Below are 57671 nucleotides of genomic sequence, written 5' to 3'. Positions count from 1 at the left end.
GGGCCAAGCGGCGGTAAGCGCTGTTCGCCCTGCATTGCTTGCGCGACTGCTGTTTGCCCCGCATCTGCCCCGGGCCACACGCCCGATGTGCTCTGCGATACTTGTCGGCACGCCACTCGCAAGGATGCTGGGGATGCCGACACCTGAACACACCCGCCTGCTGACTGCAGCCGCAAGATCCATACTGCGCCCCTTGGGCTGCGTGCAAAAGGGCCGTTCGCGCACTTGGCTTGACGACCAGGGCTGGTGGGTCGGGGTGGTCGAGTTCCAGCCTTCGGCATGGGACAGGGGCAGCTACCTCAATGTCGGCGCCTGCTGGCTCTGGGAAGAAAAGGACTACCTGTCCTTCGACGTGGGCGGCCGCGTTGCCGGATTCGAACGCTTCACCGAAACCGCCGAGTTTGCCTCGGCCGCACAGGCACTGGCCGAGCAGGCCGCCGCCGAGGTACTGGCCCTGCGTGACCGTTTCCCCACCCCGGCGCATGTGCGTGCATTGATGAACCGCCACCCCAAACCGGGCATCCGCGAACACATCCATGCGGGCATCACTGCCGGGCTGGCGGGCGCTTACGACGAGGGTCGCAGGCACTTGGCACTGGCCGCTACGGAGACCCACCCAGCGCCATGGGTCGATGTGCTGAAGCAACGCTGTGCCGAACTCATGCCGCTGCTGCAACGTGATGGCGGCTTCGAGGCAGAGATCGCCGCCACCGTGACGCGCACCCGCCGCGCGCTCGGTCTGCCGGAGTGGCGGTCGTCCTCCCTCATTCCGCCGGGTTGATCACACTGGGAGGGTACTTCGTCGAACACGGGTGTTCGCTCCGCCCGATCCCGGTTGTGGAGTCGAGCTTGCTCGACTCTACAACAGAGGGGGCAAGCATCCCGTCGCTCAGACTGCGCAGCGGTCCAGCCCCCCCCCTTACAACGCGTCCGCGTCCAACTCGCCGGTACGAATACGCACCACGCTGCCCAGGTCGTACACGAACACCTTGCCGTCACCAATCTTGCCGGTGCCGGCGGCCTTCACGATGGCCTCAACCACGGCCTCCACCTGGTCATCGGTCACCGCCACTTCCAGCTTCACCTTCGGCAGGAAATCGACCACATACTCCGCGCCGCGGTACAGCTCGGTATGGCCCTTCTGGCGACCAAAGCCCTTCACTTCCGTCACCGTGATGCCGGTAACCCCACGCTCGGCCAGCGCTTCGCGCACGTCGTCGAGCTTGAACGGCTTGATCACCGCCATGACCATCTTCATCGTCTATCTCCTGTCTTCCGGCGTGGAGGATAGCGCCTGAACGCGCCCGGTGCGAAACAGCCCACGCCTGTGCGGGCGACCAGCCCAGCAGTATCCTTGTGGCCTGCACGGCCCGCCCGCACCACGGAGTACCCCCATGATCGACTTGAACCAACTGGATGACCTTGCCCGCCGCTTGAGCGACCTGGTGCCGCCGGGCCTGCGCGAATCGCGCGAGGAACTGCAGGCCACCTTCAAGAGCGCGCTGCAGGCCGGCCTGGCCAAGCTGGACCTGGTCACCCGCGAGGAGTTCGAAGTGCAGCGCGCCGTGCTGCTGAAGACCCGCCAGAAGCTGGACGCACTGGAAACCGCCGTGCGCGAGCTGGAAGGGCGCGGCGCCGCAGAATGAAAAAAGGAGGCGCACTGCGCCTCCCGTTTACAGATTATTTCCCGGATGGGGCCTTGCAGCAAGGCCCACCGGGCGCCCTAGACTCGCCGGCCTGTCGATCCGGCAGGACACGCAGGGGCAGTGCCGATGGCGCAGGACACCGAATGGACACCCGTTTCGCATGACACCTGCGACCAGGTCGCCGGGCCGTTCTATCACGGCACCCGCGCTGATCTGGCGGTGGGCGAGCTGCTGAGCGCGGGCTTCCGCTCCAACTATCGCGACAGTGTGGTGATGAACCACATCTACTTCACCACGATTGCCAAGGGCGCCGGGTTGGCTGCCGAGATGGCCCGGGGCGAGGGGCGACCGCGCGTGTATGTGGTGGAGCCGACCGGGCCGTTTGAGGACGACCCGAACGTGACCAACAAGAAATTTCCCGGGAACCCGACGCGATCGTATCGGAGTGCGCAGCCATTGCGGGTGGTTGGGGAGATCGTGGAGTGGGAGCTCTACGACGCGGAGTTTATTCGGCAGTTGAAGGCGTTTGTTGCTTCGGGGAGTGGGGAGATCATCAACTGAGGGAAGGAGAGACCCGTGCCTTGGCTGACGGAAGATCAATGTCGTCGAACCATGTCCGCTTTCGGCCAGAAGCGAACATCGGAACGCTCTGAGCTAAGCCGCTGCCACGGAATGGCAGTCGGCTTGAATGAATGGTTAGGCCGGAGTGGCTCGTGCTGCTGGAGCCCCGACCAGCCAATAGCGCATGTAAACCACGCTGAGGGATAGCAATGCAATTGCCGATCACCATGCTCGAACGGCCAACGGCCGCCCCGACCGACCGAACAAAATCCCGTCAACGCTGACGGCACGAAAATATGACTTTGGATCAGCACTGCAAAATCCTGGGCTCGTGCTTCAGACGAGGCAAAAACCCGAACCGATAGCAATTGCTGACCAGCGACCAATGTGTCCAAACACCTGAGTTAAGCGCTACAGCGAAATGGTGTCGGCTTGGACGAGCTGCTATTTCTATACGGATGCAAGGTCGTAGCCGGCATTGAAGTAAGGGTAAATGGAAGTATCCATATGATTCAGCCAGCTGGCATAGCTAGAGATATCACTCAATAGAGCGCAGAAGGGAAACCCTCTGTATTCTCCAGACGTATCCGCCCAATGAAATGAGTTGGCAGGAATCGCCTTGCCATTGTGTTCTGTGCGCGCATTGACAGAGAACGTAATCATGTACTTCGCGTTCACAATTACAGCTTTCGGAAGCCGGTGAAAGGGCGTATTTGGATTTGCTTTGACGAAATTATTGAGTGCCTCTTGGCACGCTTTCCCACTAAATCCATCGTAGGCAAAGATGAAATAAGTAGGATGTCTCTTAAGAAAAGATGGGTAGGGATCATTCCTGAGGGCCGGGAAAGAAACTACTGAAGATGACGGATCGGGAACAGAAAGAAGATTGATTAAGGCGTCATTGAGTGATGCAGTATCCAGTGCGCTCTTGACAGAGATGCAAGAGGCGACGCTCTCTGCTGTAACTAGGGTTGCTTCATCTTCTTCGAAGCGAACTCCTAAGTCATTGGTGACAATAACATCAATCTGCCGGGACATTGAATTGCTTGCATGCGAGATAACTTGACCCCCTAGGCTTGCGGCCAGGCGACGCGGCAAATGTTTTGCCAGAAAGTCTCTTAGGATTATCTCACGTTTTGTGCCTATTCCCGGACGATGAGTGGCGGACCCCGCGCGGGTGCCGGCCGCATAGATTGAGTCGGAGATGGAGTTGAAGTAGCGACGAATGTGGGTCATAGGTCTATTTCCTGAATTAAGTCGAGCCGCGAAGCGGCTTCGGCTTGAATGAATTTGCCACACCTCAACCGATTATTTCAAAAGCCCTTGGCAAAGAACCGTCATGGGGATAACCGACCTAGGAATGCACTTGAACTCGTCAGGCTTTTCAGTCAGGAGCTTGGTTAGCTTGCTTGCTTCTTTCGAGTTGCGAACAAAGGCAGCCTGAATGGACTCAGGCAGGGAGAAGTCGCCCTTACACCTCCATTCTCTCTCATGCAACCAGCTTACCCAGCCGTCCTTACTGACCTCGAACCTCACAACACGCCACAGCTCGCCAGCAGGAATCCCAAGGTCCTTTGTCTCTGTATCAGACAAATACAGCACCGGGCGGCATCCATTCTCGTGACCGTACCTCTTTGTAACTGCGATTCCGTATGGCTCGTACCTTGGCTTTTGTGGATCAGAATTTTCTGGAGTCAGTACGTACTTCAGTGAGGACAGCGGAACATCCATAAAGCAGGCTGCCGGGCTCTTGCCCTTAATCATCCCGCTCTGCGACGTGCTCCCCCAGATCAAGCCTGTCTTCAGGATATGAACTAAATTGTCGTATGCAGTGTAGCCATCATCCTTCTTGGTGTTCTTTGTAAGGTGTATCAGATACGGCGAGAGATCTGGCCGCGCATTGAAAGGAAGATCATCGAACTTCGGCAGCGGCATAGTTCACCTTTAGGCTTAACTACTAATAGATGGACCCGTTGGTCCGGTTATACGACTTATGCACAAAGCACCACATGGCTGGCTTTCCCCTTAACGGCTCGATCCTAGGGCGGCAGGGTCCGGCTGGCAAGCATGCCAATCGTGGGCTGTGCCCAAGTGGCCAGGGAACCTAGCATTCGCGGCACCAGACTGAACCGCGCAAGGCGCGAAGCCAGGGATTTATCATCTTCGTCGGCACTGGCACGCCACGGGCCCAGAGGATAACTTGGTGCTGCTTTAAGAAGTCTCTTGTCTAGCCCTTTGATTGTCCCAGGGCTAGCATGTGCTCGTCAGGCTCATTTGCTCTTGGCTTGGTGCTCATAAGAGAGCGGTGCGCCATTGGCGTCCGAGTTATGTCTGCGGGCTCAGGGTGATCATGAAAATTGACTTCGTTCAACTCAAGCAATACCGAAACTTTGCCGACGCCCACATCAATTTAGCGAAGAACAGCTTGGTGATTGGCGGTAACGACGTCGGAAAGACGAACATGATCCATGCGCTGAGGCTGCTTCTCGACAAAAGTCTGTCGGACGCTGATATCGAGCCATCGGCGCACGACTTCCACTGCACGCCAGGCGGCACTCAAGCTGACGCGTTTACTATCCGCGTCGGCTTCTCAGACGTAACTGAGGATGCAGTGCTCTCGCAGCTCAAGGGATTTATCAGCGCGGATGCAAGGTTCTTCCTTGAATTCAGGGCCTTCAGTGATGATTACCGGTATGAAGTTGCGGCAGGGCATGATCCTGATGCCTTGGAGGTAATCCCTAGTCGCTTTTACCTGAAGTATCTACATCTCAAGTACATTCACTCCCAACGCGATCTTGCTCGATACATACGGTCCGAGAAGAGGCATCTGCTAAGGCTCTCTCAAGCAGCGCGAGCGCAGGAAGCTGCGGAAGCCGACAGCCTGAAGATGGAGAGAATCAACGATCTGTTGGGCTCAGTGAACCAAGGTGTGAGGGACTTACATTACGTATCTGAGGCAACGAAAGAGCTGAATCAGGAGCTCAAAGCGCTTTCCCACCATCACGCGGAGTACAAGGTTTCGCTGGATACCGGCGCCATCGGCGTGGAGCAGTTCATCGAGCAATTGGAACTAGGTGCGAGCACAAATGGATCTCGGGTGATGCTCGGCGGCGACGGCCGAAACAACCAGATCCTGCTCGCCCTATGGAAGGCCAGGAGCGTGCTGGAGCACGACCAGGATAACGAGGCAGTCATATACTGCGTAGAGGAACCTGAAGCGCACTTGCATCCTCATCAACAACGAAAGCTAGCGAGCTATTTGATTAGTGCTCTGCCCGGGCAGACCATCGTCACCACTCATTCACCACAGATTGCTGCTAGCTACCGTCCCGATTCCATCGTGCGCATGTTGCGGAAGAATGGGGCTTCTAGAGCAGCGAGCAATGGGTGCTCGTCCTGCATCAATGATGCGTGGACGAAGCTTGGTTACCGCATCAGCATCCTCCCTGCCGAAGCATTCTTCGCATCAGCAATCATGCTTGTTGAAGGTCCTTCGGAAATGCTTTTCTACGGTGCATTGGCGAGGGTGAACGGCTACGACCTTGACTACAGCAACGTCTCAATTCTTTCGGTTGATGGGGTCGCATTTGAAGTTTACCGACATGTGCTGGATGCATTGGAGATTCCGTGGGCAATGCGGACGGACAATGATGTTTCCGACCTAAAGCTAGGTCCCCGCGATGCGCAAGTGACGCACCGCCAGTTGGCTGGCATCAATCGTGCTCTTTCGCTTGCCGGCATGCCTCTCAAGGCCCACCAGTTGCCCCCTTACGATCAGGCTTCGACCTTGACGGATGGTACGTGGCAGGACGTCAGCAATGCCGTTTCTCCTTTCGGAATCTACCTATCGCAGGTAGATCTTGAGAACGACATTGCCATCGAATTACCTCAACTCCTCAATGGCTTTGGTGGGAATACCCTTCAGCAGGCTATCCAATACCTTCAAAAGAAGAAAGCTACACGTATGCAGGAGTTTGTTGTCCATTGTGGTAGCAGCCTTATTGCCTCGCCACAGGGGAACCTGCTTAAGCCACTGATATATTGTATGAGCGCGGCGGAGCAGACCTAGAAATGAACTCATTCACACCGAGCGTGGAGCAAGACAGGGCCGTCCTGTACAAGGGCGACATGGTCGTTATCGCTCGCCCCGGAAGCGGCAAGACTAGCGTCGTATCTCGCAAGATACGGGATACCGTATCTCGGCTAAAAGGTCATCAGGGCATCATCGCCATTTCGTTTACCAATAAAGCGAGCGACGAATTGGAGCGACGGTGTAAAGCCGGTGCCTTCGACGTTAAGGGCTCATTCTTCGGAACAATTGATGAATTTTGCCTCCGAGAGATTGTGTTCCCGTTCTCCAAGCACTTGATGGCGGTCGCTACCGAAATGAGTACGGCACGACTGTCCGAACTCCCCGGAACATTGTGCTCAATGCTTCCCTTGAAACCTCTCCAGGACGCAACGTTAGAGGAAACAAGAGACTACCTTCCCTTCTTGCGTCAGGCACTAATTGACGGCTATGTGCCGCTTGAAGGTGTGGGCATGCTTGCGCGATACGTAGTGGAGAATTCAATTGCGTGCAGGAGGTACCTCGCTGCGCGCTACGAGGCTGTTTACGTTGACGAATACCAGGACAGTGGATACTTCCAGCATCAGCTTTTCCTCAAGCTCCGTGACTTGGGGTTGACCGCTGTCGCGGTTGGCGATAGCGACCAATCAATCTTCGGATTTGCCAAGAAGGATTCCGTCCACCTGCTTTCGCTGGCAGCGGAGAGCAGTGGATTTGCCCAGTTCCCAATCACCACGAACTTTCGCAGCCACCGCTCTATCAATGATTTCGCGCTTCGCCTTCTTGACGCCAACCATCCGATTGCTCCAACAGATGATATGCGTGTCTTTATAAAAAAGGTCATTGGGGATCAGCGAGCTATGGGGAATTGGCTAACTTCAGCTATCCCCATATATATGTCTCACTATGCGGTCTCTTCGGCTGATAGAGTTGCCGTTCTGTGCCGTCATCAGCACTCTGCGCGAATGATCGCAGATGAGCTGAAGATTCCATATCATCTTGTTGAAGATCGGCCGTTCAACGCAACCCCTGGGGGCGAGGCCAATCTTTTTTCAGATCTGCTCAGACTACGCCACGACTCTCTACTTACGGCGGAAGCGCTGATCGATAGGTTTGTGCGCAGAAAGCTACCGCTCAAACATCTCCGCGTGATCCGAAAGATGGTGCTGGGCTGCAGGAGCTGCTCTGAACAGGATCTTGTCAGGACGGTATTGAATGCGTCGGAGACCTTGCTGGACAAAAAGCCTTCAGTGGAGGGGGAGCAGGAGCTTATGGCGATCTGTGATGACTACGCAAAGCTTCGTTGGTTCAGCACCCCGCCCAGCGATGCTGTGCAGATCATGACATTACACAAGGCGAAAGGGCTCGAGTTCGACTTGGTGTTCCATGCAGACCTTTACGATCACGTGATGCCAACCCGCCGGTATCCACCGAATACGTATGGCCAGGTCATTTATGAGAACGAAATTCAGTGCTTGAACCTGCATTACGTTGGGGTTACTCGCGCTATTCAGGCGTGTACTCTCATGACATCTAGCTCGCGCGTCAATAGCCAAGGGGCAGTTAAGTCCGGAGCTCCCTCCCAGTTCATAGGCAGACATGGCACCAACGCGATAGAGATTTCTTGGTAGCTTCTCTGTCGCCCTGATGACACAACTTGGATGAGTTTGGAGTCCGACTGGAATCCGAAAAATGAGTTGCCCGGGAAATTCGGCCGACCGAACTGATGTCCGCTTCCGGCCAGGAGCGGACGTTGGCGATCGCCTAATACGCTGACGGTAACACTGCGCTACCTGTGTTCTAGCCGTTTCAGCCACGATTGATAGAGCTCAGCATCCAAATCCCTACCCTTGGCGTTAAGAAAATCGGCTTCGAACTGCAATGCGACGTCGTACGCAACTTCCCGCGCCCTCACAACCTCGACGTGCCCGCTCCTGACTTCAGTCCAGCTATCTATTGCAGCGAATAGCTCGTAGCACCAATCAGCGATGGCCTGGTCTGTGAACGTCGCCTCCTCTCCGTCTCTGCCCTCGCGCAGGAGCTCTGCGAGGCTGATCACGGATAGCGGAAAGTCAGACAGGGGGACTTTGGTGGCGACCATATCTTCTCTGGTTGTCCGGTTCGGCTAGGAAAAAAAAGCTAGCACCCGCTGCTCTCGCTTGCCCAGTCCGCTGTTGGCCAGATGCCATTCTGTTGCTCAGACCTGCCGATGCCTATCCATCAACGTGCAGGCTGCATCTGCGGTGCCCTTGAACCCCGCCGCACCAGATATAGCGCAACCAGGAATGGCCACAGCGAGTTGATCGACGAGAACAGGCGCTGTGTCAGCCCCCTGAACCCATCCGGATCCGCTCCCACCACGTTCAACCAGAGATAGACGATGCCCGCGATGCTCACCATAGCAGTCACGGCGTACGCCCTTCGGTTGGCAGACCACGCGCTCAGTTCGATGTGCGACATCGCCGGTGCAATGATGTTTGCGATACCGATGGTGTAGAAGCCGTGCATCGGATGGCCCATGGGCCAGAGCCCGTTGGTCAGCATGGAGATGCCAAAGACCATCCAGCAGATCGCGCCTACGGCAATCCGGCGACCGGACTCCCGCCATACCCCAATGGCAAACGCTACGAAGCCCATACCGGAGCCGATAGCCGCGATCCTGCCGCAGATGCTTGCGAGCGTCGGTGCCTGCAGCAGCTCGCTGGCGTGCTGTGCAAGCGGGTTGTAGCCCGGCGCGAACAGGGCGGCAACGCTGGTCCAGAACAGGAACCACGGAAGCGGGACCAGACCCGCGCAGAGAAGCAGTCGGCTGCGGCGTGACACGTACAGTGATCCTTGTATTGGCCTGCGCCAGTGGGTGGAATCCGTTCAAACGCTACAAGACCGTCCTGCTGCGGGCAGGGCAGCCCCGCATGACTACAGCAGTAGTCAGATTGCGCGCGGCACTCGGTAGGTTCAATAGGCAAGAAGTCATTTAAACCATCTCACGGGTGTCGCAGCGGTTCGGTTGCATGAGCGATCACACGTGTCCTATGGGCGAGTGCTGTCGCATTTGCCGCGCCTTACATCTCTGGCGGAAGGTTCTGACGACTCCGTTACAGAAGTGCCGTTCCGCCTAGCACGCCAAGGCTCTCGCCGCTTCCGGTGCTATGCGACAATGCCAAAAGCGTCTCGGGTTTTGGCGGCATTGACCCCTACCCGTTGGCATTCCGCACAACAGCAGGTAATCGTTACTGCGCCACCGTGCATCGGTGGCCGGGACTCGAAAACCCGTTGTTGTGATGAAGTTTGCGCTTGCCAGCCGGCATCACCTTGCGTGGTGCCGGCTGGCAATCCGTCTGCCGGCTATGGCGGGCGGGGCGTGGGGGCCTCGTGCCCACCGGCGATCATCACACACCGGTTTTCGAGCCACGCTCTGCCCGCCACCTTTATCGGTGGCGGCGTCCGCCTGCATGCACGGAGCCCGCCATGACCACGCCGCACTCCCCTCCCCCGCGCCCGATCCAGGAAGTGCCCTCGGCCACTCCCGCCCCGGACCCCAACAGCCTCATCGCCATCCTGCACGCCATCGGCGCCGGTGCTGCTGCCGACGGCCAGCCGTGGCCAGAACGCCATCACCTGCGCAGCCGGCAGATGCAGTTGTCCGACGCCGACTGCGCACTCACCGGCCAGCGCATCGTGCAGGAGATCCTGCTGGCGGCCGAGCGCACGCGCCAGAACGGTGAGCCCGAACAGTACGTGGGCGACCGGGTGATGGAGGGGCTGGTGATGGCCGATCTGGCGCTGACCGCCTTCATCCACGAGCGGGTACGGCCCAAGGACTGAGCGCGCTTGTGGCGCGTACGTTTCTGCCTGTGTGCGGGGTGACGAATGAAGAACCACGGCCTTGCCGCTGCGGCGGCGTGCGCCTCGATCATGGCGGCGGTGTGGATCGGGTGGCCCGAGCCAGCGGGCGATCAGGTGTGGGCCTACCAGAAGCTGCAGCCGGCCGATTACCGCCTGCTGCACAGTGATGCACTCGGCTTCGTGAGCGCGAAGGCACACGAGGGCTTTGAACTGCACACGCGCCATGGCGGGGCAACGTCCTTCGAGATCCGATGCAAGGGCGTTGTGGTGATGGACGTGGAGAACGCGCCCTCGCGCGTACTGATCCGCATGCCTGCCGATGCACGGTGGCGGGCGCCGGACATCGAGCGTCTGCGCACCAGCTTCGAGCGTTGGCTGGATCTGCACCAGAGCCAGGGGCGGTTGCTGGTGGAAAGTGCGGGGCCTTCGTGGGTCGAGGCACGGCTTGGGCGCCTTGACAGGTCGGTGCCTGATGACCAGCGCTGCGTGTTCAGGGACCCAGGCCACCCTCGGCTGGAATCTCCCTCGTCATTCCGCCTATCCAGCAGACCATTGCAGGCAGTGGAAGGAATGGCAGCATCATCCTCAGCATTGTTCCGACTTCCCCAAAGAGTCGCGTGAATCACGTGCCCCTGGCACCGTTTCGGCGCAACTTGTGGCTGCGCAGAAGCCCCGCTAGCATCGGCTCAACGGTTTTTCCCGTTCTGCCCCCGCATCCATGATGGAAGCCCCTGTGACCGAATCGACCGCCACCGAAGTTTCAGCCGAAGCCGCATCTCACAAGGGCGAATTCTTCCTGATCGACGCAGGCTTGCTGAGCAACGGCGGGGTTCCCGGTATAGAGATCGCCAACGAAGACAAGCTGATCGATCCGGGGATGAATGTCGTCTCGCGTCCTGATGGAACGCCAGGCCAGTATCCGGAGCGCCCCCACCTGGTTCATGTGCCCCAGAAGGGCGCAATGCCACGCGATCTGGAAGAGCTCGCTGGCATCTGGATTGTGTCGGAGCCGTTGAAGCAGCTGTTTGAGCAGATGGACCCCCAGGCGTTTGCCTTTGTGGCCTGCGACTTCAGCCTTGCCGACGGCAGCCCCGGGCCCCAGTACTACCTGGGCAATGTGCTGCGCAGGCTCGACGCTCTGGATGAAGCCTCGTCCCGCGTGAGAATCAAGCTCGACCACAATTATCAGACCGGCGAGGACGAGAAGCTTTACAGCCTTGTCGGCGGCGCCAGCCTGGTGTTCAAACAGGACGTTGTGGGCGATGCCCATATCTTCCGCCAGGATCGTATGGGCGCACCGCCCATCTGCGACCGCGCGATGTTTGATGCATTGAATGCCACCAACTTCTCCGGCGTACGGCTGCGCGATGTAGCCGATCTCTAGGACGAGCGCCTTCAAACGGATTCTTGAATGAGGTGGTGCGCATGGCCGACACACCGGTTTTCCAGGGACACCATCTGATCGAACAGAATGCGTTCGAACAAAGCCAGCTGCTGAAGTCGCTTGCCAGGAGTGGTCATTTCACGCTCCACGGTTCCGACAACATCCTCAACCTGCCCGCGAACCCCGCGCTGGCAACCCGGTTGGGTATCTCGCCGCACTCGGGCGGCCCGTTGAGTGCGTACTCGGATCAACTGAAGTTCGTTCTCGACGACCTCGCAGAAACCTACGACGGCCGAGCGCTGCTGGCGAAGGATTCTGCGCCGGATGTGCGCGCTGCCGCCGCCGAGCGTATGGGTGCCCGCATCCAGAACCTGGAGTTCACGCTTCGCGCCGGCATCCTCAACGGCGACCTGGTCACCAACACGCCGGAGAACATGACCCCGGCCGAAGCCAACGCCAGGATCCGCACCTTCTTCGCCGATCTGGACGGCTACCAGCGCACCCACGCCGCGCAGATTGCGGAACTGAAGACCCTCAACCCGTCCGAGTTGCGCTGGCGCGGCGTCATCCACTCCGAAGCCAACGTGACGGCGGCGCTGGATGCCATCGACCAATCCGGCAACTCCACCCTGAGCGAGCGCTGGGGGGGCCGCGCATCGTTGGGCACCGCAATTGAGGAGGCCAACCAGGGCGGCCGCCTGCCGCTGAGCGAGCACACCGCGGCCCGCGTGCGTACGGCGTTCAACCCGGAGATGCCACTGACCATCGTGCGCCCTGGCCCGGCAACCACCGCTCCGGAACTGGCTGGCTCTGCTGGAAGAGCGGGCGCTGCGGAAGGTGCCGCCGAAGCTGCCGCCGCGCGCGGACAGATTACCGGCGCACGCGTACTCGGGGCTGCGGGTGTTGCCGCACTGGCGGTGGACTTCGCTATCACCGGCCACCGCGTGGCCGAGTTGCACAGCGAAGGCAACAACGCCGGCGCAAAATCTGCGGCCACCCACTTCGTGGGGCGCACTGCAGGCGGCTTCGGTGGCGGCTTCCTGCTGGGCGCGGGGTACGGATTGTTCACCGGATCGTGGACTGGGCCAGGTGCGCTGGCTACCGGGCTGCTGGGCGGCGTGGCCGGTGGCTTCGGCGGTGAGTACTGGGCGCAGTACCAGGACAAGAAAGCGGTTTACACCCAGGTGGACCGCAGCGGCAACGAATGGAGCCGCGATCCGGAAGATGCCAAGGGCACCTGGAGCCGCAGCGTGCGCACGCCGCAACCCGACGGAAGCTACCGCGAGACCACCATGGTCGCCGGTGGCCGGCTGCTGGATGAGCTGAACTACAAGGCCGCCAACGACTCATATTCACTGGGCATGGCCAACCTGCCCAAGCCGCAGAACCCCTTCAAGCTTGATGCAGGCGGCGAGAGCGCGCCGCCGCGCGAGCCGTTTGAAACCAACCGCCACTACGTGCGCAATCCGCACAACGGCGAATGGAACCTCTCCATCCACGCGATGATTGATGGACGCGTCCCTTTTGACTACAGCGTGCCTGTCGGCCCGGAAAAATCGGGCCAACTGGAACGGGAATCGCAGCGCATCATTGCCCAGAACGCCTTGAACACGCCGGAGGCGCTTGCCGCCCGTTACCAGGTGGCGTTCAACCAGTACAACTGGCACGAGTTCGCCACCATTGAGCCGGTACCGGAGGTGATCACCAACGCGCTGACCCAGACGCAGCCCCTGCGCGCTTCCAACGGCGAGAAGTACACGCAGGACGCCAACGGGCAGTGGCAAACGCCGGGTTGGGTGTATGGCACCAACCCGGCCGAGGGCAGCATCGTCGAGGAGCTCAATCGTACGCGCCAGAGCCAGCAGGCCGGCGTACAGGAGCTGACGTCCATGGCCGACATCGCCCGGGCCAACCCCACGCCAACCGAATACGGCCTGCGCAGTCAGGTGGTGGACGCCTACCGTAGTGCCGGCATTGTGCGCAGTGCCGAAGAGATTGATGACGCCGTAGCCGCCGTTGCCCAGGATCACGCACGCGCCGTGCCCGACTTCGGTACGTTCATGCTGCAGGTACAGAAGGATGGCTCGCTGGCCACACTGGCCGGGAAAGATGACGAGCGCATGCAGATCGTCTGCGTCACCACGCCACAGGAGATTGCCCAGGCACACGTGCAGCGCTCGACCGCGGAGCAGCAGCCCGCGGATGCCCTGCCGCGCGCGCCAACTTCACCTGAGCCCGCACCGAATGCATCGCCGCCACACACCTCCAGGCCTGCCACGCAGCACGACGCTGACGTAGACCGGCGCCACGGCACGGCCCTGCGCCCAGATGGCAGCGGGCTGTTGGAACAGCTGCGCTCGTCGGTAGCCATGCTGGATGAGAAGAACAACAAGCCGTGGGACCAGAGCAGCGACCGCCTGCTGGCCAGCGCCTACCGGCTTGCAGCAGAAGCCGGGTTCAAGCCCGGCGACCAGGTAGACATGGCACTGAGTGAAGCCACCGAAACCCGTGCTGCGGGCGCCACGCTGTTCGTGACGCGCTCAGGACCGGGCGCGTCATCGGACCCCGCCGCCAACCGGGTGCAGATGCCAACACAGGAGGCCCTGGCGGTCGCACCGGAGCAGCAGTATGCAGCGGCCAACCGGAGCCTCGGCGCTCAGGATCGGGAGCAGTCGCAGCAGCTGGCGCAAGCGCAGGAACGGCAGCAGGAAGAGAGCCGGCAGGGGCCGCGGTTGGGTTGATGGCAACGTGACGCTTGGGTTCTTCATGAGAACGCCAGGGTTCCTGCCTGGACGGAATCAGGCGAATGCTCCCTCCGAACATCTCAAGCCTTCCGGGCGTCAGCCCGCACTCCCGAGCGTGCCCATTGCTGGGAGTGTCACGGCACTACCGCTCTGATCTGCGAGGTCATACACCACCAATGCCTCGTCTCCAGTTCCGGCGCGGCACTTCAGCGCCCCCCTGTTGTCCCAGGCGGCGGACCCTCCCGTCATCTCGAATCCATCGGCATGGCCCACGCCGTTGCATACCAACACGCTCATCCCAAGCTCCCGCGCGACTGTTGCGTAGTGGCGGTGAGCCCGCTCCATACCGATCATGTTCTTTGCAACACTGGCAACGTAGACCGTCGCTCCCGCGTCCTTGGCCCGCAATGCACTTTCCATCTGTAGCGACTCGAAGCAGATGGCGGGGACAAGAATTTCCTCTCCAAGGGTTACTGACAGGGACGTGGTTCCTGCCTTGAAATAAGGCAGTTCGTCGGCATGCAGCATCTGCTTGGTGTAGACAGCCGGTGCCTGACCGCTGCGGAAGACGAACATGCCGATCTCCGGCCCATCGTTGCCGCGGTACGGCCCGCCGACTGCGACCAGAATCTGGTGCCGATCGCTCAGAGACTGGAATACCTCCAGATGCGCGTCATCTGGGGTCATTGCCAGCTGTTCGGCCAACCGTGGCTCATAGCCGGTCAGCGACATCTCCGGAAAGAAGACCGCCGCACCGCCACACGAGACGGCCCGTTCAATGAAGTGCACGTGCCGTTCGATATTGCCATCGATGTCGCCAGGAGCTGATCGCATCTGTGCTGCAACTATCTTCATTCCATCCTCTCTACTCAGACGCAGGCCGAAGCAAGAACCACCTCGTACGCTGATTATGCAACCGCCGGTTGAGTGCCTCCATCGGGGATCGAGGCGCGATCGGGTTGCTTCAGCGAGGCGACTCCTGATGCGCAGCGACATCTGTTCAGGGAAAGGGATCGCCCTTGACCGGAATCCCCTTAGCCGTTTCACCCGCAATGCCCGATGGCGCCGTGCCGAATGCCTGCCGCACCATCGAACATCCATCCGCAGGAATCCACACATGAGCCTGGCGCTGGTCCACAGCCGTGCCCGCGCCGGGGTCGATGCCCCGCTGGTGCGGGTAGAAGTGCATCTCTCTGGCGGCCTTCCTGTCACCCAGATCGTTGGCCTGGCCGAAACCAGCGTGCGCGAATCCCGCGAGCGTGTGCGGGCCGCCCTGCTCTGCGCTCGCTTCGACTTTCCACAGCGGCGCATCACCCTGAATCTGGCGCCCGCCGACCTGCCAAAGGAAGGCGGGCGCTACGACCTGGCCATTGCGCTGGGCATTCTTGCGGCCAGCGGCCAGGTCGATCCACAGTCGCTGCTGCAGTACGAATTCCTGGGCGAGCTTGGCCTGACCGGTGAGCTGCGGCCGGTGGTGGGCGCGCTGCCAGCCGCGATTGTGGCGGCCGAGGCCGGCGCAACCTGATGGATTGGACCCAAGACGATGGCGGCAGCCCCCACTCCGGGCACCACAGCGCCAGTGCGGCGGCACTGGTGGCAAGTGGCAAGTGGCAAGTGGAAATCCACCATGCAGACGCGCTTGTCACATTCCTCAATATGACCATGCTCTGAAACACCGCCTAACTGCTCTGTAAAGTCTATCCTGCCGGCGCACAAGGCCAGAGCTCGACACCTCTCAATCCTGCAGCTCTGATGGCGTTCGCTACTGTCGCACTCACAATCATTGCGTTCGCCGACTGATGCTCGACCCCGAAACGCTGCGAACTACGGAAGATCGGCACATCTGGAGGGTTCTTGATTGACGGGAAAAAGCCGCGGTCATGCCATTGGTAGCGTTCTCTGCCGCATTTCTCGCAACGAACTCCCTCCAGCTCACCCATACATAGCGGAACCACAGGCCCAAGATCGAGTTGAACAACCTCATCCAAGAGGCTTCCTCTGGTGTCCTCAACCGGAAGCACTCCGATACCCAGGGGGCGAAGATGTTCTGACCAAACGGAAGTCTGCATGAAGCAAGCTTCCTCTACCCAATTCAGCTTCAGAAAGGCATTCCGCCCCCATTTCAACGTCTTCTTGATCCGGAACGGCGCCACCTGAACTGCGCCTTCGCCACATTTTGGGCATCGCGCGCTCAGGTCGTATACCTGCTCAAGATACAGAAAATCTCTTTCTGGCTGCGGGTAGCCGCTGGCGTGGACAACCTGAAGCGCGCAGTGTGCGGCTTCCGAAATCTCCGCAGCAGTAAACTCCGTAGTCACAGAAGTTGCACCATTCCACGAGCGAATCAAGCTACAAGCTTCACTCCACCCTGGCGCACCTTCCAAAGCAAAGCTCACAGCAATGCCACCGACTTCAGGACGAGGATCAGCCGGGGGCTGAACCTTCAAGCCTAGAGCACGGAGCTGCAAAGCACGTGCCTCACTCCAAGTGAAAGCAAATCGATACTTGATCTTCATGTCACGATGCTATCAGAGTCCCAAAGACTTAAGAATGGCGGGATGATTGGCATAAATTGACCTTGCGGCGTCCATTATCTGGGCTTGGCTCGGTGGCGGCCTGCCATACGGAAACATCGATCGCCACTGGTTGGTAAAGACCTGATGCTCCGTTCTAGTCACCACAACCGAAAGCATTTCACCCTCCTTCACTTGCATAACACCTGCAAACCGCTTCTCAATAAGATGGTGAACTTGTAACCCAGACCCTGTACCCACCATTCTCTTCAGAGAGTTGTAGGATGCAATGCCAAACTCACCCGCACGCGAGAGATTCCCAAAGCCTCTCGCTGCATTGCCCCCACGCAGCACTACCATGATGGAGGCGAGCTTGAGGCCACCAGCAGCCGTTGATCCCGTTGGAGAGTTCATCAACGGAACGACGATCGCCTCCGACACGGCATCGAAATCGGTCAAGCTCCCCTGTCCGATGAAGAAATTCCGTTCAGAAAAATACTCCTCAATGGCGCCCAGGCCTGTAGCCTTGACGGTCTCCGCAGGCGCGGGGGCGTTGGGATCGTGCTGTGGCACTCCGCCAGGTGTCGGCGACGGCGCACCGGTCAGGTTTGCCCCGGCGAACCAGCTGCCATTGCACATATGTGACCCGGTTGCCTGGTCACACGCGCCCGTGGGATCTGAGAATCGGAATGGGTTGTTGCTGGCGTATCGATAGCGATTGAAATTTGGCCCTCCGGAGGTGCTAGCAGCTAACGGATCGGGAGAAATGAACCTCGCCAGTTGTGGGTCGTAGTAGCGCCGCCCCATGTAGACCAGTCCCGTGTCGGGGTCTGCAAGATGGCCTGAGTAGCCTGGAATCTTCGCAGCAGGCGCCGCGTCTGCCTCGCCATACGGTGACCAGAAGTGACGCGTCAGCACCTCTCCATTAGCCCTGCTCGTTGCCACCAGCGTATTGAGTGCATCGTGATGAAGATAGGTGAGCGTTGCGCCCGTGGCAGAGCTGGTGCGAATAGCCAGCAGTCTCTTGCCGAGGTAGATGTAGTCAGACGTTTCCCCACCTTGGGTGGACTCGATCAGCTCCCCACCCACGAGGTACTGCCAGGAGCGATCCAGATCACTCGCCAAGAAGCCAAGTTCACCGCCACCGCGCTCTGGAATGGATACCTCCCAGTTGTGGCTAGCCGTGATGGGCGTCTTGCCCAACATGGGTGAAGCTTCTGATGTCGGTGCCGACGTTGATGCTGTTGCGTAAGCACGCAGTCCGGCTCCGTCGTAGAAGTATTTCTGCACATCTCCGGCGGAACGGAGCTGGCCACCCATGTCGTAGGTGAACGTCTGGCCATTACGTACCGCCAGATTGCCTGCCACGTCGTAGGAGAAGCCAGAGACGCCGTTACCGCTGGGGTCCCGCAGCAGTTCCAGGCGATTGCGGGTGTCGTAATGGAACGTGCGCTCCCGCTTCCCTGGCAATCGCATCGAGACGATGTTGTCCAACGTGTCATAGCCGAACGTGTACTGCCCATTCCCACCAAATGCCGGCGCGCGGGCCTGAATCAATCGATCAAGGCGATCGTAGCCCAAGCTGATCTTCCAGGAGTCGCCGCGTACGGCATCGCTGATCTGGCTGATGTTTCCCGTCGCGTCATAGCTGTAGTTCAGATCGACCATGCCACTGTCAACGATGCGGCTGGTCAACTGTCGCGCATTCTCGGTTACGCCACGTACGATGCCATTGCCGTAGGTCAGCGCGGCGGTTTCACCACTGGGGAAGTAGGCGATGTTGCTGGCGAGTACGGCGCCCGTGCCATCCTGTAGCCGCACGGGCTGGCCCAGAGCATTCAAGGATTGCTGGACGGAGTAGCCATCAGGGTAGTCCGTACGAACATGCTGACCCATGTGGTCATAGCCAAATGCCAGCGTTCGGGCGCTCGCGCTGCCTATGACACGGCTCTGACTGACCACCGACCCGAGAGAGTTGTAGGTACGGGTGGTCACCACTGGCACACGGTCCTGATTGAAGACCCTCTCAGTCTTCAGCTGGCCCGTAGGTGTGTACTCAAGCTGCTGATCACCCAGACCATCGGGATAGACCACCGTCTGCAGGCGATTGCTGGCATCGTAGTTGCGTGAAACGCGGCGCGCTGCAATCTGCGGCGCCTCACGGTTGCATTCGGTCAGGCTGGGCAACTCCAGCCCGCTCGCACTCCAGGCAAGATTGCCGGCCGCATCGTAGCCAAACACGGTCGCCCCGGTTTCTGGCTCGATGACCTTGCACAACCGAAGGTTGTCGTCGTAGACGTATCGCCGGGCCACGGTCGGGGCCGGATTGTCTGGATTGACTGGCAAGGTAGGAGCGGCTTTGGCGGTGGCCGCCGCCTGGGCAATCGCATCACCCGCAACCGAAAGCGTGAATCGATTCGTGCCGGCGCCAATCGGCACCACGATGGAACCGCTCGCTCCGCTGCCGACCACAGAACCGCCATCACGCTTGAGTTCTGCACGGGAGTCCGTGGCCGACCAGGTCAGGGTGACGTTGCAGGTCTGCGCACCAGCTGCAATCTGGCACATCGCAGGGGACACAGACAGAGTGCCACTGGGCGCTGCGGGAACGACGAACGCACCGGAACCGCCAATGGTGTTGTTGGGTTGTCCAACGGGGGAAATTCCATGGACATAGATCGGTTGCCCAGCCCGCTGGCGGCGCTGCTCATTGCTCATTGGAAGCGAGAAGCGATGATTGCCTCCGGCCTTGCAGGACGTAGCCACGGCCGGCTCACTCGCCAAATCGGCCTTACCGGTCAGGAAGATCGTCCCGCCACTGCCGGCGGCTCCACCGGTGTAGACATGAATTTCGATCGACGAATCAATGCCCGTCGAACACGCCCACCCTCGGATCTGACCGTCGCTGGTGACGCCATCGATATTGCCGATTACCTTGGACGGCGGCCCGTTGACGGTGACCTGGACATTGTCACTTTCCCGACCAAACCACTCTTTGCCCTCTTCCAGCAATCGCCATTGGAAGCTGTAGACGCCCGGCAATGAAGGAGCTACCACATCGAATTCAAAGAACGCAGGCAGCTGTGGACTGACGTCATTCGGCATTGGGACCCGCGCTCTGCCCCACAGGACATTGTCATTGGGATTCCAGGAGCCCAGTGCATAGCCCGCAGACGCCGACCACGTGGTATTGCCCGTATTGACGAACTTCAGCTTGACGCGATAGGTCCGCCCGGCCTCCATGCTGGTCGGGACTTCTTGCTCATACATGACGCCGCGGTTGAGCCTTCCGGTCGTCTCAAAGGTCTGCTCGCTGCTGGTGCTACCAAAGCGAACACCATTGCGGTTCATCTGCCATTGGAGCGTTGTCGGCCCGTTCTCACTGGCCGCTACTCCGTTGAACGCAAACGTTGCTGTGCCGCCCGGAGCCACGTCGTGGGGTACAGCAACCTCGGCAATTCCTAGCTTCGTAGCGCTGGAAACGTAGCGCTCGGCCTGACCCAGTCGATAGCCCTCCCCTGCTCGCCAAGTTGTGTTGCCCGTGTTTCGGAATATGACAGTACCACTGAATGGAATTCCTCTATCGGCCGAATTAGGCCAGCTTGCGGAAACGTACTCCGCGCCGTCAAAAGGGGTTGGCGGTGCCGCCACCGTGACCGTGATCGTGGGTGAGATTAGTTGTCTGGAAGACTCATTGCCGTTGAAGTTGCGCACGCCAAATGCCTTGTAGACATATTGATACGTGCCCGCTGACAGGCCGTTCTCGGTATAGGTCCCGTTCGGAAGTCGGGAGATCACTTGGCCATTGCGCGTGAGCTGTATGTCTTCCAAATACTCGGCTTTGGGGCCAGTGCTTGTGACGCCACTTTTGAGCTGCAACTGATAGGTTGCTGGTGCCGTGTAGGAGGTTTGGGCTGGCCCCGTAAGTTCAATCCAAGCGTCAGCGTGTGCCACCTGGCACAGGAAGATGATCATCAGCCCCAGCAGAACAGCTGCGGCCGTGCGTAGTTTTTCAGTGTTCACGAATGCCATCCTTGACGTGGTTTCAGTTTGCGGACTGGGCCACTTCGGTAGTCAGGCCAAACGCATTCCGTTTTATGCTGACCTTGCTGCCATCGGCACGAATGATCTGCGCAGGCTTCCCGTAGTCCGGGCCTTCAAACGCATCGAATCGGGTGATGGTCTGATGGCCGAGTGGATCCACGACTGTTGTGGTGGCATTGCTGCTGTAGCCAATGGTTGTAATCAGCAGGCCCTGCTCGCTGTCCTGGGACGAAGAGGTCTTCCGCCCCAGCGCGTCGTACTCGGTCCAGGTACCGGTCGCCACCGTGCTATCGCGTGAAGGATAAGAGGTGAACGTCAGGCGACCTTCGCTGTCGTATGCGTTCCTGACCCATCGCTGCGTGCCGGCGACGTTGTTTGCATCGTATTCGCGCACCAGGAGCGGCTGCCAGAGTGCGTCGAGATAGGTTTCCTGACGCCGTGCCCCTTGGGCGTTATCGACTCGCCAGTGCCCCGGCGAAAGGCCGTACTCATCGACCGCGACCTGACGGAATGAGATGGTAGTCTTGGCCCACTGGTTCTCATCGACCGGCGGTTGGACTTCGCGCACGCGACCCATCGGATCGTGCAGATAGGAAGTAGTCCTTTGTAGCGCGTCCGTGGTGGAAGTGATCCACCCGTTTCCATCTGCCGACATGCGATTGGTAGTGCCATCGGGATTGATGACCAATCGCGGCACGCCGCGATACCAGTCTTGGATCTGCGTTTCGTTCCCCTTTCCATCGCGCACTGCACTGATCGTGCCATCCGCCGCATAAGTAACACTCTGCAGCAAAGCCCCGGCCCGATAGACGGCATTCGGCTTGGCCATACCGTCATAGGCATACTGTGTGGTGATCTTTCCCGACGCAGCCTCCTTGACACTCAGCACCTGATCCAAGACCCAAGGGCTGGCCGTATCCAGATGCTCTCGTATCTCAGCCTTGGTACCAGAAGGACCGGTATAGCTCACGCGTGCCGGACGGGCCTTGCGATCGAAATCGCTGTAGACCACGCGGTAGGTATCGCCATCTTGAGAGAATGTGCTTTCACTGAGAGCGCTCAGCATGCCCGCCAAGAACTGACCCGCTTGGACCCCGATAGAATGCCCGACCCGCGTCCTGAACGGACCGGTCTCGGAACCGAACGTATAGGTGTAGAGCTCGTCACGCTGCACTTGGCCAGCTGCGTCCAGAACCTGCTTTTGCATGAGCTTTCGCTCGTTCAGAGCTGGATTGGCACCGTAGCGCTCGCGAATCTGCGTTCCATCCGGCTTGGTCAGGCTGGACCAGCGGCCGCTTCCCGGCAACTGCAGGTTGTAGCTTCGCGTAGTGACCATCGGAGACAGTCCGGGCCCGGTGATGGTGCGCTTCTTCAAAGACCAGGCTTGGTAGTGCGAGGGTGTCAGTCCATTGCAAGGATCGGAGCGAATGAACAACTCCATTTCAAAGTCGAATATGCCTCGGGCACCCGAGGGGGCGACCACCGTCATCTGCGTAGGAGGGGGCTCACTACCGGCCCGTATTTCGCACCCGCCCTCATCGTCGGCTTTACGGATAGGGAAACTGGACTGGAGGCGTCCGCGATGACTGTAAGCCCACGCCGAGCCATCCGGAAGCGTGACCTGGGACAAGCCGCCGTCGTTCCCGTCCGTGTCGCCAACATACGAATACCGCCATATGCGCCCATTGGCTTGCACGCTGGTCACCCGACCGTCGCCGTCATAGCTCAGGTCAATCCGGCGACCGTCGCTGGACTCAATGTTAGTGAGTTTGTCTCCGTTGTAACTATAGGACACCCAATTCCCATAGCGGTCCTCCACACGCGACGCCAGAAGATAGACCCGCTTACGCCCCACCGAACGATTGGCAGCGCCATCACTGAACTGAGCTGTTGCATAGGGTCTTTCCACACCCCAGTCGAAGAAGTACTTCTTCCCATCCGGGGTGTGCCCAATAAACGCCTCGCCCGGATATCCATTTCGTGTTGCAGCCAAACAGGTGAACCGTGCTCTCGAAGCCGTCATCCACTTGGGCGCCTCCAAGCCTGGTGCCGTGGCATGGGACGGATCGTCGGCAATCAGAAGCTCCTCGCCATTTCCGCCATGCCACTTCACGTCAATGCCGAAGCCGATATTGGTATAGCCCCAGGTCTCCAATAGGTAGGGCGCCTTATTGACCGAACAACGCTGTGTGGTCTGCGCCCCTGGATCGCCCGTAATCCATCCAGCCCCCTTGGTCCATACGCCCGACATGTGGGGAACGACGATTTCCCAATCGTCAAACAGCGTCAGCCCTTTGGCCTCGCTATAGCGAGATCCTCGGTTGACGGCCTCAACTCCAAAGCGGCGGGCGATGCTGACCGGAAGGTCGAAATTGCCAGGTATGGACACGTCTTCAACAAGGAACTCGGTGCTGCCGTCGAAGCCGGAAGTTCGATCCCCGAATACCTCATCTGCGGATATGGCGGCAAGCGACTGCGCGCTTTTTACCCTCTTCTCATACTCTTGATAGTTGAAGAGTCCATCCTGGGCTGAGACGTGGAACCCGACTCCCAGCGCAAGTGCCAAGCCGACGATGAGCGAGCAAAGCGGCGAGCCCGGATAAACATTGCAGGGAGCATTTTCCCCCCGCCGGTCCTTGGCAGAAATCATGTCCGTTACATCCTTGGATGAAGGGCGACAAACGACTCAGCTTCCGTTCATGCGGATGATTACTCCAACTGAAGTACCCTTGTCAAGACCTGATCTTCATGTTCGGACTTCCTCAGTTCAATCAGCAGTCGCCCTGTTGGGTAGCCAGCATGATCGATGCAGTCTGGCGAGTGCCGGATAGCGAACGCGCGCGCATCAGCTTCGAGCGTTGGATGAACTCTCAGCGGAAACTGGGACGGTTGCTCTAGGAAGACGCAGAGCCACTGTTGGTCGAGGCGTGCTCTGGGTGCTCTGGCGAGTGTGCACCCGGCGAACACCGGCCAGAATCCTCCTAGCCACTTCACCAGCAATTCCCGATAGCTCCCCGCAGCGCACCTGCCGCACCATCAAGCGTCTCTCTGCAGGAACCCAATCATGAGCCTGGCACTGGTCCACAGCCGTGCCCGCGCCGGGGTCGATGCCCCGCTGGTGCGGGTGGAAGTGCATCTCTCTGGCGGCCTTCCTGTCACGCAGATCGTGGGCCTGGCCGAAACCAGCGTGCGCGAATCCCGCGAGCGCGTGCGTGCCGCCCTGCTCTGCGCACGCTTCGACTTTCCACAGCGGCGCATCACGTTGAATCTGGCGCCCGCCGACCTGCCCAAGGAAGGTGGTCGCTACGACCTGGCGATTGCCTTGGGCATTCTTGCGGCCAGCGGCCAGGTCGATCCACAGTCGCTGCTGCAGTACGAATTCCTGGGCGAGCTTGGCCTGACCGGTGAGCTGCGGCCGGTGGCCGGTGCACTGCCGGCCGCGATTGCCGCCGCTGAAGCCGGTCGCATCCTGGTGGTACCGCCGGGGAATGCCGCAGAGGCAGCTTTGGCCGAGCATGCCGATGTGCGTGTAGCGCGCACACTGCTGGAGTGCTGCGCCGGGTTGGGCAATCCGCGCCTGTTGCCGCCCGTGGAACGCGTGGACACGACACCGTTGCCACTGCCCGATCTGACCGACGTGCGCGGGCAGGCGCATGCACGACGCGCATTGGAAGTGGCTGCCGCCGGTGGGCACCATCTGTTGTTGATCGGCAGTCCTGGCTGCGGCAAGACACTGCTGGCCTCGCGCCTGCCCAGCCTGTTGCCGGATACCGAAGAGACTGAGGCGCTGCAGCTGGCCGCGATTGCATCGGTGAGTGGCGAAGGACTGGACCCGCGACGGTGGCGGCAGCGGCCCTTTCGGGCACCGCATCACAGTGCCAGTGCGGCGGCGCTGGTGGGTGGGGGCAACCCGCCCTGCCCCGGTGAGATATCACTGGCCCACCATGGAGTCCTCTTCCTTGACGAGCTTCCAGAGTGGAACCGCAGCGCACTGGAAACCCTGCGCGAGCCACTGGAGTCCGGCCACATCCGCATCGCCCGCGCGGCACGCAGCGTGCAGTACCCCGCGCGGTTCCAACTGGTGGCCGCGATGAATCCCTGCCCGTGCGGCTGGGCCGGTGACCGCAGCAACCGCTGCCTGTGCAGCGACGAACGGATCAATCGCTACCGCGCGCGGGTGTCTGGCCCGTTGCTGGACCGCATCGATCTGCATATCGGCGTGACGCGGATGGACGCGGTGGAGCTGCGGGAGAGCACGCCGCTGGGTGAGCCCAGTGCTGCGGTACGCGCACGGGTGGAAGCCGCCCATGCCCGGCAGCAGGCGCGTGGCGCGCTCAATGCGCATCTGCCGCCAGCGGCGCTGCGGGCGTGCACGAAGCTGAGCGAGGCCGATCAGGATCTGTTGGAGCAGGCCATCGAGCGTCTGCAGCTTTCGGCACGTGCGATGCACCGGATTCTGCGGGTGGCGCGCACGATTTCTGATCTGGCGGGTTGCGAAACGATCCAGACGGCGCATCTGGCTGAGGCCATTGGCTACCGGCAGCTGGACCGGGGAAAGCCCTAGAAGCACCGTCCCGAGTGGTCGTTGGTAGAGTCGACTGTTAGTCGACTCGCGCGCGAAGCGCGGTATCTTGGTGGGCCGACGCGAAGAGCAGTCGACTAACAGTCGACTCTACCAGGAGCGGGTCATGGCGACGGATGGTGCGATGATGCCGGAGCGGGTCATGGCCGCCTGGCGGCGCTAATGCCGCCCCCACGCATTACGCCGCGGAATCCACGCGCCCCCGCTTCGCCAGCAACGCCACCCGACGGCTGACCAGCGCGTGCAGCTCCGCCAGCTCCGACGCCCGGTCAGCCGTCATGTTCCCGCCAAACAGCACCCGCGACAACGCCGCCTCGTCGCTGTCGTCCGGGTGCTGCCACCGGTCCCGGTACACCTTCTGGCACACCAGCCAGGCCAGCCGCAGCCCCCCACCGGGCAACGGACGGACCACGCGCTCGTAGACGTGCCAGAACTGGTACTCGGCCTCCAGGTCGATCACAGGCGTCACGGACAGCGCCTGCCTGGGCCGTCCTGGGCCCCGGATGCCGAACAGCAGGGTTCGCGGGTTGTGCTGTGCCATGCCAACAGGATGACCCAGCAACATTGTGGGAACCTTGCGTCGTTGCCGGAAAATCGCTGCCGGCCGCGCAAAGCTGGGTCTGGGGTCAGAGCCCTTTGCTGCGCAAAGGGATCTGACCCCGATCACGGGATGGCTGCGGGGTCGGATCCCTTTGCGCAGCAAAGGGCTCTGACCCCGGCCTTCGTTGCCTCAGAACGCCATCGAGGTCCTGAACATCAGCTGCCGTGGCGCGCTGCGCTGCAGGGTCTGGTAATCCCCCGAGAATGACGAGCCGGCAATGGTGGCGGTGCCGATGTTGTGGCGGTTGAACAGGTTGCTCACGTCCAGCCGCAGCTCCAGGCCGGGCACGGCGCTGTCCGCACCGAAGCGGTAGGCGGCATAGGTGTTGACCTGCCAGAAGGTCGGCACGCGGATGTCGTTCTCGTAGGTGAAGGGCTGGCGCAGGTAGGAGGTGCTGGTGGCACCGAAACGCCAGTCACCGAAGTGGGCGGACAGGTCGCTGACCAGCGAGATCTGCGGGTAGCCCGGCTGGGCATTGCCCTTGATCGGGTACACGGTGTCGCCCACCACGAAATCACTGTCGTAGTACGAACGGGCCACGGCCACGCCCTGGTAGAACTGCAGGTGGTCGCTCAGGTCGGCGGAGATGCCGAGGTCGGCACCGATCACGTGCATCTTCGGCATCAGCCGCACTGTGTTGATCTGCGCGAACTGGGTGCCGATGGCGGCCGACAGCAGGCGGTTGCGGATGTCGTTGTAGAACACGTCGCCGGTGATCGTCAGCCGATCGAAGCGATGCGACGCGCCTACGGTGAGGTTCCAGTTCTTCTCCGGGCGCAGCGTGCCGGCCACGCGGTCGAACTCTTCCTGGTCGGTGATGGTCCACGCCGAGGCGGTGTAGCCGATGTTGCCGCGCTGGGCCACGCGGTAGCCGTTCATGGTGTTGGCCAGGTCGATGAAGGCATCGGTGGATTCGGTCGGGCTCCAGAACAGCGAGACATGCGGCAGGAAGTTGCTCTTCGCGCGCAGCGTGCCGTTCACCGGCCGGTCCTTGGCATCACCCAGGCCGCCACCGCGGGTGCGGAAGTCCACGGCCTTGAAGCCGACACCCAGCTTCAGCGTGTCGTTCAGCACGATGTCGTCCTGCAGGTACAACTGGCGCGAGCGGGTCACCCAGCTCGATGCGTTGTCGGTCTTGAACGCGGGGCCGTACACGTCGAACGGGCCGGTGGCCTTCAGCGGCGGGCCCTCGCCCAGCAGTGGCTGCTGGTACCACTCGGTCTTGGCCGCGGCCTTGCTCTTCTCCTGCCAGAAACCGGCAGTGAAGGTGTGCGCGCCGGTCTCGAACTGCAGGTTGACCATGCCGCCCAGGCGGTTGAGGCGCGGCGTCTGTACCTGTTCGGAGAACGGTGCGCCGTTGGGCGACGGTACGGTCGGGTCGGTCAGCGTGGCCTGGGTGTGGCTGTTGGCGTTGTACAGCTGCACGTTGCCACTCAGCGCCGGGGTGATCTGGAAGCGATGGTTGATCGATGACACGCGGTCGCGGGTGGTCTGGCCGGTGTCGTACGGAATCAGTTCGGACAGCTCACCGCAGGTGTAGGCGCCGCAGGATTTGTCCGCGTTTTCCGGCGAGGCCACGTACCACGCCCACGCATAATCGGGATAGAAAATGTCGGCCTTCCAGCCCAGCTTGCGGATCATGTCGAAGGAGATGTTGTTGTAGCCCCAGACCTTGGCCTTGCTGTCGGACAGGAACACGGTGAAGTCACCCCAGGCGACGTCCTGCTGCAGCTTCAGGTCGCCGCGCAGGAAGTTCTGCGTGCCCTCGCCCTGGTACTTGTCGGCGGACACGCGCTGCAGGTCGACCAGCACTTTCGGGCCATGCTCACCGAGCTGGCCGCTCTGCCCGGACACGGTGGTGACCAGCGTGCTGTTGCTGCCCACGCCCTGCTTCACACGCAGGCTGGGCGTGTCCTGCAGGTCGCGCAGGCGGTATTCCAGGCTGCCGCCGTTGACGCTGCTGGAGAACACGCTGACCGGCGCACCACCGGGGCTGACTGTGATCGCGCCGATGCCATCGGGCACGCCCACATTCACCACGCTGGTGCCGGTGAGCGAGAGGAAGCCGTTGTCGTTCAGCGGCACACCCTCGAAGGTGATGCCCATTTCGTTCATGCGGAAGCCGCGCACGAACAGGCTGGTGGCCGAGATATCCAGGCCCAGCCCGTCGGTGGCGGTGTAGCTGGCACCGGGCACCTGTTTCAGCATGGCCAGGCCGTTGTTGCCGGTGACCATCGCGTCGAGGTCTTCGGCCTTGATGATGTAGCGGTTGGGGCCGACCACCTGGGTCGGTGCCACGGCCGCACCGCGCGGTGTGGCAATGACCTGCAGGGCATTGAGCGTGGTGGGCGAGTCGTGCGCGGCATCGTGCGTTTCTGCGGCGTACGCAGGTGCGGTGATGACCGCGATGATGGCCAGGGCGAGGCGCGTCGTGGGTGGGGTGTTCATGGCAGTAAATCCGTGTGCAGGGAGAGAGCGGCGCAGGCGCACGCCCAGCGCGTTGCAGCACCGGTGTCGGCGCCCTGGCTGGCGGTGCGATCGCGTTGAGAGGGTGACGGCGCGGAGCGTGCCGGTCAGTGGCAGAGGAAGACGATCATCTGCCGTGGGATTCGGCGGGGTGATTTCGACGTGCGGAATTCTTGCATCGCACTGCCGCATCCGCCATTGCGCCGTGGTACAGCGCCGATGGCGATGGGCATGGGTGGGATATACGTGGGTATAGCCCCGCCGTGGTAGAGGCCGACCTTGGTCGGCGCTTGCCGTTTGTGTGTGCCAACCAAGGTTGGCACCTACCAGAGCATAGAGACGCGCGGTTACTGCAGGACGAAGCGCTCAATGGCGCGCGCCACGCCGTCATCAGCATTGCTGCTGGTCTCAAACCGCGCCACCGCCTTCACCGCATCGATGGCATTGCCCATCGCGACGCTGGTACCGGCGTACTGCAGCATGGTCAGATCGTTTTCCTGGTCGCCGATGGCCATCACGTTGGCGCGGTCGATGCCCAGATGCTCGGCCAGCTTCTGCAGGCTCGGGCCCTTTCCCGCGCGGTGGTCGAACACTTCCAGGAAGTACGGCGCGCTCTTCAATACCGCGAAGCGCTCGGTCAGTTCGCTGGGCAGGCGCGCGATGGCGGCATCCAGTACCTCGGGCTCGTCGATCATCATCAGCTTGATGAAGGACATCGACGGGTCCATGTCTTCCACGCGGCGATAGGACAGCGGCATCCGCGAGAGATGCGAATCGGCCACGGTGTAGTAGCTGATGTCCTGGTTGGGCGTGTACATGCGCTGGCTGTCCAGCGCCTGGAAGTGCACGCCCACTTGGCGGGCCACCTGCTCGCAGAACAGGAAATCGTCGAAGCTGAGCGGATACTCGACCACGGTTTCGCGCGTGCCGATGCGCTGCACCAGGCCGCCGTTGCAGGCGATGCAGTAGTCGTCGTTGCCGGTGATGCCCAGCTCGTGCAGGTACGGCGCCAGGCCCGGAACCGGGCGGCCACTGGTCAGCACGATGTGCACGCCCAGCGCGCGCGCCTGCGCGATGGCCTTCCTGGCGCGTGGGGTGAGCTGGTGCGACGGGTCCAGCAGGGTGCCATCCATGTCGATGGCGACCAGTTCGATGGTCGATTGCCTGCGGCCCATGTCCATTGCGTTCAACTCATGCGGGGCACGCCAGTTTACCCCCTCATGCCCGGTTCACCTCTTTGCCCACGTTGGCCGGGATACTGCAGGAGCCTGTGCGTTCCCCACCGCAGGACGGCCCGCTGACCGCCCTTCCCTGGAGAAGCTTGCGACGCATGACCTACCGTGCCCCCGAAACCGACGACAGCGCCCCCCTGGCCCAGCAGATCGAGCAGATGATCGACGAGCTGCCCGGCGACCAGGTGCGCGTCGGCACCCTGCTCAGTGCGCTGGGCGATGAAGGCCTGTTGCTGATCGTGATCCTGCTCTCGGCCATCTTCATCATCCCGGTGTCGATTCCCGGGCTGAGTACGGTGTTTGGTGCCTCGATCCTGCTGATCGGCCTGAGCCGGGTGCGCAACCGCCCGCTGTGGGTACCGCAGAAACTGGCGCGCCGCGAGATCGCCACCGACAAGCTGAAGGCCAACCTCGGCCGTGCGCTGAAATGGGTGCACCGCATGGAGCGGCTGTCACGGCCGATGCGGCTGGCGGTGATGGTGCGCTCGAAGAAGATGATGCGCCTGAACAACCTGATGCTGGTGTTCGCGACCTTGCTGCTGATGGCGCCGGCCGGGCCGATTCCCTTCAGCAACACGCTGCCGGCATTGGCGCTGATGTCCTTTGCGATCGGCTTCATCCAGCGCGATGGTGCGGCGGTGGCTGCCGGTTATGGTTTCGTGGTGGCCACGGTGGTGTATTTCGGCGTGCTGCTGGGTGGCATGGGGTTTGCCGCCGAGTCGGTGTTCAGCGGGTTCCGGGCACGCTGAACCCGGTGGCTGAACCGGCAGGGCGGAGTCGACAGGGTAGAGTCGACTGCCCTTCGCTGCTCACCGGGGAAGCACGCGCTGCGCGTGCGAGTCGACTGACAGTCGACTCTACCGGATGTTCTTCGGCCATGGCTCGACGCTACACAGCTACTTGGCCGACACCCGCCACACCACGTCGCCCACGTCGTCGGCCACCAGCAGCGCGCCTTCGGCGTCCATCGCCATGCCCACCGGCGCACCCATCAGCGTCTTCTCGTCCTTCGAAGCGAAGCCGCTGACCACGGTCTGCGGTCGCCCGGTCGGCTTGCCGTCCTTGAACGGTACGTAGACCACTTCGTAGCCGCTCAGCGGCGAGCGGTCCCAGCTGCCGTGTTCGCCGATGAAGGCACCGCCGTGGTATTGCGGGGGCAGTGCCTGGCCGGTGTAGAACAGCAGGCCAAGCGGTGCCACGTGCGAGCCGATGGCGTAGTCCGGCACGATCGCTTTGGATACCAGGTCCGGCCGCTGCGGCTGCACGCGCTCGTCCACGTGCTGGCCGTAGTAGCTGTAGGGCCAGCCGTAGAAGCCATCTTCCTTCACCGAGGTGAGGTAATCCGGCACCAGGTCGGCACCGATCTCATCACGCTCGTTGGCCACGGCCCACAGCTGGCCAGTGCTCGGCTCCCAGTCCAGCCCGGTCGGGTTGCGGATGCCCGACGCGAAGATGCGGCTGCCACGGGTAGCTACGTCCACCTCCAGCACGACCGCGCGGCGGTATTCGACGGCCAGGCCATTTTCAGTAATGTTGCTGTTGGAGCCGACGCCCACGTACAGCTTGCTGCCATCGCGGCTGGCCAGCAGTTCCTTGGTCCAGTGGTGGTTGATGGTGCTGGGCAGGTCGGTGAACTCGCGGCCCTTGTCGGACATGCGGGTTTCGCCGGGCACGTAGTGGTACTGCATGATGTTGCCGGTGTTGGCCACGTACAGCGTGTCACCGATCAGCTGGATGCCGAACGGCGAGTGCAGGCCTTCGATGTAGACGTGCTGGGTCCAGGTGTTCGTGCCTGGCGAGCGGCGCAGCAGGGTGACCCGGTTGCCGCCCTTGCCAGCCTTGCCCGAGCGCGCCTTCACCTTGCCGGCGATCCACTGCTTGGGTGTGGTGACCGGCTCTTCGCCGGGGCCATTGCCTTCCACCACCAGTACATCGCCGTTGGGCAGGGTCAGCAGCCGGCGCGGGTGCTGCAGGTTGGCGGCGATGCGCTCGATCTTCAGGCCTTCGGCCACCGTGGGGGCCTGGCCGTCGGCCCAGCCAACGCCCTTGGGCACCTGCATCGGCGGCATCAGGAAGTTGGCCGGCTTGGGCAGCGGCGGCTGCGGGCCCGACTGGTCGGCCGGATGGTACTCGGCCTTGCCGGCGCAGGCCGACAGGGCGGCGGCCAATGCCAAGGCGGCGACGGTGGGCAGGATGTGCTTAGCCATGACGACCTCCCTGCAGCACCGGCGGCTGCAGTGACAGCAGGATCAGGCCCAGCGCGATCAGGGCCACGGTCAGCGCCGACAGGATCGTGCCCGGCACTGCAACGGCATACGCATCGCGGCTGTGCACGAAGGCGTTCCAGATGGCCATCACCACCGCGACCAGGTTGAGGAAGAAGTCGATGCGGTCGATACGGGTGGCCGTGCCGTTGCGGCGCCAGACCGCGAACAGGTTGATCAGGCGCGGAAGGATGGCGATCAGCAGGCCGAAGGTGATTAGCCAGGCGGCGGCCTTTCCCCACATCACCTCGGCGCTGTTGAGGTAGATCGCGTCGAAGATCAGTGCACCGACGAAGAAGCCGAAGGGTATCGGGTTCAACAGGCTGAACAGCGTGGTGCCGAGGCCGCGATGGGCCTGGGCGAGCGGATTGACCATCATCGTGCTCCGTGCGGAAGGGTGCACGGGCTGTAGTAGCACAGCGGGCTGTGAGGGCGCGCGATGACACCTGGTAGATCCACGCCATGCGTGGATGCAGGTGCCAATCAGGATTGGCGTCCGCCAGGTGCGGGGCACGGCGGTCGTCATTACCCCGCGGCATAAGCGTTTGTGACGCAATCGGCACATCTGCACATTGCTTGTGTGAAGAGGTAGGGGGTTCTCCGTTGTGTCGCGTTTGGCTCGTTGCGATGGGGCAGTTCCGCCCCGCCGTCCTGCCATGCCGATTCACAACAGAAGGATTCGTGTATGAAGCGACACACGCAACGCTCCGCGCCACCGCGCTCTGCGCGCCTGGCCCTCGCCACTGCCCTGGTGCTGGGCAGCCTGGCCGCCACCGCTCAGGCCCAACAGGCCGATCCGTTGGCGGGTATCCAGTGGCACCTGCTCAACACCGGTCAGACGGTCCCGGCCGACACACTGCCGGTAGCCGGCAACGATCTGAACGTGGATGGCCTGTTCCGCAATGGCATCCGTGGCCAGGGCGTCACCATTGCCATCGTTGACGATGGCCTGCAGATCGCCCACCCGGACCTGGCGGCCAACGTGGCCGCGGTGGCCGGCAAGAACTTCACCAATGGCTCGAACAACCCCACCCCGACCAACCCGGATGTCGACAACCACGGCACCATGGTCGGTGGCATCGCCGGTGCGGTGGGCGCCAACAACCTGGGCGTGCGCGGTGTGGCCCCGGCGGCGACGCTGAAGGGCTTCAACCCGATTTCGCGCTCAGCCCTGGGCAACCAGCAGAGCAACATCGAGTACGCCTGGTGGGACGGCGCGGAGTCGGCCGACGTGCAGGTGTTCAACAACAGCTGGGGCGCCGGCCCGGGCAATCCGAACCTGCCGTTGGCGTACAGCGAGAACACGATTCGTTCGTACGAGCAGGCGCTGTCGGGTACGCGCGGTGGCCGCGGCGGCATCTACGTGAAGTCGGCCGGCAACAACTTCAACAATGCCTCGATCAGCCAGACCCAGGATGTCTGCACCACCGACACCAAGAACCGCAACACCGGCTGCGTGCCGGCTGGCCGCGACCCGCGCAACAACCTGTTCAACGTCATCACCGTAGGCGCGGTGCGCGCCGATGGCGTGCGCTCGTCGTATTCCTCCACCGGCTCGGCGCTGTGGGTGTCGGCCTTTGGCGGCGAGTACGGCCTGCAGGCGCAGTACGCCCCGGGCCTGGTGGCACGCGCCTACGACCCGGCCATCGTCACCACCGACGTGACCGGGTGCGCGCAGGGCAGCAACAAGAACACCAACCGCCAGAACACGCTGGACAGCAACCTGTCGGCCATCGACAGCACCTGCAACTACACCGCCAAGATGAACGGCACGTCCGCGTCGGCACCGATGGTGTCGGGCGTGGCCGCACTCGTGCTGGAAGCCAATCCGAACCTGTCCTATCGCGATGTGAAGTACATCCTGGCCACCACCGCCACCCGCAACCACCCGAACCAGCCGGCGGTGACGCTGGCCGACGGGCGCACGCTGGTGCCGGGCTGGACGGTGAATGCTGCCGGACGTGCCTACAGCAACTGGTATGGCTTCGGCGTGGTCAACGCTGCACGCGCGGTGCAAGTGGCCGAGAACTTCCAGTCGCTCGGTGCGCTGGTCGACAGCGGCTGGCGCAACACCACGCGTACCGTGGCCATCGGCAACACCTCGGCTGCCGCCGCACGCCTGACCTTCCAGTTGGCCAACGGCGCGCGCAGCATCGAAAGCGTGCAGCTGGGCTTCCGGGTCAACCACCGCAACACGCGCCAGCTGCAGTTCGTGCTGGTGTCGCCCAGCGGCACCCGCAGCGTGGTGCAACCGGCGTTCACCGCGATCGGTTCGGGCACGGGTGGCGCGCAGAGCAACTTCACCAGCTGGGACCTGCTGTCCAGCAATGCCTTCCTGGATGAGAATGCCAGCGGCACCTGGACGCTGGAAGTGACCGACATGGGGCAGGCCGCGACCGCTGCATCGCGTGGCAACCTCGAATTCTTCAAGATCCGCGTTCTGGGGCACTGATGATGAAGACCACCATTCTGTTGAGCACGCTCGCCTTCGCGGCGATGACCTCCCCTGCCTGGGCACAGAGCTCGGGGCAGACCCCTCCAGCCAGGACCCTGTCGACCGTGGATGCGCAGGAACTGAAGGCGTCCGCTACCGGCCGCTCGTTCGATGTGGGCGGCACGCGCTTCCAGCTGTCTCCCTCGACCACCGTGAAGCAGGCCAGCGGCGGTCAGTTCACGATCACCCCGCAGGCGGCGGCGACCACCAGTTCGCGTACCAAGCGTTCGCTGGATGGCGCAGCGGCCGCGCCTGCTGATGCCGGTGCCGGCAAGTTCGCGGCGGCGGTCTCCCGCGACGGAGCGCCGGTGGTGGCGACCTCGCGGGTCAAGGTGTTCTTCACCGATGCGGCATCGGCCCAGCGCGCGGCTACGGCCACCGGTGGCACCGTGGTGAAGGTGTCGAAGGCTTCGGGCCAAGCCATCGTGGAGTATCCGTCGGTGAACGCGGCACTGGATGCGACCACCAGGCTGCTGTCCACCGCCGGTATCCGCGCCACCGAGCCGGACGTGGTGCAGTGGGAAGAGACCAAGTAAGGCGTTGAGTGGTGCCCCGGCCGGCTGGCTCTCCTGGCCGGCCGGGGATTGGTGTGGGGGTGTGCCGACCAACGGTCGGCACCCACCGCGGTGGAGGTGACGTCAGCGCGCGGCGAGTGTGTCGCTGTGCTTGCGGCTGCAGCTGGCCAGTGCGTCGTTGCCGGCGGCGGGATGAGCGGGCTCCAGCAGCAGGCGCTGCACGTCGGAAAACAGCTTGTCCACCGGCATGCCATAGGGCGCGAACAGGCGCAGTCGACCCTGGCGGTCGAACACGTAGCCGCCCGCAATGTGGCTCATGGTGTAGGTATCCGGTACCTCACCGGGTTCCTTTTCGTAGAACGCCTTGAAGTCGCTGGCCATCGCCGCCAGCTGCGCTTCGTTGCCGACCAGTGCGATTGCCTTGGGGTCGAACGCTTCCACGTAGGTCCGCGCAACCTCCGGGGTGTCGCGCGCCGGGTCAACGCTGACGAACACCACCTGCAGCTGGTCGGCATCCTTGCCCATCAGGTGCTTGACCTGGCTCAGCTCGACCATGGTGGTCGGGCACACGTCCGGGCAACTGGTGAAACCGAAGAACAGATAGGTCACCTGCCCCTGCAGGTCCTTCGGGCCGCGCACGGTGCCGTGGCTGTCGGGCATCGACCACTGCTGGCCGAGCTCTTCGCAGGCGATGTCCTTGGAGTAGAAGTCCATGCGCGACTGCGCACTGCAGCCGGCCAGCAGGCCGAGCAGCAGGCCTGCGGCCAGCCGCAGGCCACGTTGGGGGAACGCAATGCCTTTCACGGTTCGCAGGCTCAGTTGATCATCATGTGGTAGTGCATGCTCCAGATGATCCAGACCGACAACGCGACGATGATGAACAGGATCACCAGGGTGAACACGAAGCTGGCCAGGTTCCAGCCACCTTCGGACTTGCGGTCCATGTGCAGGAAATAGACCAGCTGCACCAGGATCTGCGCCACCGCGAAGCCGACCAGCAGGAACAGCGTGAGCGGCCGCGACAGCACCGGGTTCATCACCAGTGCGAACGGCACCACGGTCAGCAGCGCGCACAGCACGAAGCCGATCAGGTAGGACTTGGTGGAGCCGTGCGCATTGCCGGCGCGCGAAGTTTCGACGTGGGCCATGTCAGAAGGCTCCGATCAGATAGACGAAGGTGAAGACGCAGATCCACACCAGGTCCAGGAAGTGCCAGAACAGGCTCAGGCACGACACACGGGTGATGTTGGTCGGGGTCAGGCCACGGCGGTAGACCTGGTGCATGACCACCGCCATCCAGATCAGGCCGCTGGCCACGTGCAGGCCGTGGGTGGCGACCAGCGCGAAGAACGCCGACAGGTAGGCACTGGTGCTGGGGCCTGCGCCTTCCTGGATCAGGTGCGAGAACTCGTAGATCTCCATGCCGATGAACGAGGCACCGAGCACGAAGGTCACGCCCAGCCAGCGCAGCACCGCCGAGGTGTCGTGGCGATGCATCGCCAGCACGGCCTGGCCGTAGGTGATGCTGGAGACCAGCAGCAGGAAGGTCTCGGCCATCACGAACGGCAGCGAGAACAGCTCCTTGCCGGTGGGGCCGCCGGCGTAGGCGGTGCTGAGCACCGCGTACGAGGCGAACAGCGAACCGAACAGCACCAGGTCGGACATGAGGTAGACCCACATGCCGAACACCTTCATGCCGCCCTGTTCGTGGCCGTGGTCATGCTCGTGGTGGTCCTCGCGCGCCTGCGTGTCGCTGGCCAGCTCGGGGCGGGTCAACAGGTTCATGCGCGTACCTCCTTCAGCTTGGCAAGGTTGGCCGCTTCGGTGCGCGCCACCTCTTCGGAACTGACGTAGTAGTCCACGTCCTCGTCGTAGGACCGCACGATCAGGGTGACGATCATCGCGATGAAGCTGGCCGCGGCCATCCACCAGATGTGCCAGACCAGGGCGAAGCACAGCACCAGGATCCAGATGTTGAGGATCAGCGGCACGCCGGTGTTCTTCGGCATGTGGATCGGTGCGTACTTCTTCGGCGGCGGCGGCAGGCCGCGCTTCTTCGCTTCGTGGAAGGCGTCCAGCTCATCGGCCTTGGGCACCACGGCGAAGTTGTAGAACGGCGGCGGCGACGGCGTGGCCCATTCCAGCGTGCGTGCGTTCCACGGGTCGCCGGTCAGGTCCAGGTTGCGCTTGCGGTCGCGCACGCTCACGTAGATCTGCACCAGCATCAGGATGATGCCCGCGAACACGAACAGTGCACCGATGAAGGCGGCAATCAGGTATGGCGTCCACGCCGGGTTGTCGTACTGGTTCATGCGGCGGGTCATGCCCATGAAGCCCAGCATGTACAGCGGCATGAAGGCCAGGTAGAAGCCGATCACCCAGCACGCGAACGACCACTTGCCCAGGCGCTCGTTGAGGGTGAAGCCGAACACCTTCGGGAACCAGTAGGCGAAGCCGGCCAGGTAGCCGAACAGCGCGCCGCCGATGATGGTGTTGTGGAAGTGCGCGACCAGGAACAGGCTGTTGTGCAGCAGGAAGTCCGCGCCCGGGATGGCCAGCAGCACGCCGGTCATGCCACCGATGGTGAAGGTGACCAGGAAGGCGATGGTCCACAGCATCGGCACGCTGAACTCGACGCGGCCGCCGTACATGGTGAACAGCCAGGTGAAGATCTTCACGCCGGTGGGGATGGCTATGATCATCGTCATGATGCCGAAGAAGGCATTGACGCTGGCACCGGAGCCCATGGTGAAGAAGTGGTGCAGCCAGACGATGAACGACAGGATGCCGATCGCCAGCGTGGCACCGACCATCGACTTGTAGCCGAACAGCTTCTTGCGCGCGAACGTGGCGGTCACTTCGGAGAAGATGCCGAACGCCGGCAGCACCAGGATGTACACCTCCGGATGGCCCCAGGCCCACACCAGGTTCACGTACATCATCGGGTTGCCACCCAATGTGTTGGTGTAGAAGTTGAAGTCCAGGTAGCGGTCCAGGGTGAGCGCACCCAGCGCCACGGTCAGGATCGGGAAGGCGGCGATGATGATCACGCTGGTGACCAGCACGGTCCAGGTGAACACCGGCATCTTCATCAGGGTCATGCCCGGCGCACGCATGCGCAGGATGGTGATGAACAGGTTGACGCCGGTCAGCAAGGTGCCGACACCGGACGCCTGCAATGCCCAGATGTAGTAGTCCACGCCGACGCCTGGACTGAACTCGATGCCCGACAGCGGCGGATAGGCGACCCAACCGGTCATGGCGAACTCGCCAACGCCCAGCGAGATCATCATCAACGCTGCGCCGACCACGAAGATCCAGAAGCTGAAGGCGTTGAGGAACGGGAACGCCATGTCGCGCGCACCGATCTGCAGCGGCACGATGATGTTCATCAGGCCGACCACGAACGGGGTGGCCACGAAGAAGATCATGATCACGCCGTGCGCGGTGAAGATCTGGTCGTAGTGCTCCGGTGGCAGGAAGCCGTCACTGCCCGGCCCGGCCGCCGCCAGCTGCGCGCGCATCATCAGCGCATCGGCAAAGCCACGCACCAGCATGACCAGCGCCACCACCACGTACATGATGCCGATCTTCTTGTGGTCCACGGTGGTGAACCAGTCACGCCAGAGCGGACCCCACAGCTTGAAGTACGTCACCGCGCCGAGCAGCGCGAGGCCGCCCAGCACCATGGCCGCCAATGTGACCACGACGATCGGCTCGTGCAGCGGCACGGCCTCCCACGTCAATTTACCCAACATGTTCGTTACTCCTGGGAAACCTGGGCACCGCCGGCAGCGCCCGCCGGGGTCGCAGCGGCGGTGTTCTCACCGACGCCGATGAACTGGTCGATGACCTTCTTGAACAGCAGCGGTTCAACACTGGAGAAGTGCTGCACCGGTGCGTTCTTCGACGGTGCGGCCAGCGCCTTGAACTGCGTGAAGCTGAGCGCGTCGGGCGCGCTGCGCACCTCGGCCACCCAGCGCTCGAAGTCTTCGTTGCTGCTGGCAGTGGCGATGAACTTCATGTTCGAGAAGCCATGCCCGCTGTAGTTGCCGGACATGCCACGGAACTGGCCGGGCTCGTTGGCGATCAGGTGCAGCTGCGTGCGCATGCCGGCCATCGCGTAGATCTGCCCACCCAGCTGCGGGATGAAGAAGGTATTCATCGTCGAGTTGGAGGTGATGTTGAACGCCAGCGGGCGGTTGGCCGGGAAGTTGAGCTGGTTGACCGTGGCGATGCCCAGGTCCGGGTACACGAACACCCACTTCCAGTCGGTGGCGATCACGTCCACGTGCAGCGGCTCACCGGCCACGTCCAGCGGCTTGTACGGGTCCAGCTCGTGGGTCGACTTCCACACGATCACCGCCAGCACCGCGATGATGATCAGCGGCACGCCCCAGACCACGATCTCCACCTTGGTGGAGTGCGACCAGTCCGGCGTGTATTTCGCTTTGGTGTTACCAGCGCGGTAGCGCCAGGCGAATACGAAGGTCAGCACGATGGCCGGTATCACCACGATCAGCATCAGGCCGATGCAGATCAGGATCAGGTCGCGCTGGGCGAGCCCGACCATGCCCTTCGAATCCAGCAGCACCCAGTCACAGCCCGACAGGCCGACGCAGGCCAGGGCGACCAGCGCCAGGCGGATGCGGTTCCAGCAGATATTCATTGGAGGTCAACCCTGTTGAAGAAGCGCGCTTGACCGGCTCCCCTGCGCGCAGCGCCCGGGCGTGGAGCGGCTACACTGTGGGTACGAGGTCGCCTACAAGCAGGCGAACCACTCCAATCAAGCCCATACAAGATACATCATTGTATGGACTTGTGCATCTGCACGTATGGAAAAAACTGACCGATGACGCCACCTGCCGCCGGCCGCCGCCTGAAACACCCCAATCGCACCTGGGTTCGCCCCTTCCGCGAGGGCGCCGGCCCGCTGTACCTGCAGATTGCCCAGCAGGTACGCGAGGCGGTGGATGACGGCGTGCTGCGCCCGGGCGACCGGCTGCCGCCGCAGCGCGACCTGGCCCAGCAGGTGGGCGTGGACCTGACCACCGTCACCCGTGCCTTCGCTGAGCTGCGCCAGGCCGGCCTGCTCGATGCGCAGGGCGCCGGTGGCACTTTCATCGCGCTGTCGGCCGGCAACCGCAGCACCTCGGTGGACCTGAGCATGAACATCCCGCCGCTGCTGGGCAGCGCGCCGTTCGCACAGGGCATGGAGGCCGGTTTCCAGCACGTGGGCCAGCAGCTGGGCCAGGGCGAGCTGATGAGCTATCACGTCGGCGCCGGCACCCGCGAGGACCGCGCCGCCGCCGTGCAGTGGCTGGCGCCGATGCTGGGCACGGTGGGTGCCGACCAGGTGGTGATCTGTCCCGGCGCGCAGACCGCGCTGTGTGCGCTGATCCTGGCCCGCACCCAGCCGGGCGAGCTGATCGCCGCCGAGCAGCTGACCTACCCGGGCCTGCTGGCCGCCGCGCGCGTGCTGCAGCGGGGCGTGGTGCCGGTGGCGATGGACGCCGAGGGCATGCTGCCGGACGCGCTGGAGGAGGCCTGCCAGCTACGCCGCCCGCGCCTGCTGTACCTGGTGCCGACCATCCAGAACCCGACCACGGCAACGATGTCGGCACAGCGCCGGCAGGCCCTGCTGGCGGTGGCCAAGCGCCACGATCTGACCGTGATCGAAGACGATCCCTACTGGTTGCTGGCCGGTGACGCCGCGCCACCGCTGGCCGCCCACCGCGACGCCGGCTGCCCGGTGTATTACATCTCCACCCTGTCCAAGTGCCTGGCGCCAGGCCTGCGCACCGCCTATCTGTTGGTGCCGGCCGGCGAGCCGATGGAACCGGTGCTGGACGCCCTGCGTGCGATCGCACTGATGCCGACTCAGTCGATGGTGGCGGTGGCGTCGCAGTGGATCCGCAGCGGCCAGGCCCAGGACATGGTGCAGCGCTTCCAGCAGGAACTGCGCGAGCGCCAGGCGATTGCCGCGCAGTACCTGCCGTCCCGTGCCCAGGCGCATCCGGCCGGCCTGCATGTGTGGCTGCCGCTGCCGCCACGGCTGGACCAGTACCGGTTGATCCAGGCCGCACAGGAACAGGGCCTGGGCATCGCCAGCTCGGATGCCTTCAGCGTGGAAGAGCCGCCGCCGGGCAACGCGATCCGCCTGTCGCTGGGCGGCGCGGTCGACCAGGGCGCGCTGGCCGGGGCGCTGGCCAAGCTGAACGAGATTCTGTCCGAAGCCCCCGAGGCCCGGCACAACGCCATCGTCTGAACCGGGTGCATGGCACTTTATCCATACAAGATGATATTTTGTATGCAATGTATGGATGAAGGGACGTGCATCGATGCGCGCCGAGAAACTGAAGTTCCACCTGGTGATGGCCGGCTGCGGTGGCTTTGTGGTGTTGATGCTGGCCGCGCTGGCCTGGGTCTGCCTGCAGCCGCAGACCGTGGACGTGCAGGCCGCCGAACGCCACGCCATCGAGCAGTGCGTGCAGCGCAGCGAGGATCCGTCGCGTAGCGAGATCCAGCGCCGCGCGCAGGCCGATTCCTGCCGCGAGATGCGCAAGCAGTACGTGCACAAGTTCGGCCGGGAAGATTCCTGATGGGCGCAGCCGCGCCGCGTCGCCGCTGGCTGCTGCCGACGATGATCGCCCTCGCCTGCCTGTTCATGGCCGGCGTCGCCGCTGCGCTGTGGCAGTACTTCGGCTACAGCGCGCAGTCCACATTCACCGAACAGGCCATCGTCTTCGACGACTCGCAACTGCGCTTGCCGGCCAATCTGGCCGGTGATACCGGCCGCATCCGCGTGGTGCATTTCTGGGACCCGGCCTGCGGCGTGTGCAACCGCGAGACCGGTGCGCACCTGAGCTACCTGATCAGCATGTACCGCCGCGCCGGCATCGACTTCTATGCGATCCGCCGCCCGGGTACGCAGGGCGAGCTGCCCGAGCCGCTGCGCAACAAGGTGATCAACCTGCCGACCATCGACGGTATCGAACACATCCCGGCCAGCCCCGCCGTAGCCATCTGGGATCGCCAGGGCCATCTCGCCTACGCGGGGCCGTACAGCATCGGCATGGTCTGCAACTCGGCCAACAGCTTTGTCGAACCGCTGCTGGACAGACTGGTGCGCGGCGAAACCGTGCGCCCGAAAGGACTGCTTGCCGTGGGCTGCTACTGCCCCTGGCAGGCCAAGCGCTGAGGACGCGCAATGACATCACTGACGCTGGCCGGTGCGGCCGCCGCAAACAACAACGGCGGTCACCTGTCCGAACCGACCGATGGTTATGGACAGGCTCCCGCCGTTGGAAGCAACGATACGCCCCGACATGCTCCGTACATGCCGCGACCGGATGTCGCAGCGCGCGAATGGGTGCAGGACGTGCTCGCGCACAACGGGCCGATCTACCTGCGCATCGTCAATTCGCTGGAACGCACGGTGCGCCGTGGCGGCCTCGCACCCGGACAGCGCCTGCCCTCGCAGCGCGCGTTGGCGCAGCAGCTCGGCATCGACCTGACCACGGTCACCCGCGCCTTCGATGAAGCACGCAAGCGCGGCCTGATCGAAGCACGCGGGCCACAAGGCAGTTTCATCGCACCGCCCAAGGCCGGCTTCGACCAGGTGGTGGACCTGAGCATGAACGTGCCACCGGTGCCCGACGCCGATGCGCTGGCCGAGACCCTGCGCCGCGGCGCCGCCGCCGTGCTTGCACGCAGCAACGCGCCCAACCTGATGACCTATCACCTGGGCGGCGGCAACCCGACCGACCGCCACGCAGCGGCGCGCTGGCTGCAACCGATGCTGGGAAAGGTGGACGACGCCTGCCTGCTGCTGACCGAAGGCGCCCAGGTGGCGCTTGCCGCGATCCTGGTCAGCCAGGGCCGCGACGATGATGCGATCCTCTGCGATGCGCTGGTCTATCCGGGCCTGCTGCAGGCCGCCGCCGCACTGGGCCGGCGGCTACTGCCGGTGGACAGCGACGAACACGGCATGTGTCCCGATGCGCTGGCCCGGCTGGCACGCGAAAGCGGCGCGCGGTTGGTCTATCTCAACCCGACCTGCCAGAACCCGACCGCGCTGACCCTGCCGCTGCAGCGGCGCGAAGCGCTGGCACGCGTGCTGGAGCGCGAGGGCCTGCTGGCGATCGAAGACGATCCTTACTGGCACCTCGCCGAGGATGCACCGACACCGCTGGCGGCACTGGCACCGCGTCATGTGTTCTACGTGGCGACGCTGTCGAAGGTGATCAGCCCCGGCCTGCGCACTGCGTTCGTGCGCTGCCCAAGCGCTGCGCACGCCGAGGCGATGACGGCTGCATTGCGGGCGACGCGGCTGATGGGCCATCCGCTGGTCTCGGCGTTGGCCAGCCAGCTGCTGCTGGATGGTTCGGCGCAGTCACTGCTGGCCCAGGTGCGCACCGAGGCACGCGAGCGCATGCGCATGGCGCGCTACCTGCTGGCGCCATCGCTGCTGCAGCGCGCGGAAGGCCTGCATGCCTGGTGCCGGGTACCAGCGCCGTGGACCGACGCCACGCTGGTGCGTACCGCACAGCTGCAGGGGCTGGCGATTGCGCCATCTTCGGCGTTCTGTCCGCCAAGGGTTTCGCACCAGAGCGGCGTGCGTTTGTCGCTCGGGCTGGCAGCGGACCGCCGACAGCTGGAGAGTGCGCTGCGACGGATTGATCGGTTGTTGTTGTCGGACGCGTTGCCGGCGATCGAGCGGTAGGTGTGGAATGGGATGTGCCGACCAACGGTCGGCACCCACCCGACCGGTAGTGCCGGCCGCTGGCCGGCGGAAGATTCCCCGGCACGGTTGGAATGTGCCAACCAAGGTTGGCACCCACTCGATCGGTAGCGCCGGCCGCTGGCCGGCGGAAGATTCCCCGGCACGGTTGGAATGTGCCAACCAAGGTTGGCACCCACCAAAGCAGGGTCAGGCCAAGGCGGAGAGGGCCTTCACCAGCGCATCCATCTGCTCCGGCCGGGTGAACACCGATGGCGTCACCCGCACGCAGGCGCCGGAATCCAAACCGTCGCGATGGGTGGTGAACACGCGATGCTCATCCAGCAGTCGCTTCTGCAGAGCCATGTTGTCAGCCACGCTGGTGCGCCCGCGCAGGCGGAAGCTGGCCAGCGCACTGGCCAGCGCCGGGTTCGGCGAGGACAGCACCTCGATGTGCGCCATCTGCCGCGCCGGCAGCGTCCAGCGCTCGCGCAGGTAGCGCAGCCGCGCCTGCTTGTTGGCCACGCCGACGCGCTGATGCAGGGCAATCGCCTCCGGCAGTGCCAGGTAGGCGGCGAAGTTGACCGTACCGGTGTGCACGCGGCTGCCGACACGGCCATCATCGGTCTCGCCCATGTACGGGTCCAGGTCCGCCACGCGCCCCTTGCGCACGTACATCGCGCCGACGCCGACCGGCGCGCCGATCCATTTGTGCAGATTGATGCCCACGAAGTCAGCCTTCAGATCTGGCACGGCGTAGTCGATCTGACCGAAACCATGGGCAGCATCAACGATCACATCGATACCGCGTGCGCGCGCACGCTCGACGATCTCGGCCACCGGCAGCACCAGCCCATGGCGATGGCTGACCTGGGTCAGCAGCACCAGTTTCAGACGCGGCAACCGCGCGAACGCGGCCTCGTAGGCCTGCAGGATCTGCGCGTGGTCAGGCACGGCCGGTAGCGCGATACGCTCGACCTGCACGCCGCGACGCTGCTGCAGCCAGCGCATCGCGCCGATCATGCTGTCGTAGTCGATGTCGGCATACAGCACCTGGTCGCCGGGCTGCAGGCGGTTGTAGCCACCGATCAGCGCCAGCATCGCCTCGGTGGCCCCCCGCGTCAGTGCGATCTCATCAGCACCCACACCCAGCAGTTCGGCTACCTCTCGCTGCACCGCCATGTATTGCGCCGGAAACGCGCGGCGCCCATACCAGGCGTTGCCACGATTCACTTCAGCGGTGTGGCGCTGGTAGCTGGCCAGCGTCTCGCGCCCCATCGCGCCCCAGTAGCCGTTCTCCAGGTGGTTCACTTCATCGGTGATGTCGAAGTGGCTGGCCACGGCGGCCCAGTAGCCTTCATCGCGGGCCAGCACGTCCGGCGCCACGGTCGTCGAGGGAATCTCCATCGGCGAAGCGTAACGCGCAGCGGCGCTGGCAGGCAGTGAAGAAAGTGCAGCTGCGGCCGGCAGCAGTGCGCCGGCGCGCAGCAGGGAACGACGACGAGCGTCCATCAGAAGGTCAGCCGGTACTGCGCGTACAGGTTGGCACCGTCGGTGTCGTACGGCGCGTTGCGCGAGTAGACCAGGCCACGGCTGGCCTGGAACGTGGCCTCATCCGGGTAGCGATCGAACACATTGTCGGCGCCCACGCGCAGGCTGTGGTGCTCGTTGATGCGATAGCCCACGGCCAGGTCGAGGAAGCTCATCGCACCGAAGCGCTGGTAGATGTCGCCCACCGCGTTGCCGCTGGAATCGGTCCAGGCGCCGTAGTAGCGCATGCGCGCCATCAGCGACCAGGCACCGATGTCCCAGCTGCTGGTCAGACTTCCCTTGTGCTCGGGCAGGCGATCTTCGAACAGCACGCGCTGGGTCTCATTGGTGGCCACCGAGGTGCTGCCGTTGTCCACGCGTGTACGGTTGTAGTTGTAGGCCAGGGTCAGCGTCATGCGGCCGGCGCCGAGGTCGCGCAGGTAGTTGCCAACCACGTCGACGCCGGTGGTGGTGGTGTCGAAGTCGTTGGTGAAGTAGTTCACCGAGGTATAGCCCAGCGGATTGGGCGTACCGGCCGGAATGGCGAAACTGGCCGACTGGCTGAAGCGGTCGGTGAGCTTGATCTGGTAGACATCCACCGAGCCGGACAGGCCCAGGTCGGTGCGCCAGGTCAGGCCCAGCGAGGCGGTGCGCGATTCCTCCGGCTTCAACGGCTTGGCTCCAAGCAGCTGCGCCAGCGGATCGTTCGGCGACAGGCGGCCACTGGTGAAGATCTGCAGCGTGCGCGTGTCCAGGCCCTGGGTGGTGCTGGTGGTGTTGAGCTGCGCCGGCGTCGGTGCGCGGAAGCCGCTGGACACGGTGCCGCGCAGGGCCACGTCCGGGGTGATCGCAAAGCGCGCCGACAGCTTGCCATCCAGTGTGCTGCCGAAGCTGGAGAAGTCCTCGTAACGGCTGGCCGCACCGATGCTCCAGCGCTCACCCAGCGGCACCTCCATGTCCACGTAGGCGGCCTTGCTGCGCTGGCTCCACTGCCCGGCCTGGCTGGCCGAGAAGCCCGGTGCACCGTTGGAGTTGGCTTCCAGCCCAGCGGCAGCGCCCGGGCCCACGGCGTACGAAGCCGGATCACCGGCACGCACCTGGTAGGTCTCCTGGCGGAACTCGCCACCAAAGGCAACGTTGATCGGCTTGGACAGCGCAGCGACGTCCCATTCGTAGTTGAAGTCGGCGTTGGCGTTCTTCTCGGTCTGGGTCAGGCGGCCGAGATCGAACGCGGTCGGGCTGGCGGGACCCAGCGAGGCGTTGATCGAATTCGTCAGGCTGTAGTCGATGGCATTGCGGCCATACGAGGCGCTTACATCCCAGCGCAGCTTCGGCGTGATCTCACCGCGCAGGCCACCGACCAGCTGCAGGTCGTTCTGGACGTTGCCGTACTGCGGGCTGAAGCCCACCGGGTACAACGAACGCAGGTTCCAGCCCGGGAAGATGGCGGTGGTGCGATACGCGCCGGTGGTGGTGTCCGGGTTGCGCCAGTTGAAATCGCTGACACCGTCGCTGTGGCTGTACAGACCGAACGCATACAGTTCCAGTGTCTCGCTGGCGTTGGCCTTCACGTTGAAGCCGACGCGGCGGCTTTCCAGCTCCGGCTGGCCCCAGCGCTGCACCGGGTTGGGAACGTCCAGCTCGGGATGCGCGGCCTGGAAGGCGATGGCATCGGGGCGCTGGCGGGTGCGCGAGGTGGCATCGGAATTGGCGGATTCAGCGAACAGCACCAGGCTGCCATAGTCGCCCAGCGACCAGCCGGTGCGCGCACTGAAATCGCGGGAGGCACCGTCGCCCTGCGCGTACTGCGAATAGCCGGCGGTGATCTCGGTGCCCGGACCATCCTCGAGGATGATGTTGATGACACCGGCGATGGCGTCCGAGCCGTACTGCGCCGATGCGCCGTCGCGCAGCACTTCGATGCGCTTGATCGCGCTGGTCGGAATCTGTGCAAGGTCGGCCGCCTGTGCACCACGGTTGCCGAGCAGCGCGCTGCGGTGGAAGCGGCGGCCGTTGACCAGCACCAGGGTCTGGTCCGGCGACAGGCCACGCAGGGTGGCCGGGCGCACGAACACCTGGCCGTCGGCCATCGGCAGGCGCTGCACCACGAACGACGGCACCAGCTGGGCCAGCACGTCCTTCAGGTCGGTGGATTCGACGGACGTGATGTCTTCCTTGGTGAACACGTCCACCGGCGCCAGTGTTTCGAACTGGGTGCGGTTGGACGCGCGGGTACCGGTGACCAGCATCGCGTCGAGCTGGGTGGGTGCGGCGCGGTTGCCGCCTGCGGCATCGACCGCATCGGCCTCCGCTGCGATCGCGCCTCCTGCGCTGGCCATGGAAAGGGCAAGGAGGATGGAACGCGAAAGCTTCGAACGATACACGGCAGGGCTCCGGGAGGACGCGACAGGGCCAGCACCTGTTCGGAAACAACAGGGCTGGACAAGGCGCGCAGTCTCGGCGCGATGTGTGAAGGGGGCATGACGTCAGTACGACAGCTTGATGCGCCAACCAAGATTGGCCCCTGCCAGGGCTCATCCGTAGATCCACGCCATGCATGGATGGGCAATGCAGACCCACGCCCCATCCCCGCACACAGCGGCTAGCCGTTGCCGTCGTCGCCAAAGCCGAAACGGGCCGGCCGTGCCGTTCGCAGCGGAACGAACATCATGGCGGCGAACACCACCAAGGCGGGGGTGGACATGATCCAGATGCCCCTGTTGCGAATCCCGATCCCCATGAAGTCGACCTGCAGATCGCCGATCCATTGCAGCTGCGTCAGTATCATCACCAGCCCGCCGATAGTCGCGCACGGCAACCCACCGTGACCGGCCCCCAACAACGTCGGTGTCAGAAACCCGCCCAGCAACGCGAAGCCGACACGGTACACCCAGGGATTGCCGCGCCACCGTGGCGCGCCGAACAACATCAGCAGCATCAGCGCCAGGGTCAACAGACTGGGAAGTACCCAGAGGGCAAGCAGCATTTCGATCATCTCGATCATCGGCCGGGCTCCGCTGGCCTGGCATCCCACGTCGTCGATCGCATCTCCCTGCCCCTCATCACGTCCATGAAGCACGCATTGTTGCCGGTACGCAGGCAGACGCAAAGCCCCGGCAGCGCAAGAACTGCTAAACGCCGCGCCTGCCGATCCGCTACTGTGCCGGCATTGGATGCGGGGAACGGCAGGATGAGCGCGGCAGGCAAGGCGTTGTGGTACATCGAAACCCATGCGGACCAGCCATTGGCGCTGGCCGATATCGCCGCTGCGGCCGGCCTGTCGCCGTTTCATCTGTCACGCCTGTTCCAGGCCCGCACTGGCACCTCGGTGGTGCGCTACCTGCGGGGACGGCGCCTGACCGCTGCCGCGCAGCGGTTGGCCGACGGGGCGGGGGATATCCTGCAGGTCGCGCTGGGAGCCGGCTATACCACCCATGCCGCGTTCACCCGCGCCTTCAACGAACAGTTCGGGCAGACGCCGGAACGGGTACGCGAACAGGGCACCGATGGCCTGGCGCTGGTACAGGCGATCCGTGTGGACGATGCGCCGGCGCCCTGCGGTGAAGCGCCGCGGCTGCTCGACACGCCCGCTTTCCAGGTGGCGGGCATCGGCATGCGGCACACCCGCGACAGCGGCGGTGCGATTCCCGGACAATGGGCGCAGCTCAACCGGGAATGGCCGACGCCCGCTCCAATCAGCTTCGGCGTGTGCTGCAACAGTGATGACGATGGCGGCTTCGATTACATCGCGGCTCTGCCGGCAAGCGCGGTGTCGAGCGTGCCTGCGCATTGGCAACGGGTGGACGTGCCGGCGCGCCGCTATCTTGTGGCCTGGCACGGCGGGCACATCTCGGCCATCCGCTCGACCTGGTTCTGGCTGCTGGACCATTACCTGCCAGGCTCCGGCCTGAGCCTGGCCGAGGCACCGGACCTGGAACGCTACGACACCCGCTTTGATGAGCACACCGGCAACGGCGGCGTGGAGATCTGGCTGCCAGTCGACGAACGTCCCAACTGACAAGGAACTGAAGATGCGCATGATGGCCGCTGTGCTGGGAATGATCCTCATGGTCTCCACTGCCATCGCCGAGGGCAGCGAGACGCAGGCGGCCGGCGAGCGCCACGGCGCCACCACGGTGGCCAGCGCGGCTGTACGCGATGGGCAGCACCACGACGCGCTGCGCTACACGGTCTGGTACCCAGCGCTGGCCGGCAGCCGGGAAACCGCCCTGACCATCGGCCCGCCCGACGCACCGCTGTTCGAGGTCGGACGCGCAGCAGTGGATGCTCCCGTCGCGGGGGCTCGCCTGCCGACGCTGCTGCTGTCGCACGGTAACGGCGGCAGCGCACGCATGATGGGCTGGTTGGGCACGGCGCTGGCGCGGGACGGTTATCTGGTGATCGCGGTCGATCATCCCGGCAACAACGGTGCCGACGAGATGACGCTGGCCGGCAGCATGCTGAGCTGGCTGCGCGCGGATGATCTGCGCGCTGCGTTGGCCGCCGTGCAGGCCGATCCGATCCTCGGCCCGCATGTCGATCCAGAGCGGCTGGGCGTGGTCGGCTTCTCGGCCGGTGGCTACACCGCGCTGCTGGCAGCCGGTGCACGGCCCAGCCTGCAGCGACTGCTGGCCTTCTGCACCGCGCACCCGGATGACGGCGTCTGCCAACCGCAACAGGAGGCGGCCACGCACACGATGCAGGCGCGCCGGGCCGCTGCGGCTTCGCCCGCGCTTGCCCCCTGGATCGCCGAGGCTGACGCACAGCGCGCGATTCCCGGCGTGCGTGCCGTGTTCCTGCTGGCACCCGCCATCGTGCAGGCGCTCGCGCCCGCGCAGCTGTCCGCGTTGCGGCAGCCGGTATCGATCATGTTGGGGGCCGCAGACACCGTCGCGCCACCGGAGACCAATGGTGAGGCCGCACAGGCGCAGATTCCGCGCGCAACGCTGCAACGCCTGCCGGACGTGGGTCACTACGACTTCCTGGCGGCCTGTACCGCTGTCGGCGGGCAGAGGCTGCCCGGGCTGTGCAACACGTCGGTTCCCAGGGCGAAAACCCACCGGCAGGCGGTGGATGCAGCCACGCGATTCTTCGCCGACGCACTGCGCTAGTGGCCGCCGGGTGCGGCCCGGCGCTACAGTGGTCGCGTCCACGGAGGAACGATCATGCGCCTGCTGCACCTCACCCTGCCGGTCTCCGATGTCGGTGCCGTGGCCAGCTACTTCCACGATGTGCTGCAGCAGCGCGTGGTCGGCCCCCATGTGCACATCGGCTGGAGCACGATCGAACTGCAGCCCGCTGAAGGACGTCCGCTCGGAGGCGTGCACCTGGCCTTCAACGTACCGGACAACCGCTTCGGCGAGGCAATGACCTGGCTGCGCGAACGCACGCCACTGCAGCGCAATCCAGCAGGGCTGGATTACTTCGCGCTGGAAAGCAGCTGGCAATCGCAGTCGGTGTACTTCACTGGCCCCGATGGCTTGATCCTGGAACTGATCGGCCGCCGCCGCTTGCCCGACAGTACGCATCAGGGCGCCTTCCACGGCAGCGAACTGACCTGCCTGAGCGAGGTCGGCCTGCCCAGCCACGATGTCGATGCCGTGCGCGAACAGTCCAGCATGCGATTCGGCCTGCAACCGATCAGCCCGCCTTCGGCGCAGTTCGCGCCGATGGGCGACGACGAAGGCCTGCTGATCGTGGTTGCTGCGGACCGGCGCTGGTTCCCCGAGCAGAAGGACCTGCCCAATGCGCAGGGGCTGTTGCTGCAGGTCGGCGACGTGGCCGGCCCGGGCGTTGTGGAGGACGCTGCACTCGGCTGGCGTGTGCAGGCGACCTGATCTACCAGCTGCCCGACGCGCCGCCTCCGCCGCTGCGGCCGCCGCCTCCGGACCAACTGCTGGAGCTGCTCGACGACGAACTGCTGGATGACGAACTGGACGCGCTGCGGTGGCCGCCGGATGATCTGCGGCTGCCGCGTGCCTTCTCACCTGGCAGCATGGTGAAGATCCAGGTGAAGTACAGCACGAGCGTGCCGGCACTCCACCCGATCGTCGTGGCGAGGCGCGCAACCGGGCCGGCGCGATCGATGGCCAGCAGTGCGAAGAGCACGTAGCCCGCAGTCAGCAGCAACAGCACTGCGCACCTCACCCCGAAGCTGCTGCGGTCCTTGTGCCAGCGCGCGCGGCACGCCTGTACGAGGAAGAACACCAGCATGGCCACGATGCCTACCGCCAGGTCCAGCAACGTGTGCAGGGCCAGACTGGGTGGCAACTGGCCACGCACCACCATCACCACGAAGAACCCCGAACTGACCCCGAGCATGCCGAGCAGCACCACGCGCACACCGCGACTGCGGTGCCAGCACCAGCCAAGCAGGCTCGCCACCGGTACGCACAACGCCAACACGATGCAGAGCGCTGCCAGTGCCTGGCGTGGCGCCCACATGGCCGCCGCCAGCAGGCCCGCGGCCACCACGGCCGTCACCAGCAGCGGGCGGGCCCAGGCCGGCAATCGCTCCGGGTGCGCCTGCGCCGAGGGCGGCGAGCGCCACAGACCCGCAAGGAAGCCGGCCAGCAGCGTCAGTGCAACCACCGAGTCTGCGCTGCGCCAATCGGCCGGCAGCACGTTGCGCATCGATGGTTCTTCCCATGCCGGTAGGTCCTCGCCATCGATCAGCGCCACTATGATCTTCGTTCCGTCCAGCACTCCCTGGTCAAGGTCGCCATCGCGGAAGCGCGGCACGATCGCCTTGTCGATGATGCGGGCGGCATAGGCATCGGGTATCGCGCCCTCCACGCCGTAACCGGTCTGGATGCGTACACGGCGGTCCTGCACGGCCACAAGCAGCAGCACGCCATCGTCAACGCCTTCGCGGCCCAGCTGCCACTGGTCGAACACCCGCTGTGCGTAAGCTTCGATGCCCTCGTCGCCAACATGGTTGACTACCAGCACCTGCAGCTGCGCGCCGGTGCGCGCCTGCAACTGGGATGCCTGCGTGCGCAGTTTTTCGCGGGTATCCGCCGAAAGTGCGTTGGCGGCGTCCACCACCGGATCATCCAGCGCAGGGACTGCAGCACCGGCCATCACCACCATCGGCAACAGGCACAACAGCATCAACAGCCATTTCGTGGCCCAGGTGCACGTCATCCTGCGCAGCATCTTCACGTGCCCTGCCCCACCTCGATCTGCGCATGCAGCGCCTGCAGCTGTGCCGCCGTCTGGTTGAACACCTGGAGATCGGCGTCCACCAGGGCCGCCCAGTCAGGCGCGTGCCCCAGCAGTTGCGCCACCTGCTCGTTCGGCGCGCGATCGAAGCCCTCGCCAAGCACGGCAAGATAGCGCGCACGGAACCCCTCGGGATCGCGCTGGTCCTGCACATACAACTGCACGGCCAGCAGACCCGCATACAGGTAGTTCACCAGATAGTTCGGGTCTTCATACATCAGGCGCTTGCCGATCCAGGTGTTGCGCAGCTGCGGGTAGCGCTCCGGTTGCTGGCCGAAGCGTGCGAGCACCCGCCCGGTCAGCGCGTCCAGGTCATCGGCGGTGCCCAGCGTGCCGGCGGCAACGCCCTGGTAGATCGACTGCTCCAGCTGCGCTTCCTCGGATGAGGTGAACAGCTGCAGCACCATGTCGTCCAGCAGCGATTTCAGGTAGTAGGCCTTGGCACGCGGGTCCTGTGCCTGCTGGTACAGCTGGTCGCGGAAGCGCAGCTCGTTGTAGATCGCGAACGCCTCGGTCAGCCACTGGCTGCCATTGCGCTGCAGCGGCGACGCATGACCCCGCTGCATCCACTCGCCGTGCAGGGCATGGCCAGCTTCATGGGCGATCTCGACATCGCTTTCCAGGTCCCCGCTGCGGACACCAACGAACAGCATTGCCGGCACACCGGGAGCGCTCACGGAGAACGCGTCCTGGCTGCGGTCACCGCGTTCGGTGGCCAGATCCATGCGGTGGCTGGCCGGATCGAGCAGCGCGCGCAGTTCAGCGACGTACGCCGGGCCCAGGTGCTTCATGGCATCGGCGGCGTTGTCGCGCAGCTGCGCCAGCGTCAGCACCGGTGGCGTGTAGCCGGCATCGGGCACCGTGGTATCCCAGATCTGCGGCGCGTCGATGCCCGATCGCGCAGCGTGGTGCAGCAGCATCTCCTGGTAGGCGCGGCGGTCTCCCGCATGCTGTTCGATCGCCACCAGCGTTGCATCCACTGCGGCAGTATCCAGGCCCATGCGCTGATAGCCATGTGCCGGCGCCGAGCCGTCACCCTGCAGGCGTGCCGCGGCGTCATTCACCTGCACCAGCCCCAGCAGCACCGACGCCATCGGCTCACGGCGCGATTGCAGGCCTCGCCAGTAGCCCTTCCAGCCCGCCTCGCGCAGGGCGCGGTCGGGCTGCCGGGCCAGTGCCTGCCTGTCGCGCCCCGTGTCCCAGTGCCGGCCGCCGTGCTCGATCTGCGGGTACTCGGCGCTGCGCAGGATCTGCCCACGCAGGCGCGCGAAGCTGTCCAGCGCCGGATCGGCCAGTGCCTCCACGGCCTCATCCAGCGCGGCGTTGGCCGGGGCGGCGGCCTCCTTCAACGCGCGTGCGCGCAGGAAGCCATAGGGTGCTGCCCATGGCGCATCCGCGGGCGCCTCGCGCAGAGCGGCGCGGCCGCTGCGGGCAATGCGGCTGCACAGCCCCATCACCTGGTCCAGCGCCTGGGCCGGACGCTGATCACGCGCATTGCGGGCGGCCTGCAGGTGCAGGTAGCTGTGATGGCGCAGGCACTGCGCCTCCAGTACCTCGGCCTGCCGGAAGTGTTCCGCGGGTGCAACGGTGGACGCCTGCTGCAGAGCCTCGACGCGCTTGCCCAGTGCGTCACGCGCGGCCTGTTCGGCGGTGGCATTGGCGAAGTAGGCGCGGTCATCGGCATGCACCGACTGTGCCTGGGCGCCGCTGAGGGAGGCTATCGCCAGCACAGCTGCGATGGCGGTGGTGGTGGCGTGCTTCCTGAAAGCCTGCATCGGCGTCTCCCTGCCTGGACCAGGGATCGAGCCTAGCAGTCACTGGCCCGCCGCGCCTGTGCCGGATCAGGTTTCAGATCGACTCGTCCTCACGCTTGACCAGTGTCCAACACGGCGTCTGCGCAAAGGTGTAGGTCTGCTGGTCGCTGCTGTCCGGCATACGGATCTGCACCTGCCGCTGCCCGTCGGCCAGGAGGCTGACCTGCATTTCGCGGCCCTGCCCGGCCAACGCGGCAGGATCGGGCATCACCGGCCACTCCACATCGGCCAGCGCCAACCGGCTTTCCACCTTGCGCGGTTCCGGCTCGGCCTCTGCATCGATGTAACTGTCCAGCAGCGGATCGGCAGTAGCCTTTTCCTGCAGCGCGATCTCATTGCCGAAATGCTTCAGGAATGTATCGAATTCCGGGTGGGGGCATTCACTGCGTGCAGCCACAGGTGTGGGCTCGGCGGCAGTGATCGCCGGCGCCGCTGCGGCAGGCCCGGCTTCGCCCGCTGTCTGCAGCGGCTGCGGCGCTGGCGTGCAGGCAATCAGCACCACGCCACAGGCGAGCATCAGCAGTGCGGCAGAACGGTATCGACACATGGGCTCATCCTGAATCCGGTCCGGTCGCTCCATGCTACCGCGCGCCCTACAATTCCGGCATTCCGCCTGTCCGAGAGTCCTCATGCATCGCCTCCTGCTCCTGATCGGCCTGCTGCTGCCCGCCCTGTGGCCAGCGGTGGCGATGGCCGTCGATGTCCACGAAGGCGATCTGCTGTTTGTCACCGCCGGCCGCAGCGGCCTCAGTGCCGCCATTGACGATGCCACCGGCAAGCAGGGCGCGCCCAGCTTCGATCACGTCGCCCTGGTCGCTTCCACGCCGAAGGGCTGGGAGGTATTGCATGCGGACGAGAAAGGATCGCGCCGGCAATCGCTGGTCGAGTTCCGCCAGGAGGCGCGCGCCAAGCAGCGGCAGATCGTGGTCTATCGCCTGCATGCGCCGCAGCAGGCGGCCATCAAGGATGCGGTCGCCACCGCGCGCACGATGCTGGGCAAGCCGTACAACACGTCGTATGTGTTGAACGAGGACAGCTACTACTGCTCGGACTTCATCGAACGCGCCTTCCGTGCGCACCACGTGTTCGCATTGCAGCCGATGAACTTCCGCAACCCGCAGACCGGGGAGATCGCCCAGCACTGGGTGGATCTGTACCGCGGCATGGGCATGGACGTGCCGCAGGATCAGCCCGGCACCAATCCGAACGACATGTCGGCAGCGCCGGTGCTGCAGCGTGTCGGCGTGCTGGAATAAGCAAAGCCCCGCACGGGGCGGGGCTTCGCATCACCGGAGCTGGTAGCGAGGTCACTCTTCCTCGTCCTGCCCACCCTGCTGCTGGTTGCGCTGGTTGCGCTGCTGCTGTTCCTGCTGCTGTTGCTGCTGCTGGTCGCGGCCACGACCCTGCTGCTGATCCTGCTGGTTCTGCTGGCCCTGCTGCTTCTGGTTCGGGTTCTGGTTCTGCTGTGCCATGTCCGATCTCCAAAGCCACGCGCGGAATGCGGTGGACGGGACCATCGTCTGCAGCGATTGGTTAATCACACGTGGGTGGCCGGCTACATTCGTGTGTACGCCTGTGAATGAACGGGCGGAACCTCTTGCGGCACAAGCGCCTGAAGGATTCATGCGGGTTCGGCATGTGCTCATGCCGTCATCGGCGTTGCGCGCATTCATGGCGCTCGCAGCCGGAGACACGCGCTGAACGAGGCTGGCTTTCCCGGCTCACACAGGGAAGCCAACGCTGCATTCATGGCATCACCGGCGGCACGTACGCCAGCGTCATCCCCAGCAGCCACAGCAGGCCCAGCACCAGCGGGATATGCACCAGCAGCTGGATGAAGGTGAAGCCCACGATGTCGCGTGCCTTCAGGCCCAGCACGCCCAGCAGCGGCAGCATCCAGAACGGGTTGATCAGGTTCGGCAGCGCTTCGGCCGCGTTGTAGACCTGCACGGCCCAGCCCAGGTGCGCCTTCAGTTCGTTGGCGGCCTGCATCACGTAGGGCGCCTCGATGATCCACTTGCCGCCACCAGACGGCACGAAGAAGCCCAGCACCGCCGAATAGACGCCCATCACCAGCGCGAACGAATCGGTGCTGGCCACGTGCACGAACAGGCTCGACAGCCGGTGCGCCAAGGTCTGCCCGTCACCGCCGGCGGCGTGGGTGAGGATCATCGCGATACCGCCGTACAGCGGGAACTGGATCAGTACGCCGGTGGTGCTCGGCACCGCCTTGGCCACCGCGTTGAGGAAGCTGCGCGGGCGCCAGTGCAGCAGCAGGCCCAGCGAAATGAACAGGAAGTTGTAGGTGTTGAGGTTGGCGATGGCGGTGACCACCGGTTTGTTGGCGAACTCGTTGAACAGCCAACCGAACGCCAGCAACGAGAGCAGCACGGTCAGCAGCGGGCTGTATTCCAGCCACTCGCCCGGGCGCGTGCGCCGCTGCAGCGGCTCCGGCTCGGCCTGCGCGGCGCCGGGGAACTCCTCGGCAGTACGCGCACTGCCGGCCGCAGGCGCGGTCAGCCAAGCGATCAGCAGCGAGACCAGGATCAGCACTGCGGTCAGCGCGATCGACTGCCACAGGAAGATGGTTTCGGTGAACGGCAGGACGCCGGTGATCTCGACCAGGCCCGGCGGCATGCTGGCCGGATTGGCCTGCAGCTGTGCGGCCGAGGAACTCAACCCCATGGCCCACACCGCGCCCAGGCCGAGATAGGCCGATGCACCGGCCGCGCGGTAGTCCATGCGCAGTTCGGTACGGCGGGCCAGCGCGCGCACCAGCAGGCCACCGAACACCAGCGAGAAACCCCAGCTGAGCAGCGAGGCCAGCATGCTGACCAGGCCCACGTACACCACCGCGCCGCGACCGGTGCGCGGCACACGGGCGAGGAAATCGATGAAGCGTGCGACCACCGGCGCGGTGGCCACGGCGTAGCCACCGATGACCACGAAGGCCATCTGCATGGTGAAGGGAATCAGGCTCCAGAAGCCGTCACCGAAGGCGCTGGCGGTGGCCTGCGGGGTCGAGCCGAAGCCCATCGCGGCCAGCGCGACGATGACCACGCCCAGCACCGCGAACACATACGCGTCGGGGAACCACTTTTCCGCCCAGGCGGCCGAGCGCAGCGCTGCGCGCGCCATCCAGCCGTCCTGTACTGCTGCCGTCGAGGCCATCGCCTACCCTCCCAGGTTCGATGGATCGATTCTGGGCGGTGGGGTGCGGCCTGTCAGCCACCTATTGGTCGTAGGTCGCGGAGGAGGGTAGTGCCGGCCGCTGGCCGGCAACCTCGGGATCTCTGCAGTTGCCGGCCAGCGGCCGGCACTACCGGATAGCAACCGTGGTAGCGCCGCGCCATGCCCGGCGGACGCGGGATGGGCGATTACCGGAATACCACCGTGCGATGCCCATTGAGCAGGATGCGG

The 57671-nt window shown here is 63.8% G+C and carries 49 protein-coding genes and 1 pseudogene (1 of these 50 running past the window's edge); 23 read left to right on the top strand and 27 right to left on the bottom strand.

The features are described 5' to 3' along the window. Both O0K41_RS06000 and O0K41_RS05995 read left to right on the top strand, forming a co-directional pair. A protein-coding gene (locus O0K41_RS06000; RefSeq protein ID WP_308304455.1) for an RIO1 family regulatory kinase/ATPase crosses the window boundary here: on the top strand, positions 1–17 show its final stretch. The gene continues 634 nt to the left of window position 1, outside the view; only the last 17 of its 651 coding nucleotides appear in the window; the start codon falls outside the window, past its left edge; the stop codon is at positions 15–17. A 116-nt stretch (positions 18–133) separates the two neighbouring features. Further along, on the top strand, positions 134–781 hold the full coding sequence (locus O0K41_RS05995) for a hypothetical protein (protein WP_239503537.1): 648 nt from the start codon (positions 134–136) through the stop codon (positions 779–781). A gap of 138 nt (positions 782–919) precedes the next feature. Here the strand turns inward: O0K41_RS05995 and O0K41_RS05990 are convergent, their stop codons facing one another. Further along, entirely contained in the window at positions 920–1258 is a 339-nt protein-coding gene (locus O0K41_RS05990; RefSeq protein WP_005411374.1) for a P-II family nitrogen regulator, read from the bottom strand. 136 nt (positions 1259–1394) lie between these two features. Between O0K41_RS05990 and O0K41_RS05985 the strand changes: the two genes are divergently transcribed. Together O0K41_RS05985 and arr are read left to right on the top strand one after the other, a co-directional pair. Further along, positions 1395–1646 (top strand): accessory factor UbiK family protein, encoded by a 252-nt coding sequence (locus O0K41_RS05985; RefSeq protein ID WP_149501054.1) that lies wholly within the window; start codon positions 1395–1397, stop codon positions 1644–1646. A 126-nt stretch (positions 1647–1772) separates the two neighbouring features. After that, positions 1773–2207, top strand: a complete 435-nt coding sequence (gene arr / locus O0K41_RS05980) for an NAD(+)--rifampin ADP-ribosyltransferase (RefSeq protein WP_095378978.1) — start codon at positions 1773–1775, stop codon at positions 2205–2207. A 450-nt stretch (positions 2208–2657) separates the two neighbouring features. Here the strand turns inward: arr and O0K41_RS05975 are convergent, their stop codons facing one another. Together O0K41_RS05975 and O0K41_RS05970 are read right to left on the bottom strand one after the other, a co-directional pair. Further along, entirely contained in the window at positions 2658–3443 is a 786-nt protein-coding gene (locus O0K41_RS05975; protein ID WP_164221584.1) for a DUF6602 domain-containing protein, read from the bottom strand. Between the two features lie 72 nt (positions 3444–3515). Continuing rightward, positions 3516–4142: a DUF2971 domain-containing protein gene (locus tag O0K41_RS05970; RefSeq protein ID WP_164221586.1), complete on the bottom strand. Its 627-nt coding sequence runs from the start codon at positions 4140–4142 to the stop codon at positions 3516–3518. A gap of 415 nt (positions 4143–4557) precedes the next feature. Between O0K41_RS05970 and O0K41_RS05965 the strand changes: the two genes are divergently transcribed. Continuing rightward, positions 4558–6276 carry an AAA family ATPase gene (locus O0K41_RS05965; protein WP_164221588.1) on the top strand — a complete coding sequence of 573 codons (1719 nt, stop codon included), beginning with the start codon at positions 4558–4560 and terminating at the stop codon, positions 6274–6276. A gap of 2 nt (positions 6277–6278) precedes the next feature. Further along, positions 6279–7907 carry an ATP-dependent helicase gene (locus tag O0K41_RS05960; protein ID WP_164221590.1) on the top strand — a complete coding sequence of 543 codons (1629 nt, stop codon included), beginning with the start codon at positions 6279–6281 and terminating at the stop codon, positions 7905–7907. Between the two features lie 158 nt (positions 7908–8065). Here O0K41_RS05960 and O0K41_RS05955 read toward each other — a convergent pair whose 3' ends face one another. Together O0K41_RS05955 and O0K41_RS05950 are read right to left on the bottom strand one after the other, a co-directional pair. Next, the gene (locus tag O0K41_RS05955; RefSeq protein WP_164221591.1) at positions 8066–8377 is read right to left on the bottom strand and encodes a hypothetical protein; all 312 of its coding nucleotides are present in this window, start codon (positions 8375–8377) and stop codon (positions 8066–8068) included. A 119-nt stretch (positions 8378–8496) separates the two neighbouring features. Next, positions 8497–9099, bottom strand: coding sequence for a DUF998 domain-containing protein (locus tag O0K41_RS05950; RefSeq protein ID WP_164221593.1), 603 nt, complete (start codon positions 9097–9099; stop codon positions 8497–8499). Positions 9100–9744: 645 nt separating this feature from the next. Between O0K41_RS05950 and O0K41_RS05945 the strand changes: the two genes are divergently transcribed. From O0K41_RS05945 to O0K41_RS05930, 4 genes are all read left to right on the top strand, one after another. Further along, the gene (locus O0K41_RS05945; protein ID WP_164221596.1) at positions 9745–10101 is read left to right on the top strand and encodes a hypothetical protein; all 357 of its coding nucleotides are present in this window, start codon (positions 9745–9747) and stop codon (positions 10099–10101) included. A 45-nt stretch (positions 10102–10146) separates the two neighbouring features. Further along, positions 10147–10743, top strand: a complete 597-nt coding sequence (locus O0K41_RS05940; protein ID WP_164221598.1) for a cold-shock protein — start codon at positions 10147–10149, stop codon at positions 10741–10743. Positions 10744–10843: 100 nt separating this feature from the next. Continuing rightward, positions 10844–11506 (top strand): DUF1629 domain-containing protein, encoded by a 663-nt coding sequence (locus O0K41_RS05935; RefSeq protein ID WP_197592188.1) that lies wholly within the window; start codon positions 10844–10846, stop codon positions 11504–11506. A gap of 41 nt (positions 11507–11547) precedes the next feature. After that, positions 11548–14247, top strand: a complete 2700-nt coding sequence (locus tag O0K41_RS05930; RefSeq protein WP_164221603.1) for an XVIPCD domain-containing protein — start codon at positions 11548–11550, stop codon at positions 14245–14247. A 99-nt stretch (positions 14248–14346) separates the two neighbouring features. Here the strand turns inward: O0K41_RS05930 and O0K41_RS05925 are convergent, their stop codons facing one another. Continuing rightward, positions 14347–15105 carry a carbon-nitrogen hydrolase family protein gene (locus O0K41_RS05925; protein ID WP_164221607.1) on the bottom strand — a complete coding sequence of 253 codons (759 nt, stop codon included), beginning with the start codon at positions 15103–15105 and terminating at the stop codon, positions 14347–14349. Positions 15106–15367: 262 nt separating this feature from the next. Here O0K41_RS05925 and O0K41_RS05920 point away from each other — a divergent pair. Next, positions 15368–15766, top strand: a pseudogene (locus tag O0K41_RS05920) (magnesium chelatase domain-containing protein); the annotation flags it as partial. Between the two features lie 181 nt (positions 15767–15947). Here O0K41_RS05920 and O0K41_RS05915 read toward each other — a convergent pair. From O0K41_RS05915 to O0K41_RS05905, 3 genes are read right to left on the bottom strand one after another with little or no spacing between them, the layout of a single operon-like run. Beyond that, positions 15948–16766: a hypothetical protein gene (locus O0K41_RS05915; RefSeq protein WP_138464138.1), complete on the bottom strand. Its 819-nt coding sequence runs from the start codon at positions 16764–16766 to the stop codon at positions 15948–15950. Positions 16767–16778: 12 nt separating this feature from the next. Beyond that, a complete protein-coding gene (locus O0K41_RS05910; RefSeq protein WP_239503538.1) occupies positions 16779–20786 on the bottom strand; it encodes an RHS repeat-associated core domain-containing protein in 4008 nt (1335 codons plus the stop codon). Positions 20787–20808: 22 nt separating this feature from the next. After that, on the bottom strand, positions 20809–23457 hold the full coding sequence (locus O0K41_RS05905) for an RHS repeat domain-containing protein (RefSeq protein ID WP_164221609.1): 2649 nt from the start codon (positions 23455–23457) through the stop codon (positions 20809–20811). A 414-nt stretch (positions 23458–23871) separates the two neighbouring features. Here O0K41_RS05905 and O0K41_RS05900 point away from each other — a divergent pair, with 414 nt between their 5' ends. Then, positions 23872–25371, top strand: a complete 1500-nt coding sequence (locus O0K41_RS05900; RefSeq protein WP_164221611.1) for a YifB family Mg chelatase-like AAA ATPase — start codon at positions 23872–23874, stop codon at positions 25369–25371. A 196-nt stretch (positions 25372–25567) separates the two neighbouring features. On the opposite strand, the gene O0K41_RS05895 is transcribed toward O0K41_RS05900, so the two are convergent. From O0K41_RS05895 to yidA, 3 genes are all read right to left on the bottom strand, one after another. Beyond that, entirely contained in the window at positions 25568–25954 is a 387-nt protein-coding gene (locus O0K41_RS05895) for a hypothetical protein (protein ID WP_099481399.1), read from the bottom strand. Between the two features lie 165 nt (positions 25955–26119). Beyond that, positions 26120–28438, bottom strand: coding sequence for a TonB-dependent receptor (locus O0K41_RS05890; protein WP_164221613.1), 2319 nt, complete (start codon positions 28436–28438; stop codon positions 26120–26122). A 365-nt stretch (positions 28439–28803) separates the two neighbouring features. Beyond that, positions 28804–29637, bottom strand: coding sequence for a sugar-phosphatase (gene yidA / locus O0K41_RS05885; protein WP_088436445.1), 834 nt, complete (start codon positions 29635–29637; stop codon positions 28804–28806). 149 nt (positions 29638–29786) lie between these two features. Here yidA and O0K41_RS05880 point away from each other — a divergent pair, with 149 nt between their 5' ends. Next, entirely contained in the window at positions 29787–30437 is a 651-nt protein-coding gene (locus O0K41_RS05880; protein WP_012481491.1) for an exopolysaccharide biosynthesis protein, read from the top strand. A gap of 147 nt (positions 30438–30584) precedes the next feature. Here O0K41_RS05880 and O0K41_RS05875 read toward each other — a convergent pair whose 3' ends face one another. Further along, positions 30585–31895 (bottom strand): sorbosone dehydrogenase family protein, encoded by a 1311-nt coding sequence (locus tag O0K41_RS05875; protein WP_123959175.1) that lies wholly within the window; start codon positions 31893–31895, stop codon positions 30585–30587. Further along, on the bottom strand, positions 31888–32328 hold the full coding sequence (locus O0K41_RS05870; RefSeq protein ID WP_149501099.1) for a DUF2231 domain-containing protein: 441 nt from the start codon (positions 32326–32328) through the stop codon (positions 31888–31890). Before O0K41_RS05870 ends, O0K41_RS05875 begins: the two co-directional genes overlap by 8 nt. A 309-nt stretch (positions 32329–32637) precedes the next feature. Between O0K41_RS05870 and O0K41_RS05865 the strand changes: the two genes are divergently transcribed. Both O0K41_RS05865 and O0K41_RS05860 read left to right on the top strand, forming a co-directional pair. Then, complete coding sequence (locus O0K41_RS05865) at positions 32638–34404, top strand: S8 family serine peptidase (protein WP_149501100.1); 1767 nt, start codon at positions 32638–32640, stop codon at positions 34402–34404. Further along, the gene (locus tag O0K41_RS05860; protein WP_005414757.1) at positions 34404–34982 is read left to right on the top strand and encodes a hypothetical protein; all 579 of its coding nucleotides are present in this window, start codon (positions 34404–34406) and stop codon (positions 34980–34982) included. The genes O0K41_RS05865 and O0K41_RS05860 overlap by 1 nt, the downstream gene beginning before the upstream one ends. A gap of 102 nt (positions 34983–35084) precedes the next feature. On the opposite strand, the gene O0K41_RS05855 is transcribed toward O0K41_RS05860, so the two are convergent. The 5 genes from O0K41_RS05855 to cyoA are packed head-to-tail and all read right to left on the bottom strand — an operon-like array spanning position 35085 to position 39630. Continuing rightward, positions 35085–35765 (bottom strand): SCO family protein, encoded by a 681-nt coding sequence (locus O0K41_RS05855; RefSeq protein ID WP_149501102.1) that lies wholly within the window; start codon positions 35763–35765, stop codon positions 35085–35087. An 11-nt stretch (positions 35766–35776) separates the two neighbouring features. Further along, positions 35777–36109 (bottom strand): cytochrome o ubiquinol oxidase subunit IV, encoded by a 333-nt coding sequence (cyoD, locus tag O0K41_RS05850; RefSeq protein WP_005411473.1) that lies wholly within the window; start codon positions 36107–36109, stop codon positions 35777–35779. Between the two features lies 1 nt (position 36110). Then, complete coding sequence (cyoC, locus tag O0K41_RS05845) at positions 36111–36746, bottom strand: cytochrome o ubiquinol oxidase subunit III (RefSeq protein ID WP_164221615.1); 636 nt, start codon at positions 36744–36746, stop codon at positions 36111–36113. Then, positions 36743–38719, bottom strand: coding sequence for a cytochrome o ubiquinol oxidase subunit I (gene cyoB / locus O0K41_RS05840; RefSeq protein WP_012481499.1), 1977 nt, complete (start codon positions 38717–38719; stop codon positions 36743–36745). Before cyoB ends, cyoC begins: the two co-directional genes overlap by 4 nt. A 5-nt stretch (positions 38720–38724) precedes the next feature. Beyond that, entirely contained in the window at positions 38725–39630 is a 906-nt protein-coding gene (gene cyoA / locus O0K41_RS05835; protein ID WP_010482114.1) for a ubiquinol oxidase subunit II, read from the bottom strand. Positions 39631–39813: 183 nt separating this feature from the next. Here cyoA and O0K41_RS05830 point away from each other — a divergent pair, with 183 nt between their 5' ends. From O0K41_RS05830 to O0K41_RS05815, 4 genes are read left to right on the top strand one after another with little or no spacing between them, the layout of a single operon-like run. Further along, complete coding sequence (locus tag O0K41_RS05830; RefSeq protein WP_108270663.1) at positions 39814–41229, top strand: PLP-dependent aminotransferase family protein; 1416 nt, start codon at positions 39814–39816, stop codon at positions 41227–41229. Positions 41230–41284: 55 nt separating this feature from the next. Continuing rightward, the gene (locus O0K41_RS05825) at positions 41285–41563 is read left to right on the top strand and encodes a hypothetical protein (protein ID WP_005414763.1); all 279 of its coding nucleotides are present in this window, start codon (positions 41285–41287) and stop codon (positions 41561–41563) included. Beyond that, positions 41563–42162 (top strand): DUF6436 domain-containing protein, encoded by a 600-nt coding sequence (locus O0K41_RS05820; protein WP_088436439.1) that lies wholly within the window; start codon positions 41563–41565, stop codon positions 42160–42162. Before O0K41_RS05825 ends, O0K41_RS05820 begins: the two co-directional genes overlap by 1 nt. A 9-nt stretch (positions 42163–42171) precedes the next feature. Beyond that, positions 42172–43686, top strand: coding sequence for a PLP-dependent aminotransferase family protein (locus tag O0K41_RS05815; RefSeq protein ID WP_088436438.1), 1515 nt, complete (start codon positions 42172–42174; stop codon positions 43684–43686). Between the two features lie 207 nt (positions 43687–43893). Here the strand turns inward: O0K41_RS05815 and O0K41_RS05810 are convergent, their stop codons facing one another. The 3 genes from O0K41_RS05810 to O0K41_RS05800 all read right to left on the bottom strand — a co-directional run bounded on the left by O0K41_RS05810 (position 43894) and on the right by O0K41_RS05800 (position 48217). Further along, positions 43894–45195, bottom strand: a complete 1302-nt coding sequence (locus O0K41_RS05810) for an aminotransferase class V-fold PLP-dependent enzyme (protein WP_088436437.1) — start codon at positions 45193–45195, stop codon at positions 43894–43896. After that, a complete protein-coding gene (locus tag O0K41_RS05805; RefSeq protein ID WP_164221617.1) occupies positions 45195–47597 on the bottom strand; it encodes a TonB-dependent receptor in 2403 nt (800 codons plus the stop codon). Before O0K41_RS05805 ends, O0K41_RS05810 begins: the two co-directional genes overlap by 1 nt. A gap of 218 nt (positions 47598–47815) precedes the next feature. After that, positions 47816–48217 (bottom strand): hypothetical protein, encoded by a 402-nt coding sequence (locus tag O0K41_RS05800; protein ID WP_149501648.1) that lies wholly within the window; start codon positions 48215–48217, stop codon positions 47816–47818. 186 nt (positions 48218–48403) lie between these two features. Between O0K41_RS05800 and O0K41_RS05795 the strand changes: the two genes are divergently transcribed. Genes O0K41_RS05795 through O0K41_RS05785 form a run of 3 tightly spaced genes read left to right on the top strand, consistent with a single transcriptional unit; the run spans position 48404 to position 51050 of the window. Further along, on the top strand, positions 48404–49231 hold the full coding sequence (locus tag O0K41_RS05795; RefSeq protein WP_164221619.1) for an AraC family transcriptional regulator: 828 nt from the start codon (positions 48404–48406) through the stop codon (positions 49229–49231). Positions 49232–49244: 13 nt separating this feature from the next. After that, positions 49245–50324, top strand: a complete 1080-nt coding sequence (locus O0K41_RS05790) for an alpha/beta fold hydrolase (RefSeq protein WP_164221621.1) — start codon at positions 49245–49247, stop codon at positions 50322–50324. A gap of 54 nt (positions 50325–50378) precedes the next feature. Beyond that, positions 50379–51050, top strand: a complete 672-nt coding sequence (locus tag O0K41_RS05785; RefSeq protein WP_164221623.1) for a VOC family protein — start codon at positions 50379–50381, stop codon at positions 51048–51050. Position 51051: 1 nt separating this feature from the next. Here the strand turns inward: O0K41_RS05785 and O0K41_RS05780 are convergent, their stop codons facing one another. From O0K41_RS05780 to O0K41_RS05770, 3 genes are all read right to left on the bottom strand, one after another. Then, positions 51052–52371 carry a TPM domain-containing protein gene (locus tag O0K41_RS05780; RefSeq protein WP_164221671.1) on the bottom strand — a complete coding sequence of 440 codons (1320 nt, stop codon included), beginning with the start codon at positions 52369–52371 and terminating at the stop codon, positions 51052–51054. A 2-nt stretch (positions 52372–52373) separates the two neighbouring features. Further along, positions 52374–54212 carry a M3 family metallopeptidase gene (locus tag O0K41_RS05775; protein WP_164221625.1) on the bottom strand — a complete coding sequence of 613 codons (1839 nt, stop codon included), beginning with the start codon at positions 54210–54212 and terminating at the stop codon, positions 52374–52376. 73 nt (positions 54213–54285) lie between these two features. After that, positions 54286–54798 carry a hypothetical protein gene (locus O0K41_RS05770; protein WP_012481513.1) on the bottom strand — a complete coding sequence of 171 codons (513 nt, stop codon included), beginning with the start codon at positions 54796–54798 and terminating at the stop codon, positions 54286–54288. Positions 54799–54880: 82 nt separating this feature from the next. Between O0K41_RS05770 and O0K41_RS05765 the strand changes: the two genes are divergently transcribed. Continuing rightward, entirely contained in the window at positions 54881–55507 is a 627-nt protein-coding gene (locus tag O0K41_RS05765) for a YiiX/YebB-like N1pC/P60 family cysteine hydrolase (RefSeq protein WP_012481514.1), read from the top strand. Positions 55508–55558: 51 nt separating this feature from the next. Here the strand turns inward: O0K41_RS05765 and O0K41_RS05760 are convergent, their stop codons facing one another. Together O0K41_RS05760 and O0K41_RS05755 are read right to left on the bottom strand one after the other, a co-directional pair. Then, on the bottom strand, positions 55559–55723 hold the full coding sequence (locus tag O0K41_RS05760) for a hypothetical protein (RefSeq protein ID WP_005414774.1): 165 nt from the start codon (positions 55721–55723) through the stop codon (positions 55559–55561). A 274-nt stretch (positions 55724–55997) separates the two neighbouring features. Then, the gene (locus O0K41_RS05755; protein ID WP_180869447.1) at positions 55998–57422 is read right to left on the bottom strand and encodes a TIGR00366 family protein; all 1425 of its coding nucleotides are present in this window, start codon (positions 57420–57422) and stop codon (positions 55998–56000) included. Between the last annotated feature and the right edge of the window lie 249 nt (positions 57423–57671).

The organism is Stenotrophomonas sp. Sm2128 (assembly GCF_030985535.1).
Classification (GTDB): Bacteria; Pseudomonadota; Gammaproteobacteria; order Xanthomonadales; family Xanthomonadaceae; genus Stenotrophomonas; species Stenotrophomonas maltophilia.
The sequence above is the reverse complement of the archived record's forward strand: the minus strand, read 5'-3'. Positions and strand labels throughout refer to the sequence as shown.

Coding starts and splice junctions, on each gene's coding strand:
- O0K41_RS05960 (WP_164221590.1), top strand. CDS start 6,279: ATGAACTCATTCACACCGAGCGTGGAGCAAGACAGGGCCGTCCTGTAC.
- O0K41_RS05860 (WP_005414757.1), top strand. CDS start 34,404: ATGATGAAGACCACCATTCTGTTGAGCACGCTCGCCTTCGCGGCGATG.
- O0K41_RS05775 (WP_164221625.1), bottom strand. CDS start 54,212: ATGCAGGCTTTCAGGAAGCACGCCACCACCACCGCCATCGCAGCTGTG.
- cyoA (WP_010482114.1), bottom strand. CDS start 39,630: ATGAATATCTGCTGGAACCGCATCCGCCTGGCGCTGGTCGCCCTGGCC.
- O0K41_RS05800 (WP_149501648.1), bottom strand. CDS start 48,217: ATGATCGAGATGATCGAAATGCTGCTTGCCCTCTGGGTACTTCCCAGT.
- O0K41_RS05895 (WP_099481399.1), bottom strand. CDS start 25,954: ATGTTGCTGGGTCATCCTGTTGGCATGGCACAGCACAACCCGCGAACC.
- O0K41_RS05795 (WP_164221619.1), top strand. CDS start 48,404: ATGAGCGCGGCAGGCAAGGCGTTGTGGTACATCGAAACCCATGCGGAC.
- O0K41_RS05755 (WP_180869447.1), bottom strand. CDS start 57,422: ATGGCCTCGACGGCAGCAGTACAGGACGGCTGGATGGCGCGCGCAGCG.
- O0K41_RS05990 (WP_005411374.1), bottom strand. CDS start 1,258: ATGAAGATGGTCATGGCGGTGATCAAGCCGTTCAAGCTCGACGACGTG.
- O0K41_RS05790 (WP_164221621.1), top strand. CDS start 49,245: ATGCGCATGATGGCCGCTGTGCTGGGAATGATCCTCATGGTCTCCACT.
- O0K41_RS05830 (WP_108270663.1), top strand. CDS start 39,814: ATGACGCCACCTGCCGCCGGCCGCCGCCTGAAACACCCCAATCGCACC.
- O0K41_RS05890 (WP_164221613.1), bottom strand. CDS start 28,438: ATGAACACCCCACCCACGACGCGCCTCGCCCTGGCCATCATCGCGGTC.
- O0K41_RS05865 (WP_149501100.1), top strand. CDS start 32,638: ATGAAGCGACACACGCAACGCTCCGCGCCACCGCGCTCTGCGCGCCTG.
- O0K41_RS05985 (WP_149501054.1), top strand. CDS start 1,395: ATGATCGACTTGAACCAACTGGATGACCTTGCCCGCCGCTTGAGCGAC.
- O0K41_RS05880 (WP_012481491.1), top strand. CDS start 29,787: ATGACCTACCGTGCCCCCGAAACCGACGACAGCGCCCCCCTGGCCCAG.
- O0K41_RS05935 (WP_197592188.1), top strand. CDS start 10,844: ATGGAAGCCCCTGTGACCGAATCGACCGCCACCGAAGTTTCAGCCGAA.
- O0K41_RS05955 (WP_164221591.1), bottom strand. CDS start 8,377: ATGGTCGCCACCAAAGTCCCCCTGTCTGACTTTCCGCTATCCGTGATC.
- O0K41_RS05915 (WP_138464138.1), bottom strand. CDS start 16,766: ATGAAGATCAAGTATCGATTTGCTTTCACTTGGAGTGAGGCACGTGCT.
- O0K41_RS05970 (WP_164221586.1), bottom strand. CDS start 4,142: ATGCCGCTGCCGAAGTTCGATGATCTTCCTTTCAATGCGCGGCCAGAT.
- O0K41_RS05785 (WP_164221623.1), top strand. CDS start 50,379: ATGCGCCTGCTGCACCTCACCCTGCCGGTCTCCGATGTCGGTGCCGTG.
- O0K41_RS05900 (WP_164221611.1), top strand. CDS start 23,872: ATGAGCCTGGCACTGGTCCACAGCCGTGCCCGCGCCGGGGTCGATGCC.
- O0K41_RS05760 (WP_005414774.1), bottom strand. CDS start 55,723: ATGGCACAGCAGAACCAGAACCCGAACCAGAAGCAGCAGGGCCAGCAG.
- O0K41_RS05765 (WP_012481514.1), top strand. CDS start 54,881: ATGCATCGCCTCCTGCTCCTGATCGGCCTGCTGCTGCCCGCCCTGTGG.
- O0K41_RS05820 (WP_088436439.1), top strand. CDS start 41,563: ATGGGCGCAGCCGCGCCGCGTCGCCGCTGGCTGCTGCCGACGATGATC.
- arr (WP_095378978.1), top strand. CDS start 1,773: ATGGCGCAGGACACCGAATGGACACCCGTTTCGCATGACACCTGCGAC.
- O0K41_RS05945 (WP_164221596.1), top strand. CDS start 9,745: ATGACCACGCCGCACTCCCCTCCCCCGCGCCCGATCCAGGAAGTGCCC.
- O0K41_RS05810 (WP_088436437.1), bottom strand. CDS start 45,195: ATGGACGCTCGTCGTCGTTCCCTGCTGCGCGCCGGCGCACTGCTGCCG.
- yidA (WP_088436445.1), bottom strand. CDS start 29,637: ATGGACATGGGCCGCAGGCAATCGACCATCGAACTGGTCGCCATCGAC.
- O0K41_RS05940 (WP_164221598.1), top strand. CDS start 10,147: ATGAAGAACCACGGCCTTGCCGCTGCGGCGGCGTGCGCCTCGATCATG.
- cyoC (WP_164221615.1), bottom strand. CDS start 36,746: ATGAACCTGTTGACCCGCCCCGAGCTGGCCAGCGACACGCAGGCGCGC.
- O0K41_RS05995 (WP_239503537.1), top strand. CDS start 134: ATGCCGACACCTGAACACACCCGCCTGCTGACTGCAGCCGCAAGATCC.
- O0K41_RS05770 (WP_012481513.1), bottom strand. CDS start 54,798: ATGTGTCGATACCGTTCTGCCGCACTGCTGATGCTCGCCTGTGGCGTG.
- O0K41_RS05825 (WP_005414763.1), top strand. CDS start 41,285: ATGAAGGGACGTGCATCGATGCGCGCCGAGAAACTGAAGTTCCACCTG.
- O0K41_RS05965 (WP_164221588.1), top strand. CDS start 4,558: ATGAAAATTGACTTCGTTCAACTCAAGCAATACCGAAACTTTGCCGAC.
- O0K41_RS05870 (WP_149501099.1), bottom strand. CDS start 32,328: ATGGTCAATCCGCTCGCCCAGGCCCATCGCGGCCTCGGCACCACGCTG.
- O0K41_RS05875 (WP_123959175.1), bottom strand. CDS start 31,895: ATGGCTAAGCACATCCTGCCCACCGTCGCCGCCTTGGCATTGGCCGCC.
- cyoB (WP_012481499.1), bottom strand. CDS start 38,719: ATGTTGGGTAAATTGACGTGGGAGGCCGTGCCGCTGCACGAGCCGATC.
- O0K41_RS05905 (WP_164221609.1), bottom strand. CDS start 23,457: ATGATTTCTGCCAAGGACCGGCGGGGGGAAAATGCTCCCTGCAATGTT.
- O0K41_RS05780 (WP_164221671.1), bottom strand. CDS start 52,371: ATGCTGCGCAGGATGACGTGCACCTGGGCCACGAAATGGCTGTTGATG.
- O0K41_RS05930 (WP_164221603.1), top strand. CDS start 11,548: ATGGCCGACACACCGGTTTTCCAGGGACACCATCTGATCGAACAGAAT.
- O0K41_RS05975 (WP_164221584.1), bottom strand. CDS start 3,443: ATGACCCACATTCGTCGCTACTTCAACTCCATCTCCGACTCAATCTAT.
- O0K41_RS05925 (WP_164221607.1), bottom strand. CDS start 15,105: ATGAAGATAGTTGCAGCACAGATGCGATCAGCTCCTGGCGACATCGAT.
- O0K41_RS05815 (WP_088436438.1), top strand. CDS start 42,172: ATGACATCACTGACGCTGGCCGGTGCGGCCGCCGCAAACAACAACGGC.
- cyoD (WP_005411473.1), bottom strand. CDS start 36,109: ATGGCCCACGTCGAAACTTCGCGCGCCGGCAATGCGCACGGCTCCACC.